We start from the raw sequence: 57,671 nt of genomic DNA, 5'->3' as shown, positions 1-57,671 counted from the left end.
TAGTGGGAATATTACCATTACAGATTCTGCAGCAGCAGGTTCGACTAATAATGCAGCTAAAATTGTAACAACTGGTGACTTGCAAGTTTCTAGTACTAACTTAGATAAAGCTGCTACAACACCTGGTGTAGATGCAGTTGCTGGTGTTAAGCAATCGTATGATTTAACTTTTGATAAAGCGCCAACAGAAGGCTCTACTATTAATGTTGCAGGAAAAGATGTTGCATTCTATGATAGCAGCAAAGGAACTTACTCAGATGCAACAGATGCACAAACTAAATTAGGTTCTGATTTTGTTATTGATGTTAATGGCAAAAATACTTCTGATATTGCAGCTGCAGTAGCTGCACTAGACTTCACAAATTCAGGTACTGGTGCCACAGCAGAAGCTGTAGGTAATAAAGTTACTTTTACAGCTGAAACAGCAGGTAAAGCAGCAGCAGACAATGCTAAGGTTACAACTTCAGACGCTTATGCAGGGACAAAAAGCGTATTAAATGCTACTACTGCTACTGATGATGATGCTAGCGGTGATACATTTGAAATGAGCGTTGTTGTAGGGGATAAAACTTTTACAGTTGATGCTAGCTTATTAAAGCAAAATTTTACTGCTCTTGATACTTATGGTAGCTCTCAACAAACAGATGTTATTAATGCATTAAAAAATGCAACAGCTACAGATGGAACAAAACTTTCTGAACTTGTAAATGTTTCTTTCGAAAATGGTGCTAACCAAACATTAAAATTAGAAGCTAAAGAAGTTGGAACAGACAATATTAAAACTGTATTGACTGGAACAACTACGAATATCGCTGGTGCACTTGGACTAACTGCCGGAACACAAACAGGTACAGCTGGAACTGACGCATTTGAAAATAGCGGTAAAGACTTTGTTGAAACTTTCCAAGTAGGTGCAAACCAAGGTCAAAGCTTCAGTATAGCTATTAAAGATATGCGTTCTAATGCTTTAGGTCTTACTGGCGATTCTGCAGGAGCAACTAGTAAAGATGTTCCAGGAGCTAAGTATACAACTACTAAAGATGTTACAAATGGCACAGACAATACTGCTGTTGAATTTGCATTAGATGTATCTTCAACTGAATCAGCTTCAGCAGCTATCAAAGTTCTTGACAATGCTATTCAAAGTGTATCTGCTGAACGTTCTAAACTAGGTGCATCTCAAAACCGTTTAGAGCACACAATCAACAACCTAAACACATCTTCTGAAAACCTAACTGCTGCGGAATCTCGTATCCGTGATGTAGATATGGCGAAAGAAATGATGAACCAAACAAAGAATTCAATTCTTTCTCAAGCAGCACAAGCGATGTTGGCTCAATCTAATCAGATGCCTCAAGGAGTACTACAACTCTTGAGATAACGATTAAAGGGCGTCTAGTTTGGTAACGAACTAGAGTATAACTGGGTGAATTGCTGGAACTTTCTAAAGCTTCATCAACCACAACGTAACTGGAAACGGTAAGCGTGAGGGTATGAAAATGATGAGGATGAAACAATGGATAATCAGCAGCCAAGCTCCTGTGAGGAAACTCTGGAGAAGGTTCAACGACTAGAGGATACGGTCTAAGGTGAAAACTATGGCTATGAATCTCGTAGGGCAGTGTAAGCTGTTCGAAGTGCCCAGCTCCATGAAAAAAAGCATGGATGAAGATATAGTCTATTCTGTAACTGAAAGGTGCAGTCGCAAAGCAAGCGAACCAACAACCACAAGGAGTTCTACAACTTCTTCGTTAATTTTAGATTATTTGGAAGGGACTCTAGTTATACTAGGGTCTCTTTTTACTTTATTTGAAACAAGTAGGTAATTAAAGGTATTATGTTAATAAAATTGTAAACAGGAGGACTTATGAATATTCCAATTTCAAAATTAAATCAATTAACGTATTTAGAAGCCGTTGATAAAATTATTGAACTTAATAAACATGCCAAAGATTTTTGGTCAGATGCATTAGGATGGGCACCTATTGAGGCATCGAATTTATTAAGTAAGTCAAGATTGGATTGGCAAGTATCGTTGTCGTATTCAATGAAGAAGTGGAATGAGTGCTCCTGTCCTGAATCGGAAAATGGGGATTTAATACTGGCTTGGGCAAACCTTGGTACTTTAGTAGAAGGAACTATAAAACTTTTCCTTTCCGTATATTTGAATGATTATATGGATGATTCGGCAAATTACAAGAATAAAAGGGGCATTATTCAGCCGGACGAAATTACATTTGATAAACTCCGTCAATACTTTAGAGATAAAATTTGGAAAGATAGGGAATCAGCTTCAGAATTTGACGATTGGGTTTTATTTATGCAACAGAGGAGAAATGCTATCCATGCTTTTAGAAGTAGAGAAATTGGTACTTTTAATGAATTTAAAACTCACACAAAAAAGTACTTAGCTTTTTTAATGTATCATTTAGATAGATTACCTTACCCAGATGACCAATATGGTCCAGATTTATATCTAGCAGATTGAAGACCTTTGGAACAAATACCAAAATAAAAATATATTATTATCATGAATAAGCTTATCTGAAGCCCTAACTCTTTTAGTGGAGTTAGGGCTATTTCTATTTCTAGGAGGAGAAAAGATGATATATTTGGAATGGTTTGTAGGAACGATGAAAAAGACATTTGTTATTGAAGTAAAAAGAGAAGATATAGGCTACGAAGCCCATGACTTCTATCATGAAGAGATAGATGATTTGCTGATTCCAGCTGAACACTTAGAAAAGTTACAAAAGCCATTGCTTATTGAAGCAATCTCGTATGTAGATGATAACGGGTACGAGTGGATTGCTGGTTATACCATGGATAGGAACAAGTAAGTAGTTACACAAAGCTTCGAAGGTTGTCATTTCCACCGTATCATTACAAACAAGTCTTCTAAGATGTTTTAATGTTTAGACGATCGTATTTTTGTGGAAAATAGAAATAAAACTCTTATGAAAAGGAGGTAAATCGTGGACAAATATAGAAATAGTAGCTACAGAAAAGAAAAGAAAAAGGAAAATGGAGTGATACGATTGATGCCAACAACTATTAAACAGTCAACAGGAAAAGTTGATACTGTGAGAAAATCTGATTTTAGTAAGGAAAAGAAAAAGAGTGCACGTGAAATCCAAGATGAAATTGGCATTTATGGTGCATTTGGTCGCACACTTGTAGATTTACACAAACAAGGAAGGTAGTTGTCAAATGGACTATATTATTGATGCTGAGCAAATGAATAATGAGAATTTATTTAAAGCATCTGTTTATTTGGATGCTTGTTTTATTTTGGCGTACCTAGATAAAACAGATCTCAGAAAGCTGGATGTAGCCGATACTCTTGATATTTGGGCGGAAAATGAGGTGAAGCTTGGATATAGTAATCATACCTTTACCGAGGTAACCAATCGCTTATTTCAAATGTTAGTATTAGGTTCCCTTCAGGTTTATCATGAAAAAAAACAACTTCTTAACAATACAAGGAATGGATTTGATAAATTAAGTGATGAAGAAAAAGGAAAATTAATTAATCTAGATTCTGCTCGATATCTTTACAGAGTAGCTAAAGATGAAGATATACTAAGGTTTTACAACAGAGAAGTAGCAGCAAATGTCGGTGAGTTAATTAAACGGGCAAAAGAAGACCAAAACAAACGGTATTTGTTGGATATTTATTACCATCTTGCATTGGGAATTTTTAATAATTTTATTCGGAAAATGAGAGAAGAACTCGAATTTGAGGTAGAATTGCTCTCTGATGGTTTTGAGGAAAATGAGTTAGCTAAAGTACATATGCAACTAACCCAGCTGGATTCAACTGATTCGGTTCATTTAGCTATTGCAAGAATAAATGAATTTGATTATTTAGCCACTTTGGATAGCGATTTTGTGCATGATTATTACCCAAATGTTGATGGATTAGCTATGAAAATTATCAAGGTTGCATAAGAGTTTTAAACTTTTAATTTTGACTTTAATATAGAAGAGTCTAGTATTTATATTAGGTTCTCTTTTTTCTGTAAGAAAGCTTATAATTACTGGGGGTCTGGAAATGGATAAAAATATTAAAGAATATAAAGAATTTCTTGAAGATGAATTAAAAAGAAGTAAGGAACATTCTACCATCTTAGATGAAATTAATATAAAACTTCACGAAATGAGAGAAATAGCAGAGTATGCATTAAATAATAATCTGACCAAGGAAGAAACTAATAGATTGAATTCCCGACTCATCTCATTAAAGGAAGAAATTATCGAATTAGAAAAAGGATTATTTTATATAGTTCAATAATCCTAATGTTTTTAATAATGGTCAATTAGTACTATCCTACATAGTACATTCCTCTCTAAAATAACTTCTTTCCTTTTATTCCTTAAATATCTCTCAAAATAACCGATATAAGATATATAAATTCTAGTTGTAGCCACAGGGGGATAATTAAAATGATAGAACGAATTGGTTCCCAACAAAATCTTTACACATCTAGACAAGCGGAAAATATAAATGGTATAGAGAAAACAGTAGATAGTAAAATGGATGCTCCATTGCAGCTTTATGGTCCAAAACCAAATAAAGAGCAATTAGATGAAGTAATTGAAAGTATTAATGCTTTTATGCAGCCTTCCCATACTTCTTTGAAGTTTGAGCTTCATGAAAAATTAAATGATTATTATGTAACGGTAATTGATGATGATACGAAAGAAGTAGTCCGCGAGATCCCTTCTAAGAAAATGCTTGATATGTATGCAGCAATGAAGGAATTTATGGGCTTAGTGATCGATGAAAAGATTTAAAAGAGGTGAGTTAAAATGGTATTAAGAATTGGTGGATTGGCTAGTGGAATGGATATTGATACCCTTGTTGAACAGTTAATGACAGCAGAAAGGGTACCACTAGATAAGATAAATCAAAAAAAGACATATACGGAATGGCAGCGAGATGACTATCGTGAAATGAATTCTTTGTTGCTAGATTTAGATACTACTATTTTTAATGGAGTTGCAAAGGAAGCTAGTTATATTAAGAAGACAGTGGCTATATCTAATTCGGATGCACTATCTGTAAAAAATGTCAATTCGACGATTGATTTTTCGGGTACAGTAAAAATAGAAGAAATTGCATCTGCTGCATCCATGCATAGTTATACAAAATCTAGGGTTACCGATTCTTCAAAACCTCTTAGTGAATATGGTTTAACAGCAGACCAGACAATAACAATTAGTGCGATTAACAAAGATGGAGTAATGCAAGAAAAGCATTATGAGCTAACTATTACTAAAGAAGATACATTGGATAGCATCATTTCTAAAATTAATAAAGATTCTGGAGTAACAGCTTTCTATGATACTTTTACGCAAAAGATTTCCTTTACTGCTAAAAATACAGGGAATATTGCTGGTTCAGGAGATATTGATCGTACACCAGAGATTATTCTCACTGATACTGGTGATGGGCAAGTTGGAAATAAGTTCTTTAATAATATTTTAGGGATTAATTCTAATAATGTTCTTGCAGCAGATAAAGATGCAGGAAATGCTGGAACCAACGCTAAAGTTGAATACAATGGGCTAGAAATCACTCGTCCATCCAACACCTTCACCATCAATGGAGTAGAATTCACTGCCAAAAAAGTTACAACAGATCCAGTAACATTCTCTTCTACACCAGATGTGGACAGCATTTTAGATACAATAACCCAATTCGTTAATAAATATAACGAAGCAGTAGAAAAAATCCGTGCCAAAACAACTGAATCAAAGTATCGTGATTATCCTCCACTAACAGATGCACAGAAGGAAGATATGTCAGAGGACGAAATCGAGAAATGGGAAAAACTTGCAAAAAGCGGTACGTTGAAAAACGATTCCATTTTAACGAATGTTTTATCAAAAATGCGTTCTAATTTTAGCTCACCTGTTAGTGGAACATCAACCTACACTCAATTATCGCAAATTGGAATTACCACGACTGCCAATTATTTAGATGGTGGGAAGCTAACGATTGATGAAGATAAACTAAGAGAGGCAATTTCTGCAGATCCAAACGCTGTCTATGAACTTTTTCAAAAGGATGGTGACACAAGCTCGGAACAAGGAATTGCTCGTCGCTTAAGAGATAGTTTAAAAACAGCGATGACGGATATCACAGCAAAAGCAGGGAAGGCTTCTAGTGTAAATAATACCTTTACGCTCGGAAAGGTATTAAATAATTATTCTGACCAAATAACCCGGTTTGAGGATAAATTAGAGATGCTTGAATCCCGCTATTGGGCTCGTTTTACAGCAATGGAAACGGCAATCAACAAGGCAAACAGCCAGTCTACGTATTTAACAAGTATGTTTAGTTCTTAATAAAAAGGAGATTTAAAAAATGGCCATTTCTAATCCATATCAATCCTATCAGCAAAATGCAGTAAATACTGCCTCTGCTGGAGATTTAACATTAATGCTTTATAACGGCTGTCTAAAATTTTTACACTTAGCCAAAAAAGCAATTGATGAGAAAGATATTCCAACACGCAATTTAAATATCCAAAAATCACAAAATATCATTAAGGAATTAATGGTAACATTAAATATGGATATTCCAATTTCACAAAATTTGATGTCGTTGTATGATTATATGAATCGTCAGTTGATTAAGGCAAATATTGAGAATAATAGGGCGCTTATTGAAGAAGTAGAATCACTAGTGACTGAATTCCGTGATACATGGAAAGAGGCGATTGTTCTTAATCGTCAAAAACAGCATGGTCAGGGCGGCCAAGCATAATGGAAGCATTAAAGCGATGCTATGCTATTACGAATGAATTGGTGGAGCTGTTAAAGGGTGAATCGGAAGTAGATACGGAGAAAGTCAATCAGCTTCTCGATCAAAGGCAAGCTTGTCTGACACTTCTTACGTCACCAACGACAGAAACCGAACAGAAAATCGGACAGGCTCTCTTGCAGCAAGATAAAGTATTGGTTGCATTGCTTCAAAAAGAGAAGCATTCGATTCAAAAAGAAATACGAGGCATAGAATACAAAAAAAAATCCAATCAGAAATATGTTAATCCATATCAATCCTTGCAAACGGATGGCATGTTTTACGATAAACGCAAATAGTGGGTCAAGGGGTCAGGTTCCTTGTCCCACTTTTTTTCTGTTTAGTTAGAGGATTAGCTTTATTTTTGTTGAAATAAGTAGGCAGAGTTATTTCTCTTCTCTTTTTCTCCTTCATTTCCACATGTTAAAACCTTCTATCATCCATTCCCGAAAACGAATAAATCTCTAGGAGTAAATTTAGTTATTGTATGGAGGTGGTGCTTATTGGCAAGAAATCCAAGGAAAAAGAGTGTGAATGGTATTTATCACATTATTATAAGAGGTATTAATAGACAAATTATTTTTGAAGATAACGGGGATAAAATCCAATACTTAAAAACATTAAAAAAGTATAAGGGGATTTGTAAGTTTAAGTTATATGGTTATTGTTTGATGGATAATCATATTCATCTTTTGTGTAAAGAAACAGATGAATCGATTTCAGAGATTGTGAAGAGAATCAGCTCCAGTTATGTCCATTGGTATAATACAAAATATGAAAGGAGTGGCCATTTGTTTGAGGGGCGGTTTAAAAGTGAGACCGTTGAAGATGTGAGATACTTTTTAACGGTGCTTCGATATATTCATCAAAATCCACTAAAAGCTGGTGTATCAAAGAATGTTTTGAAATGTAAATGGACGAGCATAAGCGAGTATATGGATAAACCTAATTTGGTTGATACAGAACTTGCTCTTCAACTATTTTCGAGTGATGAGAAGAAAGCATTAGAATTATTTAAATCATATTCTTGTGAACTTAATGAAGAGAACTGTTTAGATTCGAATAACGCTGTTAAAGTTGCTGATGAAGAAGTTTTGAAAATAATGAGGAGTTTAGAAATACCCAATAATTCTACCCTACAGAAACTGAATAAAAAAGAGAGAGATAAATTATTAAAGAAGCTGAAATGCATAGAAGGAGTAACTATTAGACAAATAGCAAGACTTACTGGCATATCCAAAAGCGTTGTTCAGCGTGCAAAGTAAGAAGAAGGAGATGAAAACAGGAGAAAGGGAGCGAATATCCAATAATGTGGATATTCGCTCCCTTTTTCCATTTAAAGTTAAACTGGGACTGAGAACCTGACCCCACTGTCCCACTGAGAACTGGGACAAGGAACCCGACCCCACTGTCCCAGTTATTTAAATCACCCGAGACAACCCAACACGAGTCTGTTTATTCTCCACATTCTCACCAATCAACACAATCTCCGAATCTGCGTCTTCTGGTGCAATAATGCTATGATCCTCCACTTTTACTTTACAAGCAGTAACACTTTTTTCGATGACTACATTTTCACCGATAACGGTTCCAGGAAGGAGTACGGAGTCTTTAACGATTGATCCTTTTCCGATAATGACATCATGGAAGATGACAGAGTTTTCTACTGTTCCATAAATTTCGCAGCCTTCACTAATAATGGAGCGTTTTACGGTAGCGGAAGATTCAATATAGGATGGGGCAAAGCAGTGTTCGTGGGTAAATACGGTCCAGTCTTTGTCATTTAGAAAGATATTGCTTTCTTTTGATAATAAGTCCATATTTGCTTCCCAGAAGCTGTCGATTGTCCCAACGTCTTTCCAGTAGCCTTTAAACGTATAGGCGTGTAATTTGCGGTTATCTGTAAGCATGGCAGGAATAATATCTTTCCCAAAATCCTTTGATGATAATTCATTTTTTTCTTCTTTTTGTAAATAGTTTTTAAGTGTTTTCCATTTAAAGATATAGACACCCATTGAAGCAAGATTTGACTGTGGGTTAGCTGGCTTTTCCTCGAAATCAACGATGCGGTTGCTTTTGCTGTCTGTATTCATGATTCCGAAGCGGCTAGCTTCTTCCCATGGAACTTCTGTCACAGAAATCGTTGCATCTGCGCCTGTTTTTATATGCTGTTGTAACATTAGGTTGTAATCCATTTTATAAATATGGTCGCCAGAAATAACGAGAACATATTCCGGGTTATACTGGTCAATATAGGATATATTTTGATAGATAGCATGTGCTGTACCATCATACCAGCGTTCTTCTGTACCACATTGGTATGGAGGAAGGATGCTTAGTCCGCCATCTCTGCTGTCCAAATCCCAATCTTTTCCGTCTTTAATGTAATTTTGCAGTACATGTGGCTGGTATTGTGTTAGTACACCAACGGTATCTATTCCTGAATTACGGCAATTGCTTAAAGTGAAATCAACTATACGATATTTTCCTCCAAATGGTACTGCTGGTTTCGCTAATTCTTCTGTTAGTTTTTTTAGTCTTGTCCCTCTTCCTCCAGCTAAAAGCATTGCGATACATTTTTTATTCAAAATAGATCCCTCCAGTATGCGTTGTCAAATCTTCCATTGTTAGAATTTCAAGAGAAAGTAAGATGCTCCTTATTTTTCCAGAATTTTTTCAAATTTTAAGAACATCTCTTAAAAAGAAAATGTTCCTCACGTTTCTATCAAGTAAGTAGATCTATTTCGTTATAAACGATCATCTTCCCAAAGTTTATAAAAGTACTCTTCCTCTTCCATTTCTTTTAATTCTGCTTCATGCTGATTTTGTAAAATTTTTTCACTCATTCATTGTACCTCCAAGTTAATTTCTTAATGTGTTCATTGTAGCAAATATAAAACAATGAATTGTAAAAATATTTTGATTAATTTCGATAAATCTCGACACAAACCTAGGTGATGATACTCACAATTACATCTTTTGTTAGGAATATAGGCTTCTCCTCATAGATTATGTCGAAATGTTTTTAAATAGTGCAATTGGTTGTCTAGATATTTAACAACAATAGAATTAACCTTTAATACGAAAAATACTAGTATTGACGGCCTTTTGCCTATCTAAATTCTTAAAATAACTAATTCTTTTAGCAGGAATAAGTTGCTTTATATTTAAGGAACGTGACGTTTTATTTATGCTGTATATATATCCTGTCCGCCGTTGATTGAAACATTTTCTGACATAAAAATTTGCTGGAATTATTATACTAATAAATTCCCTCATAAAAATGTTCACAAGTTTGTCGAAATTTCATATCGTTTTAGCAGGATTTTAGTAGGGTAGGCTAGAAATATATAGTATAGTCAAAATGATTCCTTCTAGGTATATTTCTATTTACCATTAGGAAAAAAATAAGACTTGCACTGGAAACTATAAAGGAGGAGTAACTTATGAATTTCAACATTAGAGGAGAAAACATTGAGGTAACTCCAGCAATTAGAGAGTATGTCGAGAAGAAAATATCCAAATTAGAAAGATATTTTTCTGAAACACCAGATGCAAAAGTAAACGTCAACCTTAAAACATATAATGACAAAACGTCTAAGGTCGAGGTTACGATTCCAATGTCCCAGCTGCTGTTGCGTGCAGAAGAAGACCATATGGACATGTACGCAGCAATCGATTTAATCTCAGATAAATTAGAAAGACAAATAAGAAAACATAAAACAAAAGTAAATCGTAAGCATAGAGAAAAAGGCAATTTAAATGAACTATTCGGTTCTTATGAAAGTGTGCCAAGTGGTGAGGATGAAGAACAAGAGCTAGAAATCGTTCGCCAAAAACGCTTCAACCTAAAACCAATGGACAGCGAAGAAGCCATCCTGCAAATGGATTTATTGGGCCATAACTTCTTCGTCTATACAGATGCTGAAACAAATAACACGAATATCGTCTACAAACGAAAAGATGGAAAATACGGATTAATAGAAGCACAATAAAAGACAAACCTGCAGCGAAAAGCTGCAGGTTTTATTCATAAAGTAAGACGGTGAAAAGATATTGTGAAATATAAAATATCAATATAAGCATTCAAAAAATAAGCCTCTCTTTTTGTACATCATATATGTCAATAGACAAACTCTCCAAATTCCTAAAGCTAATTTGTAATTCGCATTTGAAAGTTTGAAAATTCTAAAAAATACTTCCCTATTTTTAAAGGAAAGGCTATAATGAGACATGATTTAAAACAGAAGATGCGTGGTGGTTACATGAAATTGGATGAAACAGATAAAAAGATATTAGAATTACTTACAGCAAATGGCAGGCTGTCCTATGTGGAGATCGGGAAAGAACTAAATTTGTCACGAGTGGCAATCAGAGAAAGAGTCAGTCAATTAATCGAAAATGGAGTCATTGAAAAATTTAGTGCTGTCATCAATTCCGAAAAAGTAGGTAAGACGGTTTCGGCCTTTTTTGAAGTGGACTGTGAGCCAGCTTCCCTTATTCAAGTAGCACAAACGCTTGCGGAAAATCCAGTTGTAGCAAGCTGCTATCAAATGACAGGGCCAAGTACTTTGCATATGCACGTCCTAGTGGAAGACTTTGAAGCGTTAGAAAGCTTCACGAACAATGAACTATATTCCTTAGAAGGTATAACACGAGTAGAGAGCCATATCCTTTTAAGAAGATTTAAAAGTAGAAATGGCTTAAAAATTTGATACATAGCAAAGAAAAATCAAATCCATTCGGTTTGATTTTTTTGTTTTTATACGAAACGTATTCAGAAATTCTATAATATATTTTTCAGTAAAAGGAAATAAAAACCGACGACTCGTGTTTTTATTGCAAAATTCTACAAATTTCTTCTGAAAAAGTTTATAGGTAAATGATGGAACCTTTTATTTTATTGGAATAGTAATGCTCTTTTTAATTCTTTATCTAAAGAAGACTTTTTGTGAGAGATAATCCTAAATTTAATAGAATAATGTATATTAATACCTATTTTTGAATGATTATTAGAGAAGTGTTTCTATAGTCTTTTCCTTTTCCGTATTAGTAGAAATCTTTGTGAAAAACATATTATTATTTCGGAAAACTAAATGATAGGGAAACGAAAAGGTTTACAATGATTCTGTTAATATTGAATATATAAAATTATTAAATTTTTTTGAAAAATCACTAGAATTCTTATTATAACTATCTTATAATCATGAATATTAAATATTTGCTTTCGTTTGTTAATTAAATAAAGAAATTTAGTTTACTTTTGAAAGTGGAAATTGGTTATTTTTACAAAGAGGGGAAGGTGAGACGGTTGATCTCGATGATTATTAGAAGGTTATTTCAGCTAGTATTATTGCTTATTGGAATATCTTTCTTAGTTTTTGCTAGTATGCACTTGGCACCGGGGGATCCAGCTTCAATCATAGCAGGACCAACAGCATCATCTTCTGATATTGATGCGATTAAAGAAAGCTTAGGATTGAACAAACCCTTTCTTGTACAGTATTGGGATTATCTAAAAAATGTCTTACAGGGTGATCTAGGTTATTCTTATCAGACGAAACAATCTGTATCAGAAGCTATCGCCATAAGATTTCCAAATACTTTGAATTTAGCGATAGCAAGTATCATTGTTGCAATCGTCATTGGGTTGGTTGCTGGTATTATTTCAGCACTCAAGCAAAACTCATGGCTAGATGTATTTAGCACAGTATTTTCCTTAGGTGGGATATCGATTCCAAACTTTTGGCTAGGCTCCATCTTAATTTTAGTATTTGCCGTGAATCTGCAAATACTGCCGGTCGGTGGATTAGATGCTCCATTTTGGACGATAGAAGGAATGCAACAGTTAATTCTGCCTGCTATTACATTAGGAACAGGTTCAGCTGCAATGATTGCCAGGATGAGTCGTTCTTCGATGCTAGAAGTCATTCAAGCTGATTATGTACGAACAGCAAGAGCAAAAGGGGTAAAAGAAAGTTCCATTATTGGTGTTCATGCAATGAAAAATGCAATGATTCCAGTCATTACCGTAATTGGTGTTAACTTTGGAGGATTATTAGGAGGAACAATTATTACGGAACAAGTTTTTGCGATAAACGGTGTTGGAAGATTAATGATTGATGCGATTGCTTCAAGAGATTTTCCAATGGTGCAAGGTTCTGTATTATTGGTAGCTTCCCTCTTTGTTTTAGTCAATTTAATCGTAGATATTATATATGTATTTGTAGATCCAAGAATCAGCTATGACAATTAGGAAAGGGGGAAACCAATGGAAACTGTACCAAATCCACAACTATCTCCAACTGTGAAGAAAGTGAAAAAAGATTCCTTTCTATTAGACACTTGGAAAAAATTAATTAAAAATCGGTTAGCGGTCGTTGGATTGATTATTATTATTTTGCAAATAGTGATAGCAATAGCTGCACCGTTAATCACAAGCTATGATCCTGCTCGTCAAAATCTGGAAGGAACTGAATTACCAATGTTCACGGAAGGCCATTGGCTCGGTACAGATAATTATGGGCGTGATATGTGGAGCAGAATCGCTTATGGAGCAAGAATTTCTCTTGTAGTAGGTAGTATTGCCGTCGTTCTTGGATTAGTTGGCGGGATTACCTTAGGGTTATTAGCAGGATATTATCGTAAATTAGATGGGATAATCATGAGAATAGTAGACTTATTATTTTCATTCCCAGGTATTTTACTTGCAATGCTTATCATTGCAGTACTTGGAACTAGTTTAGTAAATGTGGCAATTGCGATCAGTATTTGGTCCATTCCTTCTTGTGCGAGGATTGTCAGAGGTTCCGTTTTATCGGTCAAAAAACAAGAATATGTGATGGCATTGAAATCGCTTGGAGCAAGTGATTTGCGCATCATGTTTAAGCATATTTTGCCAAACTGTACAGCACCAATCATCGTGTTTGCAACGATGCGGATGGCCACAGCCATTCTATCCACTGCATCCCTCAGTTATTTAGGATTAGGGGCTCAGCCGCCGACACCTGAATGGGGAGCAATGATCTCTCAAGGCCAGGCGTATATGTGGACATCACCTCATATGACGATTATTCCTGGTATTGCCATTATGCTAACAGTGTTTGCGTTTAATGTTGTCGGTGATGGATTAAGAGATGCGCTCGATCCGAATATGAAAGTTAATCAATAACAAAAACAATACATAGATTAAGGGAGAGTTTTTAGATGAAAAAGATAGTTTTTGCCATGATGGCATTATTGCTGCTTGTTGCAGCAGGATGTTCGAATTCTAGTGGGGGATCCAGTTCAAATGGAGAAAGTGTAGCACAGGAAATAACATATGCGACAACTTCAGATGTTGTAGGATTATCCCCAATTTTAACAAATGATTCTGTTTCTTCTTCTGTCAATGAGCAAGTGTATGAAACATTGTTTACACGTAATTCGGAAACAATGGAAATTGAACCACTTTTAGCAGAGTCCTATGAAAATCCAGATGATTTAACATGGATAATTAAATTAAAAGAAGGAATTAAGTTCCAAGATGGTACAGACTTTAATGCAGAAGCAGTAAAATATACCTTTGATAAATTCCGTGATCCAGAAACAGCGGCACCACGCGCATCTTTGCTTGAACCGATTGAATCTGTCAATGTACAAGATGAATACACTGTAGAGATTAAAACAAAGTATGCATACGGTGCTTTACTTGCAGCACTTTCTCATTCTAATGCTGCCATCGTTAGTCCAGAGGCTGATAAAAATGGCGATTTAATGAAAAATCCTGTCGGTACTGGTCCATTTAAATTTGTAAGCTGGACACCAGGTGAATCTGTTGTATTGGAAAAATATACTGATTACTGGCAGGGGGAAGCAAAACTAGACAAAATTACATTTAAAGTGGTACCTGAAGTAACAACTGCAATTTCGATGCTACAAGCAGGAGATGTTCAATTTATTGATGGTATTCCAACAGAGCAATTGTCTCGTGTAGAAGGTCTTAAAAATGTAGAAGTACAGAAAAAAGAAGGTACACCTGTTTATTGGTACGGATTTAACATGGAAAAGGAACCAATGAACAATCTTGAATTCCGTCAAGCGGTAGCATATGCATTAAATCGAGATGCTTATGTAAACCAACTTAATGGCTTAGGGGTAGCTGGTAACAGCATTATTGGACCAAAAGTATTCGGCTATGATGAAGCAAGTAATGATGCTGGCTATGATTATAACTTAGAAAAAGCTAAAGAATTAGTGGAGAAAAACGGATTTGGCGATAAAGAGTATACATTGCTTGTAGCAAACAGAGCGAACTATATGAAAATGGCAGAAATTAGCCAATCTCAATTACAAGAGGCAGGTTTCAAAATCAAAATTGAAACAATGGAGTGGGGTGCATTCTTAGATGCAAGTCGTAATGGCGACTATGAAATGAACTTCTTAAGCTGGACTAACTCAACTGCAGATGGAAGTGAATTATTATACCCTAATTTCCATTCCGATAATGTTGGCTCGTCTAACATGGTGAGATACAGTAATGAAACGTTTGATAAATTAGTAGAAGAAAGTCGTGAAAGTGTAGACCAAGATGTGCGTAAAGCAAAACTGAAAGAAGCAAATGAGTTTCTTGTAAAAGATGCACCAGCTATTGTCATGAATCATGGTGTAGTAACACTTGCGTATGATAAATCTGTTAAAGGATTAGACATTGATCCAACAGGAACTTGGTCACTATATAAAGTTTACAGAGAGTAGGGATAAAAATGGAGAAGAAGCTATTATCTGTAAAAGACTTACGGACAAATTTTCGTACAGCTGATGGGGAACTGTCAGCTGTACGAGGAATTTCTTTTGACTTAGATAAGGGAGAAACATTATGCATTGTGGGGGAATCAGGTTGTGGGAAAAGTATTACCTCCCTTTCCCTTATGGGGCTTCTTCCGAGCAATGGCTATATAAGCAAAGATTCTTCGATTGATTTAAATGGAACAGATCTATCAAAGCTCACAAAGGACCAATTACGTTCTATTAGAGGGCGCGATATGGCGATGATCTTCCAAGAACCAATGACTGCTCTAAATCCAGTGTTAACGATAGGGTATCAGCTTAGAGAGCCTCTTATGCTTCATCAGCAGTTATCCAAGCAAAAGGCACATGCCAAAGGAATTGACCTGTTAAAGCAGGTAGGAATTCCTTACCCTGAAAAAAGAATGAAGCAATATCCACATGAATTAAGTGGTGGAATGAGGCAACGTGTCATGATTGCCATTGCGTTATCGTGCCGTCCCCAATTATTGATTGCAGATGAACCAACAACTGCTTTAGATGTAACAATTCAGGCGCAAATTTTAGATTTAATGGATGATTTAAAGAAACAGCTAGGCATGGGAGTGATTATGGTTACTCATGATATGGGAGTAGTCGCTGAAATCGCTGATCGCGTCATGGTTATGTATGCTGGAGAAAAGGTGGAAGAAGGCGATGTGGAGAGTATATTTACAAATCCACAGCATCCGTACACAAGAGGTTTGCTCCATTCTGTGCCAGATATTGATGACCCATCCTTTGAACTGGAAGCAATACCAGGTTCATTGCCTAACTTAAATGAAGAAATAAGTGGATGCCGTTTTCATCCGCGCTGTCCATTTGCTACAGATAGATGTAAAGCAGAATCACCGAAGGAATATGAGCTTCATTCCGCTCATCGCGTAAAATGCTGGTTGCAGGAGGAGGTGGAAATACATGCAGACGATCGAGAAACAATCCCTTCTTAAATTAGAAGGTGTTAAAAAGTACTTTCCTATTAAAGGCGGTTTGTTACAAAGGGTTCAAGGTCATGTGAAAGCTGTCGAGAATGTTAGTTTAGAAGTTTTTGAGGGTGAAAGTGTTGGAGTAGTAGGTGAATCTGGGTGTGGAAAATCCACGCTCGGCCGAACCGTTCTTGGCTTAGAGGATATAACGGATGGAAAGGTCTATTTTCAAAGCCAAGATACACAAGCACTTTCTGGTAAAGAAAGAAAAGCAATCAAAAAAGACATGCAGATGATTTTCCAGGACCCTTATGCTTCTTTAAATCCTCGTCAAAAAATTGGAAATGCATTAGAAGAAGCATTTGTTATTCATACAAATCTAGCAAAAGAAGAAAGAAAACGAAGAGTAATAGAGCTTTTACAAGAAGTAGGGCTAAAAGAAGAACACTATGATCGATATCCCCACGAATTTAGTGGTGGACAACGTCAGCGTATCGGAATTGCTCGTGCGATTGCCCTTAATCCTTCCCTTATTATTTGTGATGAAGCAGTATCTGCTTTAGACGTATCGGTTCAAGCACAAGTATTAAAATTAATGAAGGGCTTAAAAGATAAGTATCAATTAACTTATTTATTTATCTCCCATGATTTAGGTGTAGTTCGCTATTTCTGCGATCGGGTATTAGTCATGTACTTAGGGAATACGATGGAGCTAGCTTCCTCGGAACAATTATATGAAAATCCACTTCATCCTTATACAAAAGCGTTGTTATCCTCGATTCCACGCCCTAAAATAGGTGTAAAGGGTGAACGCATTCGCTTACAGGGAGAGATTCCGAATCCAGCGAACCCGCCATCAGGCTGTCCATTTCATACCCGCTGTCCGATTGCAACTGACTTATGTAAACAATCGAAACCAGAGTGGAAAGAAGCAGAGCCGAATCATTTTGTAGCCTGTCATTATGTCGGAAAGGAATTGAATTAATATGAAATTAGATTACTTATATCATCCTTATCCATCCCAACGCAATACTGTTTTTGCCAAGAAAGGAATGGTTGCTACTTCCCAGCCTTTAGCTGCTCAAGCTGGGCTGGAGATTTTGCAGAAGGGGGGAAACGCAATTGATGCGGCGATTGCTACAGCAGCGGCATTAACGGTAGTAGAACCTACTTCTAATGGAATCGGTGGAGATGCGTTTGCACTTGTATGGGTAAAAGACAAACTTCATGGATTAAACGCAAGTGGTCCTGCTCCAAACACTATTTCCATTGATGATTTAAAAGCGAAGGGCTTCGAGAAGATGCCAACCCATGGTGTTATCCCAGTTACTGTACCGGGAGTTCCATCTGCTTGGGCTGCTCTTGCTGAGAAATTTGGAAAGCTGCCTTTAAAAGAAACATTAGCACCTGCTATTCGTCTTGCAGAAGAGGGGTATCCAATTAGTCCAACTTTAGGAAAGTATTGGAACCTAGCATATAATCGTTTTAAAGAAATTTTTCAAGGAGAAGAGTATAAGCCTTGGTTTGATACATTTGCACCAAAGGGAAAAGCACCACAAATAGGTGAGATTTGGTCATCAAAAGGTCATGCAGCTACGTTGCGCTCGATTGCAGAAACGAATGCAGAAAGCTTTTATCGTGGAGAATTAGCAGACAAAATATCTCAATTTATGGAGGAGCATGATGGCTATCTTCGTAAAGAGGATTTAGCTGGCTTTTATCCAGAATGGGTAGACCCGATTTCTGTTTCTTACAAAGGCTATGATGTTTGGGAAATTCCGCCAAATGGCCAAGGCTTAGTGGCGTTAATGGCGCTTAATATTGCAAAAGGCTTTGATTTAACTGAGAAGGATTCTGTTGATACATACCATAAACATATCGAAGCAATGAAGCTTGCATTCACAGATGGGAAAGCCTTTATTACAGAAGAAAAAGAGATGCCTCATTCGGTGAGTGAGCTATTAAGTGAAGAGTACGCAGCGTTAAGAAGAGAAATAATTGGCGAGCATGCGGTTACTCCTGAGCCATTATCTCCTCCAAAGGGGGGAACGGTTTATTTAGCAGCTGCAGATGAAGAAGGAAATATGATTTCCTATATTCAAAGTAACTATATGGGCTTTGGTTCAGGGATTGTCATTCCAGGAACAGGAATCGGTCTGCAAAATCGTGGACATGATTTCTCACTAGATCCAACCCATCCCAATGCATTAAAGCCAGGGAAACGAACATATCATACCATTATTCCTGGGTTCCTTACCAAAGATAATAAACCAGTTGGTCCTTTTGGGGTTATGGGTGGCTATATGCAGCCACAAGGACATTTCCAGGTAATAACAAATACAATCGACTTCCATTTAAACCCACAAGCTGCTTTAGATGCACCAAGATGGCAGTGGATGGAAGGCAAGAAAATTTTAGTAGAACCTCATTTTCCAAACTATCTCGCTCAAGCACTGGCAAGACGAGGGCATGAGATTCAAACGGCTACAGACTACGGTCATTTTGGCAGAGGACAAATCATCTGGCGAGATGAAGAAACAGGTGCATTAATTGGAGGAACAGAATCAAGAACAGATGGAGCGATTGCATCCTGGTAAGACTTCAGAAAGGTTGTTGATTTTATGACATATTGGCATCTATTTCTTGCTTTTTTCCGAGTGGGAATATTAGGATATGGCGGCGGTCCATCTTCTATCCCACTTGTGAAAAACGAAGTAGTGGATAAATATAAATGGATGACAGATGATGAGTTTTCCGATGTTTTAGCATTAGGGAATGCATTGCCTGGACCGATTGCAACCAAAATGGCAGGCTATATTGGTTGGCAAGTAAAGGGAGTCTTTGGAATGATAATTGCCATTATCGCATCTGTTGTTCCTACTATTTTATTAATGATTGTTCTTTTAACCTTTTTAAATTCTTTCAAGGATAAGCCTTGGGTATTAGGAATGACAAAGGCAGTAGTTCCAGTAGTTGGCGTGATGCTTGGGGTATTGACAGTGGACTTTTTAAAGAAAGTAAATACTAGCTTTGGCGTGAAGCTAACGATTGGGTTAGTTGTAGCAAGTATCATTCTTTTAGTTCTTCTGAATATCCATCCTGCGATTGTGATTGGCGTCGTCATTGTCATTTCACTTCTAAGTAAGAAGGAGAAGCAGGAAGTGAAAGAGGTGAAGGCTTCGTGATTTATTGGCACATCTTTTGGGCATTTTTTCTACCTGGAATTCTTGGTTATGGAGGCGGACCTGCTTCGATTCCTTTAGTGGAAAAAGAAGTGGTTGATCGGTATGAATGGGTAACAGAAAATGAATTTAGTGAAATGCTGGCAATGGGAAATGCATTGCCAGGTCCAATTGCGACCAAAATGGCAGGCTATATTGGGTTTCAAGAGGGTGGAGTACTTGGCGCAATCATCGGTGTGTTTGCAACAGTCGCCCCATCCTTAATTTTAATGATTGTCCTCTTACGTTTGCTAATGAAATTTAAAGATTCTCCAAAAGTGAATCTACTGACAAACTTAGTTAGACCAGTAATTGCTGTTTTGCTGGCAATGATGACAATCAGTTTTTTCCAAAATTCTTATAATGGAATTGGAATTCTGCAGACTGCATTCATTGGCCTCATTAGCTTCATTTTATTAGAAAAAGTAAAAGTTCATCCTGCTTATGTGATAGCAGGTTCCCTTGTATATGGGGCAATTTTCTTAGCTTAAAAAGGAGGCAAGAACATGACATTTTCTATTGTCGGGTATGATCCACAGGAAAAAGAATGGGGCATTGCTGTCCAATCGAAATTTCTTGGTGTTGGAGCAGTTGTTCCATGGGCAAAGGCAGGAGTGGGAGCAGTTGCTACTCAATCTTATGCAAATACGTCCTTTGGTCCAGAAGGCTTACGTTTAATGGAAGAGGGAAAATCAGCAGAAGAAGCATTGCATGCCTTATTAGACAAGGACCCAGGCAGAGAGCAAAGACAAGTTGGTTTTATTGATGCTAACGGCAATGCAGCAACGTTCACGGGAAAAGAATGCTATAACTGGGCTGGAGGGGTAACAGGGCCTCATTTCGCAGCACAGGGAAATATTCTGGTGGACGAAAATACAGTAAAAGCAATGGCTGACACTTTTCAAAAAAGAGAAGGGAATCTTGCTGAGCGATTACTTTCAGCATTGCAAGCAGGACAGAATGCAGGTGGTGACAGTAGAGGGCAGCAATCAGCAGCTCTTCTTGTTGTAAAGGATAGAGGAGGCTATGGTGGCTTTAATGATCGCTATATTGATTTGCGTGTAGAAGATCACGAAGAACCAATAAAAGAACTAACCCGCATCTATCAATTACAGCAATTATATTTCGCTCCATCAAAGCCAGAGAATATTATTCCAATTGAAGGAAGTACGTTAGAAGAATTAACGACACACCTCAAAAGATTGGGCTATCTAAACGAAACAATTACTGAAATATCCGAAGCACTTACTACCTATATTCATACCGAGAACTTTGAAGAACGAGAACAAAAAGAGGGCTTTATTGATTCAGAAGTACTCGAGTATATGAAAAAACAAAAATAATCAAACTAGAAACTTCCTATTATATAGGGAGTTTTTTGTTTGATAAAAGAGAAGTTAAGTGTAGCCTCCATCTTGCGAACTAATTGATTTGGCAGAACAAGTTGATCTACAGTAATCATTTCTAATTGGTCTCTTTGAATAGAAGAATGTTTGGAAGGGAGTGTTTCAACTCTAAAAAATTTTCTAGCTGTAATTTAAAAACAGAGCAGTTAAAATTCTAGACTAAATTGATAAAGCCATGTTGATTGGAGCGGAAGGGGTGAGACTCCTATGGGAGATGCGAGAAAGTCCGAGACCCTGCAGGAGCGAAACGAGGGCACTGAAAAAGTCTAGTTCTCCAAATTAAATGAGGTTTTATTTATTTGAAAGCAAATAATAAGTTGGTTTGGAGAGGTGTCCGCTCGACTCCTACGGGAGATGCGAGAAAGTCCGAGACCCTGCAGGAGCATAGCGACGAAGCGGCTCGGCGCTCGCCCCGGTGAGTCGTGCGGTAAGCCTCGGAAAACAATAGCCTAAACTAAGTTAGAATGGTTTGGTAACTACCGATTCACCAGGTAATACACTTTTCAGTGGCCTCAGCGAAACGACGAAGCGGCTCGGCGCTCGCCCCATGGAAAGCGAACCCCTGTAGCGGAAATCAACATCCCTATTAGAAAGGGCTACAAAAAAGACCATAGGCAAAATCCTCAAACTAAAAGGAGTTTGTCTCCAGTTTGAAACTTCCTATTATATAGGGAGTTTTTTATCGTGTTGACTTCTGTATATTCTCAAACAGCAATGATCGGAATAGAATGTTCATATAGGTAAAAGCAACTGGAAAAACGATATTTCCAGACAATTTATTAAATAAAAAGGATTGAAATTCCAGATGAGAACTTCTATAATGAAGGTAATAACTACCATACTAGTACCATTAGAATACCAAGAAAAAGGTGAGTATAATAGTTTCAATAAGAAAAAGGCAAAATATTTCCACACGAGATTTTGTTTATGAAACAATAAAAAATAGAATAACAGATTTAGGATTAAAACCAGGGCAAAAGATTTCTGAACAAGAAATCGCAAGTGAGTTAAACGTAAGTCGCACCCCGGTAAGAGAAGCTTTCTTAAAGCTTTCCCAAGAAGATTTGCTTGGAATATATCCGCAAATTGGTACGATTGTTTCCTTGATTGATTTAGATCTTGTGGAAGAAGCAAGATTTGTTCGAGAAAATATGGAAAAAGCAGTTGTGAGAGAAGCTTGTGAGGTTTTTGACCAAGAGCAGTTATTTAAATTGGAATCCAATATTGCCATGCAGGAATTATGTTTAAAAAATGAATCCCACCAACAATTATTGGAATTAGATGATCAGTTTCATCGGTTATTATTTGAGGGATGTAAAAAACTGAGAACATGGAAGATGATTAGACAAATGAACAGCCACTTTGATCGCTTGCGTGTTCTGCGATTAGAATCAAATCTGGAATGGGATATCCTTGTTGCTCAGCATAAAGATATCTTTCAGTTTATCAAGGAAAAGAAAGCAATTGATGCAGAAAAATTAATAGGGATACATTTAAACTTAGTTAACTTTGAGAAAAAGGAATTAAAGAAGACATATCCTGATTATTTTAGTTAAAATTAGTAGAATGATAACATCGCTTTTTCACAGAACTTTAATCAAACTTTTTAGGTTAATTATAGGAGGATTAAGCAAATGGAAAAAATGATCGATAAAGAAAATCAACGATTCGTAACCGATAGTTATCACTGTTGGTTGCAGTATCGTAAAATTGAAAACGCTGATAAATATACCAACATAGCTTCTACTATTTCAGTTGCTTTACAATCAGTAGTCATTAATTCTGCTGTAAACGAACTTAAAATTGCTCTTAAGTCTATGCTAGATGTTGTACCAACTATTCAACAATCTGTGGAAGATGAGTCTTCTATTATTTTGGGAACATATGAAAGCGTTAACTTAAATGATTATGGGATTTCACCAAAATTATTTGATGACTTAAATGAGGAAGGCTATTTAGTAAAAACATCCGATGATAATAGACAAGTGCTATTAATTGGAAAAACAGATAAAGGAGCTTTATATGCAGCTTTCCACTTTTTAAGAATTTTACAACAAGAAGAATCCCTTATTGGCTTAGAAATAAGGGAAACACCAAAACATCAGTTAAGAATGATGAATCAATGGGATAATATGAACGGTTCTATTGAACGAGGTTATTCTGGTAACTCCATCTTTTTTAATGATAACGATTTCACGAAGGATTTGGCAAGAATTAAAGATTATGCTCGCCTTCTCTCTTCTGTTGGAATCAATGCCATCTCGATTAATAATGTAAATGTATGGGAGGTGGAGACGAAATTACTTACAAAGGAATTTTTGCCTAAAGTGAAAGAAGTGGCAACTATTCTAAGGTCTTATGGGATTACTACTTATTTAAGTATAAACTATGCTAGTCCTATAGAATTGGGGAATCTTCCAACTGCCGATCCACTGGATAAAGAAGTAGAAAAATGGTGGGCGAGAAAGGCAGAAGAAATTTATAGCCATATCCCTGATTTTGGTGGTTTCGTAGTGAAAGCAGATTCAGAAGGTAGACCTGGACCATTTACATATGGCAGAGGCCATGTCGAGGGCGCTAATGTTTTAGCACGAGCATTACAGCCTTTTAATGGAAAAGTAGTATGGCGTTGCTTTGTTTACAATTGTTTACAGGATTGGCGGGATAGAAAAACAGATCGAGCACGTGCAGCATACGACAATTTTAAGCCCCTTGATGGACAATTTCTTGATAATGTTATTTTGCAAGTTAAAAATGGGCCAGTGGATTTCCAAGTACGTGAACCAATCTCTCCGCTAATAGGCGCTATGAAAGAAACGAACCAGGTAGTGGAATTTCAAATTGCACAAGAATATACGGGTCAACAAAAAGACGTTTGCTATTTAGTTCCACAGTGGAAGGAAATATTAAACTTTGATACATATGCTGATGGAGAAGGATCGACCGTAAAATCAATAGTAGATGGTTCACACTATAACTATAGCCATAGCGGTATTGCTGCTGTATCTAATATAGGCAATGATATAAATTGGACTGGAAATACATTAGCACAGGCCAATCTTTATGGATTTGGCAGATTAACCTGGAATCCTGATTTATCAACAGAAGAAATTACAGATGAATGGATTCAATTAACTTTTGGTCATGATCCGAAAGTGGTAGAAGTATTGGAATTTATTTTGCTCCAATCATGGAGAACCTATGAAAATTATACTGCACCACTTGGCGTCGGCTGGATGGTAAATCCTAATCATCATTATGGTCCAAACGTGGATGGATATGAGTATTCAAAATGGGGTACATACCACTTTGCTGACTGTAAAGGAATTGGTGTAGACCGTACAATGAAAACTGGAACTGGCTATGTGGGACAATACTTTGGACCAAATGCAGAACGATACAATTCATTAGAAGATTGTCCAGATGAGTTGCTTCTATTTTTCCATCATGTACCATACACACATAAACTTCACTCTGGAGAAACCGTCATTCAGCATATTTATAATACACATTTTCAAGGTGTAGAAGAAGTGGAGACGTTTATTAAGAAATGGAATGAATTAGAAGGAAAAGTAGAGAATTGGGTTTTTGAAAATGTGAAAGAACGTTTTCAGCTTCAATTAGAAAATGCTATGGAATGGCGTGATCGCATTAATACGTATTTCTATAGAAAATCAGGAATAGCAGACGAAAAAAATAGAACAATATATTAAATTATTACCTCATTTATCCCGCATTATGGCCAGTAAAGTAGCCTTCCCGCTGCAAAAGAAGGACGGAATTGCGCGTAAAAGACCAATTGATGCAACGGTCAATTAGTGGGGGTTGAAAAGCCTCCCCTGATTGACGTTGTTTTAGGGAAAAAAGAAATCATGAGCTAGTGATTTAGCCTGATAAACTTAATCATCAAGAGAACCTATCCTTTTACAATCACTTTTTATTATTATCCACTAAAAAATGAACATAGTATCTTTTATAGATAATTTTTGGAATAAAGCGTATAAGTCGAAACAAAAATTTATTTGAATTTTCTTATCATAAGTGGGGATTTGATAAAATTTGAAAGCGTTTTATTTTTGCGAAAGTAGTACTTATTTTCCATCCTAAATTCTAAATAAATAAAAAGGAGAGGGTTGTGTGTTAAAAGTAGCTATTATCGGTGCAGGAGCAATTTCATCAGCTCATATGGAAGCGTATTTGCAATTTCCAGAGCGCTGTCAGATTGTTGCACTATGTGACATTTATCCGGAGAAGGCAGAAAAGAAGGCGAAAGAATTTAACCTTGATGCAGCCATTTATGATGACCATACAAAAATGCTAGAACGTGAGGACATTGACCTAGTATCCGTTTGTACACCACCTTATACCCATTCAGAAATAACCATTAATTTTCTGGATTCTGGTAAGAATGTGTTGGTTGAAAAACCAATGGCATCTTCATTAGAGGAATGTGATGCGATGAATGCAGCTGCGGAAAGAAATCATAAAATGTTGTCTGTCATTTCACAAAACCGTTTTCGTACCCCAATGATGAAGTTAAAAAGGGTACTAGATACTAAACTTATGGGACCCATTGTCCATACACAGGTTGATTCTTACTGGTGGCGCGGGCACAGCTATTATGATTTATGGTGGCGTGGTACATGGGAAAAAGAAGGTGGCGGTTGTACACTAAATCACGCTGTGCACCATATAGATATTTTCAAATGGATGAATGGGATGCCATCTGAAGTTACTGCCGTCATGAGTAATACTTCTCATGACAATGCAGAAGTAGAGGATATTTCTATCGCTATTTGCCGCTATAATGACGGAAGTCTTGCTCAAATAACGAGCTCTGTCATTCATCATGGGGAGGAACAACAATTAATTTTTCAAGGGAAAAATGCTAGAGTCTCCGTTCCATGGAAAGTGAAGGCATCTAAATCAAAGGGAAATGGATTTCCAGAAGACGATCCAGAGTTGGAAGAAAAGATTCAGCATTATTATGAGGAATTGGAAGAAGTACAGTATGAGGGACACACAGGTCAAATTGATGATGTGTTAACTGCGTTGGAACATGGGATTCCTGTTTTAATTGATGGAAGACAAGGAAGACAGACACTGGAATTGATTTCTGCTATCTATGAATCTGCAAGCACAGGTAAAACAATTAAACTTCCATTAACGAAGGATAGCCTATTTTACACAATGGAAGGCACACAAAAAAATGCCATCCATTTCTATGAAAAGAAAACAGCGATAGAAAACTTTGAAGACAATGACATTACCGTAGGCGGAAAATACGAGTAAATAAAGGAGGAGAAAGTATTGAATAAAAATGATGGCATGAATTATGCTCCAAAAGGAAAAGTAAGCAAAGTAGTGGAAGAAGGCGAATTCCGATTTGCAGCGATTGGCTTAGATCATGGGCATATTTATGGAATGTGTAATGGTCTGGTAGAAGCAGGAGGAACTTTAGTTGCCGTTTATGACCCAGGTGTGACACGTTTCTAACGGAAAAGGTTAGGCATTAGGGAGTATTTACCACTTTCTAAGAGAACTAATTTCTCGATAGGCGGAATGAGGAGGTAACGCTCTGAAACGCCTACTCTGATACTCCGACATGCTGATTCTAGGGTTAAATAGATTGGTATGAAGCTCGGTGAAGTCGGCAGAGAGATACCGTAAGTTGATAAAGCGGAGTGTTTACTTTTCATAATCAACACGAAAGCTGTCTAGTGGTAGATGGTGTATCCTATATGCCGGGAGTCCATAAAGTGTCTATGGTTAGAATGTGTATATACACTGACGAATCTCTGAATGTACGGTTCTAGACATAAATGCTGTAGAAATGCAGCAGGTGGCAAGTAAGCCACTCGTATGTGTGGGTAAGTAAAAATCTGGCGTTATGAAAACCCATAGCTTGTTACAGGCAAGTTCAAGCATACAGGACCATAGGAGAAACCTAAGGATATATAGAAGGATAGAGAAATTGGAACGTGGAAATCGAAGGATGTGGAGGCATTAACCAGCCGTAGAAACAGTTCAGTATATAAAGGGAATTAACCTATTAAAACTGATTAGCCATTCGAGAGAGTGGAGTCATAGTACCTATGAAACCAAGATAATAATTGGTGGAGGGATAGGCTCTAGTCGGAAATTTCCAAAGCCGATTATTGTAGATGGGGTTAATAATTTTTTTACTGAAAAAATCTTATGCATATACATACATGTTACCCCGTCTAATGATTTGTTTTGGAAAATTCGATAGAACGCCGTGTGAGGTGAAAGTCTCATGCACGGTGTGAAGTGGGGGAAAGGCTAGCGATCCTATCAAAGGCTTACCTATCACTATACCCAGAAAAAGTTCAGAAGTTTTTGGAAACATACCCTAATGTTAGTGCAGCAACATCAGAAGAAGAAATTCTTCATGATTCAACGATTAATCTAGTTGCAAGTGCCAATATCCCAGTGAATCGTGGTCCGTTGGGATTACGTGTCTTAGATGCAGGCAAACACTATTTTGCAGATAAACCTGCTTTTACAACGTTAGAACAAATTGAACAAGCAAAGCAAAAAGTGCAAGAGACCGGTCTTAAATGGGGAATTTATTATAGTGAGCGGTTACATGTAGAAAGTGCCGTTTTTGCAGGTCAGTTAATTGCAGAAGGAGCGATTGGCCGGGTAATATCTGTGATGGGAACAGGACCGCATCGCGCCAATGCCAACAGCAGACCTGACTGGTTCTTTGATCCAGAGCAATATGGCGGGATTCTCACAGATATCGGAAGTCACCAAATTGAGCAATTTTTACATTATGCGAATGCGAAAAGTGCAAAAGTTCTCCATAGCAAGGTTGCCAATTATCATTATAAGCAATACCCAGCATTTCAAGATTATGGCGATGCGACATTGGTTGCAGACAATGGTGCTACGTTCTATTTCCGTGTCGATTGGTTTACACCAGATGGACTTGGGACTTGGGGAGATGGACGTGTTACAATCATTGGAACAGAAGGGTATATTGAAGTCCGTAAATATATTGACATTGCTCGCAGCAACAAGGGCAACCATTTGTATTTAGTGAATGGAGAAGGGGAAAAGCATTTTCAATTATCAGGAAAAGTAGGTTACCCATTTTTCGGAGAATTCATTTTAGACTGCTTAAATGGTACAGAAAATGCCATGACCCAGGAACATGCATTTACTGCTGCTACCATTTGTGTCGAAGCACAGGAAAAAGCGATAAAAATTGAATAATTCGTATCCTAGATTGTGGGTCTATATATAAACAACTATGTAGAAGTCTAATAAAAGATATTTAAGAAAAGTGAGTTAGACAGGAGAAGGATGCAAATAGAAACTTCCTATTAAATATAGGGAGTTTTTTTGCGGAACTTAATAGAATAAAGACTTCTGGCCAGGTATAAGTTGTCACGCTATTGTGGAAATGGTAAGATGTATAGATGATACTAGTTTGAATTTAAGGGAAAATGGGTATTTAGCAATCATTTTTCTTCTATAATATATAGTATATAATTTTAGTTTAAAGATAAACTGGTCATAAAATTGATTTTTATAGATGGAATCCTTAAAAATGTTAACAAAGAAGACAATTATTTTTCATCATTTTTTAATGAAAAAGAGATAGTCTTCCCAATAACTACTGTGATTTCTCATTATAATAGAAAAAGGAGCGTTTTTTAATGCTTGGAATTTTAAATAAAGTATTTGATCAAAACAAACGCGATATTAAGAAATTAACGAAGATTGCCGACAAGGTGGAATTGCTTGCAGATGAAACAGCAGCATTATCGGACGAGCAATTAAAAGGAAAAACGGAAGAATTTAAAGCGCGTTTCCAAAAAGGGGAAACATTAGACGATTTATTGGTAGAAGCTTTTGCCGTAGTTCGTGAAGCTGCAAAACGTGTCCTTGGCCTTTATCCATATCCAGTGCAGTTAATGGGGGGAGCATCCCTGCATGAAGGTAATATTTCTGAAATGAAAACAGGGGAAGGTAAAACGTTAACTGCGACAATGCCTGTGTATTTAAATGCATTATCTGGTAAAGGTGTTCACGTTGTTACAGTCAACGAATATCTAGCTACTCGTGATGCTGCAGAAATGGGACAATTGTACAATTTCCTTGGGCTAACAGTAGGTCTTAACTTAAATGGCATATCTAGAGAAGAAAAGCAAGAAGCCTACCGTGCAGATATAACGTATGGGACAAATAACGAGTTTGGTTTTGACTATTTGCGTGATAACATGGTTCTTTATAATGAGCAAAAGGTACAAAAACCGTTGTATTATGCAGTAATCGATGAAGTCGACTCCATTTTAATCGATGAAGCACGTACACCACTTATCATTTCTGGTTCTGCTCAAAAATCAACACAGCTTTATGTTCGTGCTAATATCTTTGTAAGCAGCTTAAAACCAGAAAAAGATTATACGTATGATGAAAAAACAAAAGGTGTTCAATTGACGGAAGAAGGGATGTCAAAAGCAGAGCGTGTTTTCCAAATTGAAAACCTATTTGACGTTTCCAATGTTGCCATTAACCATCATATTACCCAAGCGTTAAAAGCACATGCTAGCATGCATAAAGATATAGATTATGTTGTTCAAGATGGCGAAATTGTCATTGTTGACCAATTTACTGGCCGTCTCATGAAAGGCCGCCGTTATAGCGATGGCTTGCATCAAGCAATTGAAGCAAAAGAAAACTTAGAAATTCAAAATGAAAGCATGACCCTAGCAACCATCACATTCCAAAACTATTTCCGTATGTACGAAAAACTTGCGGGGATGACTGGTACTGCGAAAACGGAAGAAGAAGAATTCCGCAACATTTATAATATGAGCGTTGTTGTTATTCCGACAAACCGTGAGATTGTTCGTGATGATCGCCCTGATTTAATTTATGCTTCTATGGACGGGAAATTCCGAGCAGTAGGAGAAGACATTGCAGAGCGCCACAAAAAAGGACAACCAGTACTTGTTGGTACAGTTGCAATTGAAACATCTGAAATCATTTCGAAGTACTTATCGAAAAAAGGAATACCACATAATATCTTGAACGCGAAAAACCATGAAAGAGAAGCAGAAATTATTGCAACTGCCGGAGAAAAAGGCTCTGTTACGATTGCCACAAATATGGCTGGTCGTGGTACAGATATTAAACTTGGTGAAGGGGTAAAAGAACTAGGTGGTTTAGCAGTTATCGGTACAGAGCGTCATGAAAGTAGACGTATTGATAATCAGCTCCGCGGACGTTCTGGTCGTCAAGGAGACCCAGGGGTAACACAATTTTACCTATCCATGGAAGATGAATTAATGCGCCGTTTCGGTTCTGATAATATGAAAAATATGATGTCAAGACTAGGAATGGACGACTCCCAGCCTATTCAAAGCAAGATGGTATCTCGTGCTGTAGAATCTGCCCAAAAACGTGTAGAAGGAAATAACTTTGATTCACGTAAACAATTACTACAATATGATGATGTGCTTCGTCAACAACGTGAAATTATCTATTCACAGCGTAATGAAGTATTAACTTCTGAAAATCTGCGCTCCATTGTGGAAAATATGATTAAATCATCATTAGAGAGAAATGTCCAAGCGCATACTCCTGAAAACGGCGACAGAGAAAGCTGGGATCTTCAAGCAATTGTGGATTATGTGAATGGAAATCTTCTTAATGAAGGCGAAGTACAAGTAAGTGATCTTCGTGGAAAAGAAAGCGATGAAATCGTTGAATTCATTTTTGCGAAAGTACTACAAAGCTATAATGAAAAAGAGGAGAAGCTTTCTGCTGAGCAAATGCGCGAATTTGAAAAAGTTATCGTGCTTCGTGCAGTAGATAGCAAGTGGATTGACCATATTGACCAAATGGATCAATTACGCCAAGGTATCCACCTTCGTGCATATGGACAAATCGATCCTCTTCGTGAATACCAATCAGAAGGCTTTGCTATGTTTGAAGCAATGGTTATTGCTATTGAAGAAGACGTCGCAAAATACATTATGAAAGCAGAAATCCGCAATAATCTTGAAAGGGAAGAAGTGGCAAAAGGCCAAGCTGTAAACCCTAAAGAAGAAGGCGGAGAGAAGAAACCAAAGAAAAAGCCAGCAGTAAAACAATTAGACATCGGCCGCAATGCACCATGTTTCTGTGGAAGCGGAAAGAAATATAAAAATTGCCACGGTGCAAATTTGTAATATAGTTTTGTGAGAGGTCTATCTCTTCCTTTTTGGAAGAGATGGGCTTTTTTTATGGTTTGGGGAGGATGGATGGGAGGGGGTAAGTAGGAGTGGGGGAGTTGCAGGTAAGGTGGGGAGTTGCAAGAAAGGTTGGGAGTTGCAAGTAAGAGTACGAAAGTTGCAAATAAGAGTGGGGGAGTTGCAAGGAAAAGTAAGAAAGTCGCAAGTAAGAGTGCAAGGGTTGCAAGTAAAAGTAGGAAAGTCGCAAGTAAGAGTGCAAGAGTTGCAAGTAAAAGTAAGAAAGTCGCAAGAAAGGTGGGGAGTTGCAAGTAAAAGTAGGAAAGTCGCAAGTAAGAGTGCAAGAGTTGCAAATAAAAGTGTCAAAGTCGCAAGTAAAAGTACAAAAGTCGCAAGTAAAAGTAAGAAAGTCGCAAGTAAGAGTGCAAGAGTCGCAAGTAAAAGTACGAAAGTAGCAAGTAAGCGGGGAAGTTGCAAGTAATAGTAAGAAAGTCGCAAGTAAGAGTGCAAGAGTCGCAAGTAAGAGTAAGAAAGTCGCAAGTAAGAGTACGAAAATCGCAAGTAAGAGTGCAAGAGTTGCAAGTAAGGTGGGAAGTTGCAAGTAAAAGTAAGAAAGTCGCAAGTAAGAGTGCAAGAGTTGCAAATAAAAGTGTCAAAGTCGCAAGTAAAAGTACAAAAGTCGCAAGTAAGGTGGGGAGTTGCAAGTAAGAGTAAGAAAGTCGCAAGTAAGAGTGCAAGAGTCGCAAGTAAAAGTACAAAAGCCGCAAATAAAAGTACCAAACTCGCAACTAACCCCATCAAATCCACAATCAAATTCCTTCTTCACTATTAAATTAACCGGAAAGCATGCATTTTTTTTCAAAAAGCCATATAATACATAAAGGAAGTAGAAAACTACTTAGAACTATAATTTATATAAAGGGTGACATTAATTAATGGAATTAGCAGATATTCGTAATGAGTTAGAGAAGATAAATGTAACACTAGAAAACTTTAGGGGGTCTCTTTGACTTAGAAAACAAAGAGGCACGTATTGCTATGTTAGAAGATGATATGCTTCATCCCGATTTCTGGAATGATCAGCAGGCGGCACAAACTGTAATTTCAGAAAGCAATGCATTAAAGGATCAAGTTCATGAGTTCCATAAATTAGTGGAAGCATTTGAAAATCTTGAATTAACATATGAACTAGTCAAAGAAGAAGATGATGCTGAACTTCGTGCGGAATTAGAAGAAGAACTTTCAGAATTAGTTGATCGTTTAAGCCAGTTTGAATTAAATTTATTATTAAGTGGCCAATATGATAAAAACAATGCTATCTTGGAACTTCATCCAGGTGCAGGTGGAACAGAGTCTCAAGACTGGGGAAGTATGCTTTTACGTATGTATACTAGATATGCGGAGAAAAAAGGATTTAAAGTGGAAACCTTGGACTATTTACCAGGAGATGAAGCTGGAATAAAGAGTGTAACGCTAGCGATTAAAGGACATAACGCATACGGATACTTAAAAGCAGAAAAAGGTGTTCATCGTCTCGTACGTATTTCTCCGTTCGATTCTTCAGGTCGTAGACATACAAGTTTTGTTTCTTGTGATGTAATGCCTGAATTTAATGATGAAATTGAAATTGAAGTGCGTACAGAAGACTTGAAAATTGATACGTATCGTGCAAGTGGAGCCGGTGGTCAGCATATTAATACCACTGACTCAGCTGTTCGTATTACACATATCCCAACAGGCGTTGTTGTTTCATGTCAAACAGAACGTTCACAAATTAAAAACAGAGAAACAGCAATGAAGATGTTAAAAGCGAAATTATACCAACGCAAAATTGAAGAACAAGAAGAAAAGCTTGCAGAAATTCGTGGAGAGCAAAAGGAAATTGGCTGGGGAAGCCAAATCCGCTCATACGTTTTCCATCCATATTCCATGGTAAAGGATCATCGTACCAATACAGAGGTAGGAAATACACAATCCGTTATGGATGGTGACCTAGATATCTTTGTTAATGCTTATCTTCGTTCAAAAATTAATGCTTAATCATTGGAGCCAATTTCCGGATGGGTTAGAGTGTGCTAATCTCTTCCGAATTGGCTTTTTTATTGCTATTTTAGGAAAGTGAATCCCTTGTCACTAGCTTCTTACTCGTTTTTACCATATTTTTTATATGTTTTTCCAATTTTATGAAACTATTCTCCGATTTTGTCGTCTTACTTAAGTAGGATAATTTATTAGGCATATTTGATTTGAGCAATAAACGGAAAGAAAAGAGGTAGAACAAATGCAAAAAATAATATTAACCATCGCTGTACCGTGTTTCAATGAGGAAGAAGTATTTGATAAGACAATGGGGAATTTACGAGTGGTATTGGGCGGTTTAATGGAAGAAAATTTAATCAGTGAACAAAGCCAATTATTGTTTATTGATGATGGCAGTAAAGACACGACATGGGAGAAAATAGAAAATGCAACTTTGTTAGACCCGTTAGTTAGTGGAATTAAACTATCTAGAAATTTTGGCCATCAGCGTGCATTATTAGCTGGTTTAGAAGAGGCAGTGAAGTTTTCAGATTGTGTAATAAGTATCGACGCTGATCTACAAGATGACACGGGTGTAATCAGAGAATTTATAATTGAGTATTTAAAAGGCAATGAAATTGTATATGGCGTAAGAAGTAAGAGAGAAATAGATACTTTTTTCAAAAGAAATACGGCTCAAGGCTTTTACCGGTTAATGGAAAAAATGGGATTGTCCCTTGTTTATAATCATGCCGACTATCGTTTATTAAGTAAAAGAGCGATTGAGGAAATGCTGAAATTTAAAGAGACTAACTTATTTTTAAGAGGGATTGTCCCTTTATTAGGATTTAAATCAACAAAGATTTATTATGAACGAAAGGCAAGAGCTGCAGGGGAATCCAAGTATCCTTTCCGTAAAATGATTGCTTTTGCTTTAGATGGAATTACTTCTTTTAGTGTTAAGCCAATTCGTCTCATTACAATGCTAGGTTTCTTATTTTCTGTTATAAGCGTATTTACTGGTGTGTATGCCATCGTCCAAAAAATTATGAATCATACAGAATCTGGATGGACATCTTTAATGATTTCTGTTTGGCTCCTTGGTGGATTAATGCTCATGAGTATTGGGCTAATCGGAGAGTACATAGGGAAAATTTATGAAGAAGTGAAACAGCGACCACGTTATATTATTGAAAGCAATTTATGCAAAAAAGCAGGAAATAAATCAAAGGTACACTCTGGATGAAGGATAAGTCATTTTTTAAATTTTTAGTAGTTGGTCTTATGAATACTTTTATTGGTTTATCTATCATTTATTTATGCTTGAACGCATTTCATTTTGATTATTGGCTTGCAACCTTTAGTGGAAATGCAGTAGGTGCTTGTGTAAGCTATGTTTTAAATAAACGATTTACATTCAAAAGCAATGCCGCTTTCGGAAGCAGTGGTCTTCGCTTTATCGTAGTAATTTTAGCCTCCTATCTGCTTGCTTATAAAGCAGGGTTAGTATTTGTTGAAATGCTGCTTGGCGAATGGACTATTTTCTTTTCTTATACAGATGAAATCGCCGTTCTGTTTGGAAGTGGCTTCTATACCTTATTAAATTATGCAGGACAAAAATATTTTGTTTTTCCAAAAAGGTATCAACAAAATGCTAGGAGCGTCAAATGAATTATCTAAAAAGAGAAAGAATGTTTTTCTATATAGCAATTGCCATTATTTTCGTATGGGTACTTCCTTATTTTGTGCTAAATGAAGATGCGCATATGAGAGTGCATGATAATCTAGACTCTAACTTGGGCTGGTATGAAGTGTTGAAGGATAACGGAATTGCCTTCTCTCCGTTAAATACACCAGTGGAACAAATCATGAACGGGGAATTCTCAAGAGACACCTATTATTCTGAGTATTATGCAATGGTCTTTCTATTTCAACTATTCCCACCCGTTTTTGCCTATGGGCTTAGCCAAGCTATCACTCACTTTGTTGCCTTTCTAGGTATGTATTTATTATTGAAAAAACATGTGATGAAAGAAGAGAATAATGAAGCTTATATTATTACTATTGGTATTGCGCTAGCCTTTAGCTTAACGCCATATTGGCCATCAGGAATGCTTAGTATTCTTGGAATGCCTCTTGCTTTATGGAGTATGCTGAATATATATAAGGGAGAAAGAAGCTGGAAGGATTTAGTGATTTTAACGTTGCTTCCTTTCTTTGCTACCTTTGTTATTGGTTTTTTCTATTTCCTAGCTGTGATGGGGCTGTTCTGGCTATATGAAATCGTGCGGAATAAAAAAAGCAATTGGGCTTTATTTTTCGCTATTGCATATATGACGCTCGTTTATTTAGCGATTGATTATCGTCTTGTTATTTCTATGATAGCCCCCTTATCGGATGAATTAACAAACAGAGACGTATTTTATCAATCAAAGCTAAATTTTGCGCAAACCTTAAAGCTTGTTTTGAAAAACTATGTGGTCAGCCATAATCAAGATCGAACGATTCACCAATTTATTATTTTGCCAATGACTTTATACGGATTAATCATTGTTCTTCTGAAAAAAAAGTGGAGGGAAAATAAATTATACCTAAGTCTTCATTTATTGAACATTGTCTTATCCACTTGGTACGCTTTTTGGTTTTATGAAGGCTGGCAGCCATTAAAAGAAAAGTTTGGTATTTTAACAAGCTTCAATTTTGCTCGATTCCATTATCTGCGGCCAATGATTATTTACGTTTTATTTGCTCTTACTTTAAAAATGCTATGGAAGAACCATAACATCGGAAAAAAGTTTGTCTATGTGCTAATCATTGGGCAATTACTTGTTTTAGTGCCGACAAATGAGCAAATAATGTACAAAAATAAACCAAGCTATAAAGAATACTTTGCTACTGAGCAGTTTGCTGACATAAAGGAATACATTGGAAAACCACTCGAACAATATAGAGTAGTGAGCATCGGCATCCATCCAAATGTGGCTCAATATAATGGCATGTATACACTTGATTCATATAGCAATATATATCCACTAGATTACAAGCTTCAATTCAGGAAAATAATAGAGCCAGAGCTTAATAAAAATAAAGCATTAAGGAACTATTTTGATGACTGGGGCGGAAGGTGTTATATTTTCGTCGATGAACTAGGCAAGAACTATCAATACTCGAAGCGGTCAAATAAAGAAATAAATCATTTACAACTAAATGTAGAAGCATTGAAAGGGATGGGAGGCCAATATATTATCTCGGCTGTTCCAATTAATAATGCAGCAGAAACCAATCTCTTCTTTATGAAGGACTTCGAATCAAAAAATAGCAATTGGCATATTTATTTATATAAAGCGATGTGAAAAAAATGCCTTACTTTCCCCTTACAAAGAAGTAAGGCATTTTTTTATTTTTGATTCTAGATAAGAGGGTTTAAAAATATATTAAAATGGACAGGCGTTAAAAGTCATTGTAACTGGAGATATACATACCTTTCTTAGTAGGAGGACTTCATGGAGATTATCGTTGCTATTATTTTAGGAATAGTGGAAGGATTAGCAGAGTTTGCGCCCGTTTCATCAACGGGACATCTTATTTTGGTGGCACATTTATTAGAATTTACAGGAGAAAAAGCAAAAACGTTTGAGATTATTATTCAACTAGGAAGCATTCTGGCGGTCGTCTTTGTGTTTTGGAAAAGGATTTTAAATATCCTAGGAATGAAAAAATGGCAGAAAGAAGAAGATGTTGGGACTTTAAGCATTTTTCATATTGCAATTGGGATTATCCCTTTTGGAGTATGTGGTGTACTGTTCTATGATTTTATTAAGGATGTACTATTTCGGTCAGGGACGGTAGTGATAAGTCTTGTAATCGGTGGTCTATTGATGCTCGCAGCTGAGAAATGGAAGCCACAAAATCCAGTAGCAGAAACGCTAAATGAGGTTACTTATCGACAAGCCTTTACAGTGGGAATGTTTCAATGTTTTGCGTTAGTACCAGGCTTTTCTCGTTCTGGAGCGACATTATCTGGTGGGATTCTTGCTGGAATGAGCCACAAAGCAGCATCTGAATTTACTTTTATTATGGCCATTCCTATCATGGTAGCAGCAACGGGAAAAGACCTGTTCGAAAACTGGAACTATCTGTCCCCACAGGATCTTTCTTTTTTCTTGGTAGGATTTTCCACTGCTTTTGTTGTTGCACTATTAGCAATCAAGTTCTTTTTGAAATTAATCAATAAAATTAAACTAGCTCCCTTTGCATACTATCGATTTGTACTTGCCTTCCTCTTTTGGATTTTTATTTTATAAGCTTGTTACGAAAAAGGCTGGGACATAAGTTTTCCAACAAAATAAAAACCAGAACGAGATGTTAATCAAATTTCAGATTATTGATTGTTTTTTCTTCCTTTTAAATAGGGGGTGTGGTAGTCACCAGCAAACTAAATACAGTTCGATTTCTATTGGGCTACGCCTGAGCAGCGGTCTGCATCCTCCTGTGCAAGGTCCGGATTTTCTCTCAGCAACATAGCGGGCTGTTTCTTCATGTTTAAGTAATCTATTGTACAATGAATGGAACAAAGCAATCTTTAAAAACGTAGTGAAATGAAGCGGAGGACATTTAACTTTTGTGGAAAGTAAAGCATTAGAGTGACTGTAACGCAATGGAACGAATTGGTTTTCACTACTAAATTAAGAATGGTCGTCTTTACGAATATACATTGTTTTGTCCCAGCTTCAAACTTTTTCATCCTACTTTATTTCATCGCTTTACCACGCTAATTTGCCACCATTTACACTTCAAAAATAAGATGATATACTCTCTGCTTGGGAAGAATCAGTTCGTTTTTTATGGAATTATTTATTCATGTCAAAAATGGGAGGGAAAGCTAATCTATCCCTCTATTTCATTTTGGTTTTTTCTATAAAAAATTTGCTGAAACATGAAAATGATGTCATATTTTTGATTACGCTTTTTGCGATTATTGCATAATAAAAAGTGATTGTCGAATAAGAACGCCAATGGAATGTGACAGAAACTGACAAGAAAACAGGGGTGTAAAGAATGAAGCTGCGCGAATATATATACGTGCTACTAGGGTCGGCAATTGTCGCTTTATCCTTTAATTTGTTTTTACTGCCTAATAATATTGCTTCTGGTGGAGTAAGTGGGATAAGCACCATTACTAAGTCTGTGTTTCAGTGGGAACCTGCTTATGTGCAATGGGCATTTAATATTCCATTATTTATTCTAGGCGTCCTATTATTAGGGAAAAACTTTGGGGCGAAAACGTTGGTAGGGACAGTGTTTTTACCATTTGTTGTTTATCTTTCAAGAGGATTGGATCCATGGACAAATGAACCATTATTAGCGGCTCTCTATGGCGGGATAGGAATTGGTCTTGGAATAGGAATTGTCTTTAGAGGAAAAGCATCCACAGGAGGTACCGATTTAGCCGCACAGATAATAAACAAATACACAGGTATTTCATTAGGAAAATGTGTAGCATTAATTGATGGGGTTATCGTAATAACAGCTTCAATCGTGTTTAGTATAGAACAGGGTTTATATGCATTGATTGCATTGTTTGTAACAAGCAAAACGATTGATCTTGTCCAAGTAGGTTTTGGCAGCTCAAAAATGGCGCTAATTATTACAGATAAGCAAGATGAAGTAAGGGAAGGAATTTTAAATAAAATTGATCGTGGTGTAACTAGACTAACGGCACATGGTGGTTATACAGATTCAGAAAGACCAATTTTAATGTGTGTGGTAGACCAATCGCAATTTATGAAGCTCAAGCAATTAGTGAAATCCATTGACGAAACGGCTTTCGTTGTTGTGACAGACGCTTCAGAGGTATTAGGAAGAGGATTTAAATAAGCTGTTTGTGGTGAGAGAGAATATTTGTTTAGTGTTGATTCATTTATTTTTATAATGAATCAAGACGAAAAACAGATATTCTCTTTTTTATTTGGATGGAAAGAGGAAGACTTTTATAAAATCCTTATTAATGAATTTGTCGAAATTTCTGTTTGAATAACCCTCTAAGTTTTGTGGATATTTTGTGTCTAATCAAAAAAACATTTGAATATGTAAATAATTCCAATAATATTTTCTAATATTAGGTATATAATACTATTTATCATAAAAAACGAAGAAAAAAAAGGGGAATTGGGTCGATTTGTAGTACTATAATAATAGAATATGCGGATGTGAAATGAAATCAATAGTACTTTATGTCATTATTGAAAAGAAAATGTAATAATTTTTTACGTTAATTTGACGGATTATGATGATATAATAGCTTAAGTAAGTTAAGGGACAGGCTGTGTAAAATGACAGTTGTCACTTTTAGTCGGTTGAAAGTTGTCGAATTTTGGTTTTTGAATCATATGGAAAATAGAAGGAATAGTTTTAGGGAAAACTAAGCTTATTGCCAGAGGATAAATTCATGAACCAAATCACTTCCAAATACACTTCTGTGATTCGTTTATGTTTTCAAACTGCCTCTTCGCTATTTCCATAATCCATACAAAAAATTACTCAGGTGTGATAATAGATGATAGAAATGAAGAATGTAATGAAGAAGTATGCTAACGGTGTAATAGCCGCTAATGGGATAAATGTTAGGATAAATCAAGGTGAATTTGTCTATGTTGTAGGTCCAAGTGGTGCAGGTAAATCAACCTTTATTAAAATGATGTATCGTGAGGAAAAGCCCACAAAAGGAAGTATTCGAATTAACGGAATCAATTTAGAAAAATTAAGAGACAAAAAGGTTCCATTATTAAGAAGAAACATGGGAGTTGTCTTTCAGGATTTTAAGCTTCTTCCTACACTAACTGTTTTTGAAAATGTTGCCTTTGCATTAGAGGTTATTGAAGAAAACCCTAAATATATAAAGAAAAAAGTCATGGAGACTTTAGAATTAGTCGGACTAAAGCATAAAGCAAAGATGCTTCCAACAGAATTATCTGGTGGAGAGCAACAACGTGTGTCGCTTGCACGTTCCATTGTAAATTCCCCGAAACTAGTGATTGCTGATGAACCAACAGGGAATTTAGATCCTGAGACTTCATGGGAAATTATGAATATTTTTGAAACAATAAATAATAGAGGTACAACAATTGTAATGGCTACACATAATCGTGAAATCGTAAATACGATCAAGCATAGAGTTATTGCTATTGAAGGCGGCAGAATTGTACGTGATGAAACGAGAGGTGAATACGGATATGAAGGCTAGAACAGTAGCTAGACATACAAGAGAAAGTTTCAAAAGCCTTCTTCGTAACGGTTGGATGACATTTGCCTCTGTCAGTGCGGTAACAATCACATTGATTCTTGTTGGTGTATTTTTCGTTATTATGATGAATCTAAATCATGTAGCGACTTCTATTGAAGAAAATGTTGAAATTAGGGTTCATATTGATGTAGCAGCAACAGAAGAAGAACGAAATACCTTAGAAGAGGAAATAAAGGCTATACCAGAAGTAGGTAGTGTTACATTTTCTCCTAAAGGGGAAGAATTAGATAATTTAATTAGTAGTCTTGGGGAAGATGGAGATGCATTTAAACTATTCGAACAGGATAACCCATTAAATGATGTCTTTGTTGTCAAGACGAAGGATCCACAAGATACACTAGCTGTAGTAGATAAGATTGAGAAGTTTGAACATGCTGCGAAGGTAAGGTATGGACAAGGAACCGTTGAAAAACTTTTTAGTGCGATTGACATGAGTAGGAATGTAGGAATCGTACTAATTATTGGATTGCTATTTACAGCAATGTTCCTTATCTCCAATACGATTAAAATTACGATTGTAGCAAGAAGAAAAGAAATTGAAATCATGCGTTTAGTAGGTGCAACTAACTGGTTTATCCGTTGGCCATTTTTCCTAGAAGGTATGTGGCTGGGGATAATCGGCGCCATCATTCCAATAGCAGCAGTTAGCGCAATTTATTATTATGCGTATCAGTATTTAGTTGAGAAACTAGCAGGAAGCTATTTGGAAATTTTAGATTTCTCTCCATTTGTATACCAAGTTGGTGGAATACTACTTCTAATGGGAGCAATTATTGGAATTTGGGGTTCTGTAATGAGTATTCGCAAGTTTTTAAAAGTGTAAGTTTGTCGTTGATAATAAAATTAGTCTTATGGTCAATAGCTTGGAGAACGGGAATTAGAGTGCTTCAAGCTATTCTATTTGGAAAAAACAGAGAGAAAGCAACAAATTTACCAAGTTTACATATTGGTATACGGGGAAGGGAGCTTAACTAGATGAAAAAGAAAGTAGCAAAATTAACACTTGTATCTGCATTAAGCATAAGCAGTATCGTCGCATATACTGCCACTACATCACCTGCATATGCTCAAACTTCACTTAATGAGCTGAATGAGGAAAAAAGTAATATTGAGAATAAGCAAAATGACGTAAAATCAAAATTAAATGATTCTAGTAATAAATTAAGTGATATCCATTCAGAACAAGAATCAGTAGAAACAGAGATTCAAAGATTAAATACCTCTATTTCAAGTACACAAGTGAAAATTACCGAGAAAAAGGAACAAATTTCTACTACAAAAGAAGAAGTGGAAAAATTAGAGAAGCAAATTAAAGAAGTGACAGCAAGAATTGAAAAACGAAATGAATTATTGAAGGAACGTGCAAGATCTTATCAGCAAACAGGTGGGATGGTTAATTATCTGGATGTGTTAATGGGGTCACAAAGTTTTAGTGATTTTATTGATAGAGTTGGGGCTGTAGCAACAATTGTAGAAGCCGATCAATCAATAATTAAAGAGCAAGAGGCGGATAAAAAGTTATTGGAACAATCACAAGCAGATCTAAAGTCGAAATTAAATTCCCTTGAAACAATGCTTGATGACCTAGAAACGTTAAATTCTAAGCTGAATTCTGAGAAAAAAGAAAAAGATACATTAATGGCTCAATTGAACGAAGAGGAAAATCATGTTCAGGCAGAAATGCTTTCCTTAGAAGAAGAAGAACAGCTGCTAAAAGATCAAGAAGTAGCAATGGAAAAAGCGATACAATTAGAAAAGGAAAGACAAGCTGAATTAGCAAGAAAAGCAGCAGAAGCCAAGGCTGCTGCTGAAAGAACAGCTGCACAAAAAGCTTCAAGCTCTAAATCATCTAGTTCGAAAACAGCAACTTCAACTAGCTCATCAAGCGGAAATACTTCCCAAAGTGTTTCTAAGCCATCTACTTCTGTATCATCTGGCAATTTCACTCGCCCAGCAGGAGCAGGCTATTTATCTTCAGGTCTTGGACAACGTTGGGGTACTTTCCATGCTGGTGTTGATATAGCGGCTACAGGTACGGTACCTATTTATGCTGCTGCAGATGGTGTTGTCATTAGTTCTTATCCTTCAGATAGTTATGGACAAGTTATTTTTATTAGTCATTACATTGACGGACAGGAATATACAACAGTCTATGCTCATATGAGAAAGGGTAGCCGTCTTGTAAACGCTGGAGATACTGTTTCAAAAGGACAGCGTATCGGTACAATGGGTAATACTGGTGATTCTACTGGTCAGCATTTGCATTTCGAATTGCATAAAGGTCCATGGAATCCAGCAAAATCAAATGCTATTAATCCAATTGGGATTGTTCCATTGTAAAAAATATGGTAGTAATAGTTTATCCGAAATATGGAGAATTAAACATGAAATAAGATATATCATCTTCGAGTGGAAGACTTTCCTATTTCTCCTAAACTCAAGTTTATGATGGCGCTCATTTTAAATGGAGCGCCATTATTTTTTTTTATTCAGAGTGGCGATAAGCGGAAAATCGAGTTGCTACAGAAAGTAATAATTTGTATGCTATAATGGGAGCAAAGTTCTGTAATAATAAAGGGGTAAGAATATAGATGAGCGAATTGAATGATAAAAAGGAATCAATAGATCCAATCGATCAAAATAAGCTAGAGTTGGATGAAGAAACACTGTTTATTGTTTCTCAAACGTTTAAAGCACTTTCTGACCCTACAAGGATAAAAATTCTTCATTTATTATCAAAAAAACAGCATTCCGTAAATGAAATTGCCGAAAGTTTGAATATGCTCCAATCCACTGTTTCCCATCAACTTCGGTTTTTAAAAAATTTACGATTAGTAAAATATAAGCGAGAAGGTACAACAATGATTTATTCTTGTGATGATGAACATGTAATGGGCGTATTAAAACAAATGATTGATCACGCAAGACATCATTAATTTGCATGTAATGTGGTTTAAAGTGATTTTTATGAATTCAATCGATAGTCTTTAAAAGGAATAAGGATAGTTGAATAATAATAAAGCACACTAGAAGAAACGGGTATCTATGATATCTGTTTCTTCTTTTTAACATAAAAATCAGAATATGGATTGACACTTTTATTGCATTATTCATATAATAAGAATATGAGTATATGAATAATTGTTCATATATTGAAGGTGAGTGAATAATCCATTGGTTAATAGATGAATGAAAGGAAAGAAGGGATAAGATGGAGGAAGAGAAGCAGCTACTAAAAAAAGAATTTACATTGGAAGGCTTGGATTGTGCTCATTGTGCGATGAAAATTGAAAATGGAATTGCCTCCATTAATGGAGTGAGTGAATGCAATGTTAATTTTGCAACACAAACATTAATTCTACAGTTAAAGGAAGAAGAACGAGACAGCATTTTAGCAAAAGCACAAAAAACAATTTCAAGACTAGAGCCACATGTAAAGTTGGTGGAGAAAGGTAATAAAATGACAGCTTCCACCTCGCATAATCATGGGAATGGACATCACCATGAAAAGGCTCACGGAACACATAGCCATTCACATGATCATGGAGCGGAAAATACAAAGAGATTAGTTGGTAGATTAATAGCTGGAACAATTGTTGCAGTAGCTGGCTTCTTTTCTCCTTTGACTGGAATAGCAGAGTTTTCCTTTTTCTTTGTGGCATATTTAATTGTCGGAGGAGACATTTTATATCGAGCCATAAAAAATATTTTACGCGGGCAAGTATTTGATGAGCACTTTCTTATGGCGATTGCTACATTGGGAGCATTTGCGATTCAAGAATACCCTGAGGGAGTAGCGGTTATGCTCTTTTATCAAATAGGGGAACTATTTCAAGGGATAGCAGTGAATCGTTCTAGAAAATCCATTACAAGTTTAATGGATATTCGCCCTGACTATGCAAATGTGAAGGTTGGAGACCGATATAAAAAAATAAGTCCTGAGCAAGTGAAAATAGGAGATATTATTTTCGTAAAACCTGGAGAAAAAATCCCTCTTGATGGGCGAGTAATAGAAGGTAGCTCCTCTGTTGATACATCAGCATTAACGGGAGAATCTATTCCTCGTGATATCGAAATTGGCAATGAAGTACTCTCAGGATTCATTAATAATCATGGTGTATTAACAATAGAAGTAACAAAAGATTTTGGAGAATCTACTGTAACGAAAATATTAGAGCTTGTCCAAAATGCCAGCAATAAAAAGGCTCCTACCGAAAATTTTATTACCAAATTTGCAAGATACTATACACCTGTAGTAGTAATAATTGCGGCCTTATTAGCTATCTTGCCACCACTAATAATAAGTGGTGCAACATTCTCCGATTGGCTATATAGAGCCCTTGTATTCCTTGTTATTTCCTGTCCGTGTGCACTTGTTGTTTCCATTCCTTTAGGTTTCTTTGGCGGGATAGGTGCCGCCTCGAAAAAAGGGATATTAGTTAAAGGAAGCAATTATTTAGAAGCTTTAAATGCTGTTAAATATGTTGTTTTTGATAAAACAGGGACTTTGACCAGAGGAGTATTTGAAGTGGATTCCATCCATACTGCTTCTGGATTTTCTGAAGAGGAAGTTCTTGAATATGCTGCATATGCAGAAATGCATTCTAATCATCCTATTGCAGACTCCATCAGAAATGCTTTTCCTGGGAAGATATTAGAAGAACGTATCAGTGAATATCAGGAAATATCTGGGCATGGAATTAGTGTGAAGCTTGACGATAGAGTAGTGTTGGCTGGGAATCAAAAATTGATGGTAAAGGAAAACATAGATTACGTACAAAACAAAGAAATTGGCACAGTCATTTATATAGCGGTGAATCAAGAATTTATCGGTTCTATCGTTATTTCAGATCAAATAAAAGATGATGCCAAGAAAGCGATTCAGCTATTAAAAGAACAAGGTATTAAGAAAACGGTAATGCTAACTGGTGATGCAAAAAAGGTTGGCGATAAGATTGGTGCTCTTCTGCAAATAGATGAAGTACATGCAGAGCTATTACCACAGAATAAAGTAGAGGAAATCGAAAAACTAGATGAACGAAAACAGGTAAAAGAGAAGATTCTATTTGTTGGAGATGGGATTAATGACACGCCTGTTTTAGCAAGAGCCGATGTTGGAATGGCGATGGGTGGATTAGGAGCAGATGCAGCGATTGAAGCAGCTGATATTGTAATTATGACAGATGAGCCTTCAAAAATAGCGACAGCTCTATCTATTGCGAAACGTACAAGACGAATTGTTTGGCAGAATATTATTTTTGCTTTAGGAATAAAAGCAATCTTTTTACTGCTAGGAGCTTTTGGAATTGCGACAATGTGGGAAGCTGTTTTTTCAGATGTAGGTGTTACTGTATTAGCAGTTCTAAATGCAATGCGGGTATTGCGGGTAAAAGGGTTATAGAAGAAAAACGGTGCAAGGGGTCTTTTCCCTTTGCACCGTTTTGTTTAATAAAACTTATTTAACATCTGGGGGGGTATCATGCTCAGCTGGAGGGGCTGGCTTTAATTTTGGAGCAGGACCAAATGGAGGTACATCTCTTACATATTGGAAAGTTCCCATGCCATCCATGCTCGGTCCAGATGCCCATCTACCTTTACTGCTTTCGTCTCCCATTGAATGATTTAGGAATAGATAGGATACTTCTGTTTTTTCTAAATGTCTAGGGAAAGTGCTTGGTACAACTACCCCTTCTTGTTGTTCTAGTTCATAAATAGCAGCAAGCCATTGGTTTTGATGCATCGTATCACGGGCGATTAAAAAGGATAGCATATCTTTAATACCTCTATCGTCCGTTTGTTCAAATAAACGGACTGCTTGAAGGCGACCTTGGGATTCCGCATTTAAATTTGCACGCATATCAGCTAACAAGTTGCCGCTTGCAGCAACATATCCTGCATTCCAAGGAACTCCCACACTATCCTTTGGCATTGCTCCAAGTCCTGAGACAATGGCATGTTGTGGGTTCATTCCGCCAATAATGGCAGCCATTGCAGGGTTACTTGCTGCCGCTGTTTCTAGTTCCGTTACTGGAGCATCATCTAGTAATCTTGCAACCATTGTTGCCAATAATTCAATATGGCCAATTTCCTCTGTTCCTGTATCTAATAATAAGTCACGATACTTATCATGTTTTCTTGTACCCCAAGCCTGGAATAAGTATTGATTCATTACCGACATTTCCCCGAATTGTCCACCGATTAGTTCTTGCAATTTTTTAGCAAACACAGGATCTGGCTTTTCGGGTTTTGCTTGGTAAGCTAGTTCTTTAATATGATAAAACATTCTTTCCCCTCCTCATAAAATACTTTATATACTATGCCTATGCCTGTATTAGGTTCGTGTCCAATGGATAAAAGGTAGATTTATTCATAAGTTGTCCCAGCTTATCATATACATGGAAACAGGATAAAACACATCGTGTGCGAAAGAAGGGACGGTTGGAATGAAACAAAAATGGCTGGCTGTTTACATGGCAGGATCCTTATTAGCGGGGTCAGGAATGACATATATGGGAATAACCATTTTCGAAAAAAAACAGGAAAAGCATGCAACTGATCATACAATGGAGACGAACTCTCTATATAAATTAGATAAAGCCTATCAGCTAATCCTTCAAAACTATGTGGAAAATGTAGACAAGCAGAAATTGGAAGACGGAGCAATCAGAGGGATGCTAGCTACATTAGAGGATCCATATTCTGTTTATATGGATCAAGAGGCTGCCAAACAATTTGAACAGGCGCTAGATTCGTCATTTGAAGGAATTGGTGCAGAAATTAGTATAGAAGATGATAAAATGATCATTGTTTCGCCAATTAAAGGTTCACCAGCAGAGAAGGCGGGTATCAAACCACAGGATCAAATTATTTCTGTGGATGGAGAAACCGTTGAGGGGAAGGATTTAAATGATGTCATTGGCAAGATTAAAGGAGAAAAAGGGACAAAGGTAGAGCTAGAGATTAAACGAACAACAGTAGATAAGCCGTTAAAGGTAAAGATTGTGCGGGATGAAGTTCCTCAAATTACTGTTTATTCGGATATCAAAAAAGATGGAGGAGAAAAGATAGGCTATATTGAAATTACTTCTTTTTCTAAAGATACTGCAATTGAGTTTGAAAAGGCGCTGAGTAGTTTAGAGAAAAAAGGAATAGCTGGTCTTATCTTGGATGTCCGCGGTAATCCAGGTGGTTTACTTACTAGTGTAAATGCAATAGTGGAGCAATTTTTAACAGACAGTAAACCATATGTACAAATAGAGAATCGAAATGGCGACCGTGAACAGTTTTATTCCGATTTATCAAAGGAAAAAGAATATCCAGTTGTCGTGTTGATTGATAATGGAAGCGCCTCTGCATCAGAAATTTTAGCTGCTGCATTAAAAGAAGGAGCAGATTATCCCCTAATTGGCGAAAATTCTTTTGGAAAAGGAACGGTCCAACAGCCAATCTTAATGGATGATGGTAGTGAAATCAAATTAACTGTCTCTAAATGGCTCACTCCTGATGGGAATTGGATTCATAAACAAGGAATAAAGCCTACTATTGAAGTAAAGCAATCTGATTTGTATCATACCCATCCTCTTCAGATTGTAGCCAATTTAAAGATGGAAGATAATGATGAACAAGTAAAATATGCACAAGAAATATTAACAAGCTTGGGATTTACAACAGATAGGCAGGATGGCTATTATAGTCCTCAAACAGAGATTGCTGTCCGAGCATTTCAAGAAAAAAATACATTAGAGGTAACAGGTATTATCGATAAAAAAACGGCAGCCAAGATGGAGGAATCAGTAAGACAAGAAAAACTGAAAGATGAAAATGATATCCAGCTGCAAACAGCGATAAGATATATCGTGCATTAAATAATTATTTAAATAAACTATTTTTCATATAGTTTATTGCTAAGATCAACTGCCTGAATAGACTCGCTTTATATGGGAGAACAAAGTCTCCTTTCATTAATCTTATTGAAAAAAACAACAATGTCATAGAAACAGCCGCATAAATAATCTCCTGCATAATTATTTGCAGGAGATTATTTATGCGGCTATTGATTTAACACACTATCTTCTAACACTAAACTTTTATCCCCGTAAATTTTGGTAATATGTGTATCTCCCCAAGCGCAAAGGGCATTTAAAATGGGCTCAAGACTTCTTCCGTAATCACTTAATTCATATTCTACTTTTGGTGGGATTTGTTGATAGATGATTCGGTTGATTACTCCATCTTCTTCTAATTCTCTTAATTGTTGTGTTAGCATTTTTTGTGTAATATTTGGCATTAATCGTTTTAACTCGCTCGTTCTTTTTTTACCATGTGTAAGATGACATAAAATTACACACTTCCATTTACCGCCGATTACTTCTAAAGTTGCTTCTACTGATATATTGTATTTTTTATTATCCATCCTAATACTCCTTCTTTTACAGGTACTTTTTTGTTCCTATCATACTTATTGGTTCCTATATTACAAAAAGGTGCGTACTTTTCTATTTGTCTTATATGATTCATAATAACACTTGCCGGTTAAAATGCAAGACTACTAAAAAGCTAACCACTAGTGGATAACGATATATTTATTAGGAGGAAATAGAATTGAAGCAAAGAAATAATACGCTTGCCTTAGTTGCATTGGCTATTAGTGCCTTTGCAATTGGGACAACTGAGTTTATAAGTGTCGGTTTACTCCCATTAATCGCGGAAGATTTTCACGTAGGCATTACGACAGCTGGATTAACGGTTTCCATATATGCCTTAGGTGTCACAATAGGTGCACCAGTTTTAACAGCTATTACATCTAATATTTCACGAAAATCACTTTTATTGTGGATTATGATTGTATTTATTATTGGAAATAGTTTGGCTGCTATTGCACCAAATATTACGATTTTACTTATTGCCCGCATCATATCGGCTTTTGCCCACGGAATTTTTATGTCGATTGGGTCAACAATAGCAGCAGATTTAGTTGCAAAAGAAAAAAGAGCTAGTGCTATCTCTATTATGTTTTCCGGATTAACCGTTGCAACAGTAACCGGGGTTCCATTTGGAACGTTCATTGGACAACATTTTGGATGGAGATTGGCATTTATTACAATTGTTATTATTGGTATTATCGCCTTTATCGGAAATAGTGTTCTCGTTCCAGGTAATTTATCAAAAGGAGGACGGGCGACACTAAAGGATCAATTGCGTTTAGTCACAAATGGGCGTCTCTTAATGCTATTTTTCATTACAGCTTTAGGTTATGGGGGAACTTTCGTAGTTTTCACTTATCTTTCGCCATTATTACATGAAGTAACTGGTTTTAAACAAAATACAGTGGCAGGCATTTTGCTATTATATGGTGTTGCCATTGCAATAGGCAATATGATCGGTGGTAAACTATCTAATAAAAATCCGCTTCAAGCTTTATTTTATATGTTTATCATTCAAGCAATTGTTCTATTTATTCTTTCCTTTACACTTCCATTTAAGGTCATTGGCTTAATAAGTATTCTATTTATGGGATTATTGGCATTTATGAATGTACCAGGATTACAGGTTTATGTCGTTATATTAGCAGAACGATATGTGCCAAGTGCAGTAGATGTTGCTTCTGCTGTCAATATTGCTGCCTTCAATGCTGGAATAGCAATTGGCTCTTATTTAGGAGGAATCGTAACGAATTCGCTCGGATTAATTCATACTTCATGGGTTGGGGGAATAATGGTTGTAGCGGCAATATTTTTGACAGGCTTTAGTTTGGTTTTAGAAAAAAATTCATTAGATAAAGGAGTTTTACCACGATGAAAAACTTACAAGATACTGTTAACTTATTAAACGGAATAAAGATGCCTTGGTTAGGGTTAGGCGTATTCAAGGTGGAAGAAGGTCAAGAACTGGTAGATGCTGTAAGTTCTGCGATTAGAAATGGTTATCGTAGCATTGATACAGCAGCTATTTATGAGAATGAAGCAGGTGTTGGTGAAGGTATTAAAAAAGGAATGCAAGAAACAGGAATTACAAGAGAAGATTTGTTTATTACTTCAAAAGTATGGACAGAAGATTTAGGATATGAAGAAACAATAAAAGCGTATGAAACAAGTCTAAATAAATTAGGACTGGAGTATTTAGATTTATATCTTATTCATTGGCCAAAAGAAGGAAAGTATAAAGCAGCATGGAGAGCTTTAGAAACATTATATAAAGAAGGAAAAGTAAGAACAATTGGTGTAAGTAATTTTCAAATCCATCATTTGGAAGAGTTAATGAAAGATGCAGAGATACAACCAATGATTAATCAGATAGAATTGCATCCAAGACTAACACAAAAAGAACTAATAGCATATTGTCAGGAGAAAAGCATTCAAGTGGAAGCATGGTCTCCATTGATGCAAGGACAACTATTAGATCAACCTGAATTAGTGGAAATAGCATCAAAATATCAAAAATCAGTTGCTCAAATTATCATTCGATGGGATCTGCAAAATGGAATTGTCACTATTCCAAAATCTGTGAAAGAACATCGTATTGTCGAAAATGGAAATGTTTTTGATTTTATATTAACAAAAGAAGAAATGGCTAAAATCGATGCATTAAACTTGGATCAACGTGTTGGTCCAGATCCTGATAATTTTGATTTTTAATCAAGGCTTTTATCTTATTGCAAAAGAAAGGGAATGGAGAAAGGACTTCATTCCTTTTTCCTTTTTTAACAATTAAGGAAGGTAATAAGTAATTCGAAATATAAAAAAATTATAAATTTCACGTGAAACCGAATACAAATCCTTGCTTTTATGTTAGAATACATCTGAAAAAGAAGCATCTTAACTAGGAAGGATGAGCTTATGAAAATAGCAATAGCTAGTGATCATGGCGGATATCAGCTAAAGGAAGCAATAAAAGCACATCTACTTAAATCTAATGAAGAAGTAATAGACTTTGGTTGTCATAGTAGGGAAAGTGTTGATTTTCCAGATTATGCAAAGCTTGTTGGGGAATCCATTATAAATGGAGATAATCAATTAGGCATTTTGTGTTGCGGAACAGGAATTGGCATGAGTATAGCTGCCAATAAAATCACTGGAATACGGGCAGCGGTAGTTGGTGACGTGTTCTCTGCTAAAGCCACAAGAGAACATAATGATAGTAATATCCTTTGTTTGGGTGAAAGAGTTACAGGTGAAGGATTGGCATGCTTAATTGTTGATACATGGTTAAATGCAGAATTTCTAGGTGGCAGACATGCTAATAGAATCAATGGAATCAAAGAAATAGAATCATATTATTGTTAATAGTAGGACTAATTAACATCAAAAATCTTAAATGAAACATATTATAACTTGTACGTACCATTAATGGGTTATACTAAATATGTATGGTTTATTCTTGGGAAGTTGTATGGTATAATGGGTTTGGAAAAATATATCATAAAGAAGATAAGGTAAAAAAATACTTTTTCTTCCAATAGCATGTGCATTTTTCTGTATATTTTTTATTATGACCATTTTTAGTTACAGCTCGATAATAGTTAGGGGGTAAGGTGTTGAAGGTTGGAGTGATTGTCTTAGGTTGTTTGCCTTCGGGGGTAAAACAAATTCTACATCGTTTATATGAAAATTTATCTCCTGCGCATCAACTTTTTGGACTTGAAATAGACAGAGAGTCCGGTGAAATCACTTATACAGAAGTAAAAGAAATTAGTGATGCACCATATTTAAGCCATTCTATCTTAAAGGTAAGCGCTACACCGTCAGAGTATCAGTGGGAAGAGGCATTTGCTCCGATGGATATGACAGTTGTAATGGGGGATGCAGTTGCAAAAGAATTATGGCAAGCTTCTATTGCAAAGAAAGAAACGATTCGGACATTATTTGTGCCAGTTTCCATTTACAATAATATTCGAGGAAATGATTGGACTTTAGGGTATGATACTGCGCTTAATAGTATTACTCAAAATGTGTTAAAGGTTCAGGATACTATTCAATCTCTAAAATATGACAAACCAAGATTATTTGGTTTTTCAATAGAGGGAAATCCTTCGACTAACATGCTGCAGGATATTTCTCTTGCTGTAGATGGAAACTATTTAGCAGTTGATTATGAGAAAGAGGAAATTGCCGCTTTATGTGAAGCCATAACAAAGAGCTATACATATACAAAAACGTCAAGTGTCTTAATATATAGCGAGTCTTTGCAAGCAGTTGTCCAAGATTCTGTAATTAGCAAGCTTGATGTAGATTGGAAATATACAGAAATTAATGAAGCACTTTGTATAGGAACAAATCCGACAGCTATTGATCGAATCCTTGCAAACGAACTGGCGGATGAAGTATTGCGATGGACAAATAATAATTGTTTGACAGGTGAGCTTGTCGTTCATAAAGATGGAATTCAATTTAAATAAAGGCTAAGCCAAATAAAGCTATGACTTCCTAAGAAAATTTAGCACATCATTATGTTTGTGTTTAGCATTAAATAAATCAAAAAAGGATGAGGAAAATGAGTAATCAAGTAAAAACAAACATTGAGCAATTAGCAGTAAATACGATTCGTACATTATCAATTGATGCAATTGAAAAATCAAATTCAGGTCACCCAGGAATGCCAATGGGTGCAGCACCTATGGCATATACACTATGGGCAAAGGAAATGAATCATAATCCAGCTAATCCTAACTGGTTCAACCGTGATCGTTTTGTTTTATCAGCAGGACATGGTTCTATGCTTCTTTATAGCTTGTTACATTTATTTAATTATGGAGTAACAGTTGATGACTTAAAGAACTTCCGTCAATGGGGAAGCAAAACTCCTGGGCATCCAGAATTTGGACATACACCAGGTGTGGAAGCTACTACTGGTCCACTAGGACAAGGTATCGCAATGGCAGTTGGGATGGCAATGGCAGAGAGACATTTAGCAGAAACATATAACAAAGATAATTATCCAGTTGTTGACCATTATACGTATAGCATTTGTGGTGATGGTGATTTAATGGAAGGTGTATCTGCAGAAGCAGCATCTCTTGCAGGGCACTTAAAACTAGGAAGATTAGTAGTATTATATGATTCAAATGATATTTCTTTAGATGGTGATTTACATCTTTCATTCTCAGAAAGTGTTCAAAAACGTTTTGAAGCATATGGATGGGAAGTAATTCGTGTAGAAGATGGCAATGACTTAACAGAAATACAAGCAGCTATTGCACAAGCGAAAAAATCAGATGTACCAACATTAATCGAAGTAAAAACAGTAATTGGTTATGGTTCCCCAAATAAAGGTGGAAAATCTGCGTCACATGGTGCACCACTAGGAGCATCTGAAACACAATTAGCTAAACAAACATATGGTTGGTCTTACGAAGAAGCATTCCATGTTCCAGCAGAAGTTTCTGAGCATTATGCATCATTAGCGCAAGAGGGAGCAGAAAAAGAAAAAGCTTGGAATGAATTATATGAAGGCTATAAAGCAGCATATCCAGAGTTAGCAACACAACTAGATACAGCAATTAAAGGTGAGCTGCCTGCTGATTTACAAGAGAGATTACCTGAATTTAATGCAGGCGATTCTATGGCAACAAGAGATTCTTCTGGCAAAACAATTCAAGCAATCGCAAGTGCTGTACCTTCTTTCTTTGGAGGATCTGCAGACCTTGCTGGTTCAAACAAAACATTAATGACTGCTGAGAAAAACTTTGCAATCGACGGTTATGCTGGCAGAAATATTTGGTTTGGTGTACGTGAATTCGCAATGGGTGCAGCATTAAACGGTTTAGCGCTACATGGTGGAGTAAAAGTATTCGGAGCAACATTCTTCGTATTCTCTGATTATTTACGTCCAGCAATCCGCTTAGCTGCATTAATGAAATTGCCTGTTACTTATGTATTCACACATGACAGTATCGCAGTTGGAGAAGACGGTCCAACACATGAGCCAGTGGAACAACTTGCATCATTACGTGCAATGCCAGGACTTTCTATTATTCGTCCAGCAGATGCAAAAGAAACAGCTGCTGCATGGCAACTTGCTGTAGAAAGCACAGATACACCAACAGCGCTAGTATTAACACGTCAAAACTTGCCAACATTAGATTTAACAAAGGCTGAAGCATACGAAGGCGTGAAAAAAGGTGCTTATACTGTTTCAACTGGTAAAGAAGCAGCACAAGCTTTAATCTTAGCATCTGGCTCAGAAGTTTCCCTTGCAATGAAAGCACAAGCAGCATTAGCAGAAGAAGGAATTTCTGTAAATGTGGTAAGTATGCCAAGCTGGGATCGTTTTGAACAACAATCAGCTGAGTATAAAGAGAGCGTATTACCAGAAAGTGTTCAAGCCCGCGTTGGTATTGAAGCTGGTGCATCTCTAGGATGGAGAGAATACATTGGAGCTAAAGGTGAGCATATCACAATCGATCATTTCGGAGCATCAGCACCAGCGGATAAACTATTCCAAGAGTATGGATTTACAGTAGAAAATGTAGTAGCAAAAGTAAAATCTTCTATTGCTAAAACAAAATAAAGTTAAAATAAGCCAATGACCTTTATATATAGGTTGTTGGCTTTATTTATAGAACATGAAATATAAAGCGCAAATATCTTCAATAGTAGCAAAAAGAGATAATATTTCTTCCACATAGTCTTTCTATTACCATATTAGTAGAATATAATAGATTTATATAATAAAAGATTAAATTCCTTAAAATAAAGGAATGAATAGATGGAAAGCTTATTGTAAGGATGGGGGAAGTTTTATGTGGCAAGATTGGTTGCTCGAGCTTTTAAAAGGATTTGGTAAACTATTTTTGAATCCTGTTTTCTATTTATCGTTTTTATTTGCTGCTTATTTAGGGGTTGCTAGAGTAAAAAAAGAAAGAAGACATTTCACAGTAAGAGCACAGAACGCTTATTTTGAACTGAAACAATTACTGCCAATGGGGATTATCATTGGACTTTGTATATCAGTTTTTTCCATCGGACTTGTCTTAGTAGTTCCAATGGAATTTGTTGTTTTTACAGGGATTATTACAATCGTTTTAGCGTTAATTGGAAAAACGAGAATGTTATCTCCTGTCTACACAGCTGGATTAGGAATAATTGTTAGCAGTGTTTCGCTTTTCCTTGGATGGGATTATTTCTTGTTTTCGAAAAATAATCTGAGTTCATCTGAATATATTTTTCCAACTGCTGTAATTTTATTAGGATTATTGATTATTTCCGAGGGAATATTTGTTCGTAATAATGGAGTGAAAGCAACTTCGCCACGGCTGAAGAAAAGTAGACGAGGGCAAGCAATAGGTGTCCATCTATTAGAGAGGGCTTGGATTTTGCCAGTATTTTTATTTATTCCTTCAGGATTGCTGACGATTCCATTTGAATGGTGGCCAATGTTTACTGTAGGCAATCAAACATATTCCCTACTCTTGGTTCCTTTTTTGATTGGATCAAAAATGGAAGTTCAAGGAGAACATCCGATTATTGCCATAAGAAATGTAGGAAGAAACATTATTATTCTTGGTTCTATTATGGTAGTAGGCGGAGCTGCAGCTTATTTGTATCCACTAGCTTCCATTGCTTTAGTATTAGTAGCAATTATTGGTCGCGAATGGATTACGAGGAAGCAGAAAAGCAAAGAAAAGAATAAATCCTTCTACTTTTCTAGAAAAAATAATGGTGTTGTAATATTAGGAATTGTCCCAGATTCTCCAGCGGATAAAATGGGTCTGAAAATTGGCGAAATGATTTCGAAGGTTAATAGTATTCCTGTTCAAGATAAAAACCAGTTATATAAAGCATTACAAAAAAACTCAGCCCATTGTAAATTAGAAGTGTTCGATGCAAATGGCGAAATTCGTTTTGTGCAAAGGGCCTTATATGAAGGGGATCATCATGAATTAGGACTGCTATTAATTCCTGACGAGAAAGTACATGGAAATGAAGCGGTCTAAAGAATTGTGATTTTTCATAATTCTCCGGAATAATTTCATAATTGACCGGAATAGTTTTTCATAATTATTCGGAATGAAAAATTGAGTAATCTTAAATTGATTTAAGATTACTCAATTATATATTATTATATCTTTTAAACTTATAAGTAAAATAACTTTTTTGGGGGTGATTATTTATTGAACAAAAAATTACTTTGTGTAGTTAAACCTAGAAAAGATGAAAATATCTTTAGTTATATTAATAGATTATCAATTGAAAATATGTATGAAACAAATACATGGATATTAAACGATTCTGATTTTAATCACTATATTGGTCCTCGCAATCTGCTACCATGGAAATTTGATTTTTCATCTTTAATGAATTTAACTGGCTTGTCACTTAATGAATTATTAATAACTACATTTTATAACGAGTTTGATTATGAAAAAGGAAAATTTAAGCATTTTAATTTTACTTTGTATCAAGACAGTTTGATGAATGCTCATGCTAAGGTATGTCCTAGATGCCTTGAAACTGTTGGTATTCATCATAAATTATGGGATATAAGAATTTTTTTAGTATGTCCAATACATAATTGTTTCCTTGTTTCTTCATGTAGTAGCTGTGGAAAACCAATTAAACAATATAGAAAGAAGTTTTATTATTGTAAATGTAATAAGGACTTAAGGACCTTAAAAGTTAAAAATGCTGACGAAAGCAATTCCTTCGTGTCAAGAATCATCTATTATAAATTTAACTCTGATACCAGAAATTTTAAAGAAAGTAATCTAAATTTGTTAACTAAACTTGATCTAAAATATATCTTATTGATTTATCACTTTTTTATAAGATTGTACTATAGAGATAAGAGTAGAGTAGGGAGTATTTCAATTGAGAGTATAAAATATTTTGTGTAAATGAAAATTTCCATGTAAAAAGGAAGACCTTCTCTTGGTAGAATTAAGTCACCACAACCAATCCTAGAAAAGAGGTCTTCCCTATGAATCAGTTTACAACAGAAATTATCGATGCACTAGTAAAAAAACAAGATATTACCG

Annotated in this window: 52 protein-coding genes and 1 pseudogene (1 of these 53 running past the window's edge); 50 read left to right on the top strand and 3 right to left on the bottom strand. The window is 36.2% G+C overall.

The window, feature by feature from the left end; translation table 11 throughout:
- The 11 genes from ACTNDN_RS10315 to ACTNDN_RS10265 form a co-directional block, all read left to right on the top strand.
- Positions 1-1,381: the 3' portion of a flagellin N-terminal helical domain-containing protein gene (locus ACTNDN_RS10315; protein ID WP_441131222.1), read on the top strand. Its footprint begins 707 nt before the window's first position; 1,381 of the gene's 2,088 nt are visible here — the last part of the coding sequence; its start codon lies off the left edge, out of view; it ends in the stop codon at positions 1,379-1,381.
- 486 nt (positions 1,382-1,867) lie between these two features.
- A complete protein-coding gene (locus tag ACTNDN_RS10310) occupies positions 1,868-2,488 on the top strand; it encodes a hypothetical protein (RefSeq protein WP_441131221.1) in 621 nt (206 codons plus the stop codon).
- A gap of 115 nt (positions 2,489-2,603) precedes the next feature.
- Positions 2,604-2,840, top strand: coding sequence for a hypothetical protein (locus ACTNDN_RS10305; RefSeq protein WP_441131220.1), 237 nt, complete (start codon positions 2,604-2,606; stop codon positions 2,838-2,840).
- Positions 2,841-2,975: 135 nt separating this feature from the next.
- Positions 2,976-3,203, top strand: a complete 228-nt coding sequence (locus ACTNDN_RS10300) for a hypothetical protein (protein ID WP_441131219.1) — start codon at positions 2,976-2,978, stop codon at positions 3,201-3,203.
- Between the two features lie 7 nt (positions 3,204-3,210).
- Positions 3,211-3,951: a hypothetical protein gene (locus ACTNDN_RS10295; RefSeq protein WP_441131218.1), complete on the top strand. Its 741-nt coding sequence runs from the start codon at positions 3,211-3,213 to the stop codon at positions 3,949-3,951.
- Positions 3,952-4,054: 103 nt separating this feature from the next.
- Positions 4,055-4,294 (top strand): hypothetical protein, encoded by a 240-nt coding sequence (locus tag ACTNDN_RS10290; protein WP_349204446.1) that lies wholly within the window; start codon positions 4,055-4,057, stop codon positions 4,292-4,294.
- 152 nt (positions 4,295-4,446) lie between these two features.
- The gene (gene flaG, locus ACTNDN_RS10285) at positions 4,447-4,797 is read left to right on the top strand and encodes a flagellar protein FlaG (protein WP_031540566.1); all 351 of its coding nucleotides are present in this window, start codon (positions 4,447-4,449) and stop codon (positions 4,795-4,797) included.
- 15 nt (positions 4,798-4,812) lie between these two features.
- On the top strand, positions 4,813-6,354 hold the full coding sequence (locus tag ACTNDN_RS10280; protein ID WP_441131217.1) for a flagellar hook-associated protein 2: 1,542 nt from the start codon (positions 4,813-4,815) through the stop codon (positions 6,352-6,354).
- A 19-nt stretch (positions 6,355-6,373) separates the two neighbouring features.
- Positions 6,374-6,775, top strand: coding sequence for a flagellar export chaperone FliS (gene fliS, locus ACTNDN_RS10275; RefSeq protein WP_154708615.1), 402 nt, complete (start codon positions 6,374-6,376; stop codon positions 6,773-6,775).
- Positions 6,775-7,110 (top strand): flagellar protein FliT, encoded by a 336-nt coding sequence (locus ACTNDN_RS10270; protein WP_441131216.1) that lies wholly within the window; start codon positions 6,775-6,777, stop codon positions 7,108-7,110. Before fliS ends, ACTNDN_RS10270 begins: the two co-directional genes overlap by 1 nt.
- A 204-nt stretch (positions 7,111-7,314) precedes the next feature.
- Positions 7,315-8,076, top strand: a complete 762-nt coding sequence (locus ACTNDN_RS10265) for a transposase (protein ID WP_441131215.1) — start codon at positions 7,315-7,317, stop codon at positions 8,074-8,076.
- Positions 8,077-8,232: 156 nt separating this feature from the next.
- Here the strand turns inward: ACTNDN_RS10265 and ACTNDN_RS10260 are convergent, their stop codons facing one another.
- Positions 8,233-9,402 carry a glucose-1-phosphate adenylyltransferase gene (locus tag ACTNDN_RS10260; RefSeq protein ID WP_311296729.1) on the bottom strand — a complete coding sequence of 390 codons (1,170 nt, stop codon included), beginning with the start codon at positions 9,400-9,402 and terminating at the stop codon, positions 8,233-8,235.
- Between the two features lie 855 nt (positions 9,403-10,257).
- On the opposite strand from ACTNDN_RS10260, the gene hpf reads away from it, so the two are divergent.
- The 31 genes and pseudogenes from hpf (at position 10,258) to ACTNDN_RS10105 (ending at position 46,100) form a co-directional block, all read left to right on the top strand.
- Positions 10,258-10,806 (top strand): ribosome hibernation-promoting factor, HPF/YfiA family, encoded by a 549-nt coding sequence (gene hpf, locus ACTNDN_RS10255; protein WP_031540560.1) that lies wholly within the window; start codon positions 10,258-10,260, stop codon positions 10,804-10,806.
- Positions 10,807-11,076: 270 nt separating this feature from the next.
- The gene (locus tag ACTNDN_RS10250) at positions 11,077-11,526 is read left to right on the top strand and encodes an Lrp/AsnC family transcriptional regulator (RefSeq protein ID WP_031540559.1); all 450 of its coding nucleotides are present in this window, start codon (positions 11,077-11,079) and stop codon (positions 11,524-11,526) included.
- 596 nt (positions 11,527-12,122) lie between these two features.
- Entirely contained in the window at positions 12,123-13,067 is a 945-nt protein-coding gene (nikB, locus tag ACTNDN_RS10245) for a nickel ABC transporter permease (RefSeq protein ID WP_031540558.1), read from the top strand.
- Positions 13,068-13,082: 15 nt separating this feature from the next.
- Positions 13,083-13,982: an ABC transporter permease gene (locus tag ACTNDN_RS10240; RefSeq protein ID WP_441131214.1), complete on the top strand. Its 900-nt coding sequence runs from the start codon at positions 13,083-13,085 to the stop codon at positions 13,980-13,982.
- 35 nt (positions 13,983-14,017) lie between these two features.
- Positions 14,018-15,547: a glutathione ABC transporter substrate-binding protein gene (locus tag ACTNDN_RS10235; protein WP_284560968.1), complete on the top strand. Its 1,530-nt coding sequence runs from the start codon at positions 14,018-14,020 to the stop codon at positions 15,545-15,547.
- Positions 15,548-15,555: 8 nt separating this feature from the next.
- A complete protein-coding gene (locus ACTNDN_RS10230) occupies positions 15,556-16,566 on the top strand; it encodes an ABC transporter ATP-binding protein (RefSeq protein ID WP_349204441.1) in 1,011 nt (336 codons plus the stop codon).
- Positions 16,535-17,527, top strand: coding sequence for an ABC transporter ATP-binding protein (locus ACTNDN_RS10225; RefSeq protein ID WP_031540554.1), 993 nt, complete (start codon positions 16,535-16,537; stop codon positions 17,525-17,527). The genes ACTNDN_RS10230 and ACTNDN_RS10225 overlap by 32 nt, the downstream gene beginning before the upstream one ends.
- Before the next feature lies 1 nt (position 17,528).
- Positions 17,529-19,139, top strand: coding sequence for a gamma-glutamyltransferase family protein (locus ACTNDN_RS10220; protein ID WP_441131213.1), 1,611 nt, complete (start codon positions 17,529-17,531; stop codon positions 19,137-19,139).
- 24 nt (positions 19,140-19,163) lie between these two features.
- The gene (locus ACTNDN_RS10215; RefSeq protein WP_031540552.1) at positions 19,164-19,727 is read left to right on the top strand and encodes a chromate transporter; all 564 of its coding nucleotides are present in this window, start codon (positions 19,164-19,166) and stop codon (positions 19,725-19,727) included.
- Entirely contained in the window at positions 19,724-20,254 is a 531-nt protein-coding gene (locus ACTNDN_RS10210) for a chromate transporter (protein WP_441131212.1), read from the top strand. Before ACTNDN_RS10215 ends, ACTNDN_RS10210 begins: the two co-directional genes overlap by 4 nt.
- A gap of 15 nt (positions 20,255-20,269) precedes the next feature.
- Entirely contained in the window at positions 20,270-21,106 is an 837-nt protein-coding gene (locus ACTNDN_RS10205; RefSeq protein WP_441131211.1) for a DUF1028 domain-containing protein, read from the top strand.
- A gap of 932 nt (positions 21,107-22,038) precedes the next feature.
- Positions 22,039-22,725, top strand: a complete 687-nt coding sequence (locus ACTNDN_RS10200; protein ID WP_441131210.1) for a GntR family transcriptional regulator — start codon at positions 22,039-22,041, stop codon at positions 22,723-22,725.
- Positions 22,726-22,812: 87 nt separating this feature from the next.
- On the top strand, positions 22,813-24,882 hold the full coding sequence (locus tag ACTNDN_RS10195) for an alpha-glucuronidase family glycosyl hydrolase (RefSeq protein ID WP_441131234.1): 2,070 nt from the start codon (positions 22,813-22,815) through the stop codon (positions 24,880-24,882).
- A gap of 424 nt (positions 24,883-25,306) precedes the next feature.
- Complete coding sequence (locus ACTNDN_RS10190) at positions 25,307-26,461, top strand: Gfo/Idh/MocA family protein (RefSeq protein WP_441131209.1); 1,155 nt, start codon at positions 25,307-25,309, stop codon at positions 26,459-26,461.
- A gap of 18 nt (positions 26,462-26,479) precedes the next feature.
- A pseudogene (locus ACTNDN_RS10185) lies at positions 26,480-26,647 on the top strand (Gfo/Idh/MocA family protein); the annotation flags it as partial.
- A gap of 813 nt (positions 26,648-27,460) precedes the next feature.
- Entirely contained in the window at positions 27,461-28,411 is a 951-nt protein-coding gene (locus ACTNDN_RS10180) for a Gfo/Idh/MocA family protein (protein ID WP_441131208.1), read from the top strand.
- 446 nt (positions 28,412-28,857) lie between these two features.
- Complete coding sequence (gene secA / locus ACTNDN_RS10175; protein ID WP_441131207.1) at positions 28,858-31,377, top strand: preprotein translocase subunit SecA; 2,520 nt, start codon at positions 28,858-28,860, stop codon at positions 31,375-31,377.
- Between the two features lie 112 nt (positions 31,378-31,489).
- Positions 31,490-31,858 (top strand): hypothetical protein, encoded by a 369-nt coding sequence (locus tag ACTNDN_RS10170; protein WP_441131206.1) that lies wholly within the window; start codon positions 31,490-31,492, stop codon positions 31,856-31,858.
- On the top strand, positions 31,849-32,085 hold the full coding sequence (locus ACTNDN_RS10165) for a hypothetical protein (RefSeq protein WP_441131205.1): 237 nt from the start codon (positions 31,849-31,851) through the stop codon (positions 32,083-32,085). The genes ACTNDN_RS10170 and ACTNDN_RS10165 overlap by 10 nt, the downstream gene beginning before the upstream one ends.
- On the top strand, positions 32,076-32,258 hold the full coding sequence (locus tag ACTNDN_RS10160; protein WP_441131204.1) for a hypothetical protein: 183 nt from the start codon (positions 32,076-32,078) through the stop codon (positions 32,256-32,258). The genes ACTNDN_RS10165 and ACTNDN_RS10160 overlap by 10 nt, the downstream gene beginning before the upstream one ends.
- A 54-nt stretch (positions 32,259-32,312) precedes the next feature.
- Positions 32,313-33,417 (top strand): peptide chain release factor 2 gene (gene prfB, locus ACTNDN_RS10155; RefSeq protein ID WP_441131203.1). Its coding sequence is split into 2 segments (ribosomal slippage): positions 32,313-32,384 and positions 32,386-33,417, totalling 1,104 coding nucleotides; the frame shifts between segments, so codons are not numbered across the junction.
- Between the two features lie 241 nt (positions 33,418-33,658).
- Positions 33,659-34,642 carry a glycosyltransferase family 2 protein gene (locus ACTNDN_RS10150; RefSeq protein ID WP_441131202.1) on the top strand — a complete coding sequence of 328 codons (984 nt, stop codon included), beginning with the start codon at positions 33,659-33,661 and terminating at the stop codon, positions 34,640-34,642.
- Positions 34,639-35,067 carry a GtrA family protein gene (locus ACTNDN_RS10145; protein WP_441131201.1) on the top strand — a complete coding sequence of 143 codons (429 nt, stop codon included), beginning with the start codon at positions 34,639-34,641 and terminating at the stop codon, positions 35,065-35,067. The genes ACTNDN_RS10150 and ACTNDN_RS10145 overlap by 4 nt, the downstream gene beginning before the upstream one ends.
- On the top strand, positions 35,064-36,749 hold the full coding sequence (locus ACTNDN_RS10140) for a DUF6044 family protein (protein ID WP_441131200.1): 1,686 nt from the start codon (positions 35,064-35,066) through the stop codon (positions 36,747-36,749). Before ACTNDN_RS10145 ends, ACTNDN_RS10140 begins: the two co-directional genes overlap by 4 nt.
- A gap of 150 nt (positions 36,750-36,899) precedes the next feature.
- Positions 36,900-37,700, top strand: a complete 801-nt coding sequence (gene bacA / locus ACTNDN_RS10135) for an undecaprenyl-diphosphate phosphatase (RefSeq protein ID WP_441131199.1) — start codon at positions 36,900-36,902, stop codon at positions 37,698-37,700.
- A 754-nt stretch (positions 37,701-38,454) separates the two neighbouring features.
- Positions 38,455-39,273: a YitT family protein gene (locus ACTNDN_RS10130; RefSeq protein WP_284560960.1), complete on the top strand. Its 819-nt coding sequence runs from the start codon at positions 38,455-38,457 to the stop codon at positions 39,271-39,273.
- A gap of 679 nt (positions 39,274-39,952) precedes the next feature.
- Positions 39,953-40,639, top strand: coding sequence for a cell division ATP-binding protein FtsE (ftsE, locus tag ACTNDN_RS10125; RefSeq protein WP_031538572.1), 687 nt, complete (start codon positions 39,953-39,955; stop codon positions 40,637-40,639).
- Positions 40,629-41,522: a permease-like cell division protein FtsX gene (gene ftsX / locus ACTNDN_RS10120; RefSeq protein WP_441131198.1), complete on the top strand. Its 894-nt coding sequence runs from the start codon at positions 40,629-40,631 to the stop codon at positions 41,520-41,522. Before ftsE ends, ftsX begins: the two co-directional genes overlap by 11 nt.
- Before the next feature lie 152 nt (positions 41,523-41,674).
- On the top strand, positions 41,675-43,039 hold the full coding sequence (locus ACTNDN_RS10115) for a murein hydrolase activator EnvC family protein (protein ID WP_109769267.1): 1,365 nt from the start codon (positions 41,675-41,677) through the stop codon (positions 43,037-43,039).
- Between the two features lie 251 nt (positions 43,040-43,290).
- Entirely contained in the window at positions 43,291-43,635 is a 345-nt protein-coding gene (locus ACTNDN_RS10110) for an ArsR/SmtB family transcription factor (RefSeq protein ID WP_031538566.1), read from the top strand.
- A gap of 275 nt (positions 43,636-43,910) precedes the next feature.
- Positions 43,911-46,100, top strand: coding sequence for a heavy metal translocating P-type ATPase (locus ACTNDN_RS10105; protein ID WP_349205277.1), 2,190 nt, complete (start codon positions 43,911-43,913; stop codon positions 46,098-46,100).
- A 54-nt stretch (positions 46,101-46,154) separates the two neighbouring features.
- Here ACTNDN_RS10105 and ACTNDN_RS10100 read toward each other — a convergent pair whose 3' ends face one another.
- The gene (locus ACTNDN_RS10100) at positions 46,155-46,982 is read right to left on the bottom strand and encodes a manganese catalase family protein (RefSeq protein WP_031538562.1); all 828 of its coding nucleotides are present in this window, start codon (positions 46,980-46,982) and stop codon (positions 46,155-46,157) included.
- A 160-nt stretch (positions 46,983-47,142) separates the two neighbouring features.
- Here ACTNDN_RS10100 and ACTNDN_RS10095 point away from each other — a divergent pair, with 160 nt between their 5' ends.
- Positions 47,143-48,564, top strand: coding sequence for a S41 family peptidase (locus ACTNDN_RS10095; RefSeq protein ID WP_284560957.1), 1,422 nt, complete (start codon positions 47,143-47,145; stop codon positions 48,562-48,564).
- Between the two features lie 185 nt (positions 48,565-48,749).
- On the opposite strand, the gene ACTNDN_RS10090 is transcribed toward ACTNDN_RS10095, so the two are convergent.
- Entirely contained in the window at positions 48,750-49,112 is a 363-nt protein-coding gene (locus tag ACTNDN_RS10090) for a winged helix-turn-helix transcriptional regulator (RefSeq protein ID WP_031538558.1), read from the bottom strand.
- A gap of 182 nt (positions 49,113-49,294) precedes the next feature.
- On the opposite strand from ACTNDN_RS10090, the gene ACTNDN_RS10085 reads away from it, so the two are divergent.
- The 7 genes from ACTNDN_RS10085 (at position 49,295) to ACTNDN_RS10055 (ending at position 57,530) form a co-directional block, all read left to right on the top strand.
- Positions 49,295-50,497: an MFS transporter gene (locus tag ACTNDN_RS10085; protein ID WP_031538556.1), complete on the top strand. Its 1,203-nt coding sequence runs from the start codon at positions 49,295-49,297 to the stop codon at positions 50,495-50,497.
- The gene (locus tag ACTNDN_RS10080; RefSeq protein WP_349205276.1) at positions 50,494-51,333 is read left to right on the top strand and encodes an aldo/keto reductase; all 840 of its coding nucleotides are present in this window, start codon (positions 50,494-50,496) and stop codon (positions 51,331-51,333) included. Before ACTNDN_RS10085 ends, ACTNDN_RS10080 begins: the two co-directional genes overlap by 4 nt.
- Positions 51,334-51,534: 201 nt before the next feature.
- On the top strand, positions 51,535-51,981 hold the full coding sequence (gene rpiB, locus ACTNDN_RS10075) for a ribose 5-phosphate isomerase B (protein ID WP_031538553.1): 447 nt from the start codon (positions 51,535-51,537) through the stop codon (positions 51,979-51,981).
- Between the two features lie 248 nt (positions 51,982-52,229).
- The gene (locus tag ACTNDN_RS10070) at positions 52,230-53,093 is read left to right on the top strand and encodes a 6-phosphofructokinase (RefSeq protein ID WP_349205275.1); all 864 of its coding nucleotides are present in this window, start codon (positions 52,230-52,232) and stop codon (positions 53,091-53,093) included.
- Positions 53,094-53,188: 95 nt separating this feature from the next.
- Positions 53,189-55,204 carry a transketolase gene (gene tkt / locus ACTNDN_RS10065; protein ID WP_109769264.1) on the top strand — a complete coding sequence of 672 codons (2,016 nt, stop codon included), beginning with the start codon at positions 53,189-53,191 and terminating at the stop codon, positions 55,202-55,204.
- Positions 55,205-55,436: 232 nt separating this feature from the next.
- The gene (locus ACTNDN_RS10060) at positions 55,437-56,630 is read left to right on the top strand and encodes a PDZ domain-containing protein (RefSeq protein ID WP_109769263.1); all 1,194 of its coding nucleotides are present in this window, start codon (positions 55,437-55,439) and stop codon (positions 56,628-56,630) included.
- A gap of 177 nt (positions 56,631-56,807) precedes the next feature.
- Complete coding sequence (locus tag ACTNDN_RS10055) at positions 56,808-57,530, top strand: TniQ family protein (RefSeq protein WP_349205274.1); 723 nt, start codon at positions 56,808-56,810, stop codon at positions 57,528-57,530.
- Positions 57,531-57,671: the final 141 nt, after the last annotated feature.

Origin of the sequence: Niallia sp. HCP3S3_B10, from assembly GCF_052064465.1 — a bacterium.
Taxonomy (GTDB): Bacteria; Bacillota; Bacilli; order Bacillales; family Cytobacillaceae; genus Niallia; species Niallia hominis.
This window is presented reverse-complemented; position numbering and strand designations above follow the sequence as displayed.

Excerpts from the sequence above, each read along its gene's own strand:
- ACTNDN_RS10310 (WP_441131221.1), top strand. The coding sequence starts at position 1,868 with ATGAATATTCCAATTTCAAAATTAAATCAATTAACGTATTTAGAAGCC.
- ACTNDN_RS10305 (WP_441131220.1), top strand. The coding sequence starts at position 2,604 with ATGATATATTTGGAATGGTTTGTAGGAACGATGAAAAAGACATTTGTT.
- ACTNDN_RS10295 (WP_441131218.1), top strand. The coding sequence starts at position 3,211 with ATGGACTATATTATTGATGCTGAGCAAATGAATAATGAGAATTTATTT.
- ACTNDN_RS10290 (WP_349204446.1), top strand. The coding sequence starts at position 4,055 with ATGGATAAAAATATTAAAGAATATAAAGAATTTCTTGAAGATGAATTA.
- flaG (WP_031540566.1), top strand. The coding sequence starts at position 4,447 with ATGATAGAACGAATTGGTTCCCAACAAAATCTTTACACATCTAGACAA.
- ACTNDN_RS10280 (WP_441131217.1), top strand. The coding sequence starts at position 4,813 with ATGGTATTAAGAATTGGTGGATTGGCTAGTGGAATGGATATTGATACC.
- fliS (WP_154708615.1), top strand. The coding sequence starts at position 6,374 with ATGGCCATTTCTAATCCATATCAATCCTATCAGCAAAATGCAGTAAAT.
- ACTNDN_RS10270 (WP_441131216.1), top strand. The coding sequence starts at position 6,775 with ATGGAAGCATTAAAGCGATGCTATGCTATTACGAATGAATTGGTGGAG.
- hpf (WP_031540560.1), top strand. The coding sequence starts at position 10,258 with ATGAATTTCAACATTAGAGGAGAAAACATTGAGGTAACTCCAGCAATT.
- ACTNDN_RS10250 (WP_031540559.1), top strand. The coding sequence starts at position 11,077 with ATGAAATTGGATGAAACAGATAAAAAGATATTAGAATTACTTACAGCA.
- ACTNDN_RS10240 (WP_441131214.1), top strand. The coding sequence starts at position 13,083 with ATGGAAACTGTACCAAATCCACAACTATCTCCAACTGTGAAGAAAGTG.
- ACTNDN_RS10235 (WP_284560968.1), top strand. The coding sequence starts at position 14,018 with ATGAAAAAGATAGTTTTTGCCATGATGGCATTATTGCTGCTTGTTGCA.
- ACTNDN_RS10230 (WP_349204441.1), top strand. The coding sequence starts at position 15,556 with ATGGAGAAGAAGCTATTATCTGTAAAAGACTTACGGACAAATTTTCGT.
- ACTNDN_RS10225 (WP_031540554.1), top strand. The coding sequence starts at position 16,535 with ATGCAGACGATCGAGAAACAATCCCTTCTTAAATTAGAAGGTGTTAAA.
- ACTNDN_RS10220 (WP_441131213.1), top strand. The coding sequence starts at position 17,529 with ATGAAATTAGATTACTTATATCATCCTTATCCATCCCAACGCAATACT.
- ACTNDN_RS10215 (WP_031540552.1), top strand. The coding sequence starts at position 19,164 with ATGACATATTGGCATCTATTTCTTGCTTTTTTCCGAGTGGGAATATTA.
- ACTNDN_RS10205 (WP_441131211.1), top strand. The coding sequence starts at position 20,270 with ATGACATTTTCTATTGTCGGGTATGATCCACAGGAAAAAGAATGGGGC.
- ACTNDN_RS10195 (WP_441131234.1), top strand. The coding sequence starts at position 22,813 with ATGATCGATAAAGAAAATCAACGATTCGTAACCGATAGTTATCACTGT.
- secA (WP_441131207.1), top strand. The coding sequence starts at position 28,858 with ATGCTTGGAATTTTAAATAAAGTATTTGATCAAAACAAACGCGATATT.
- ACTNDN_RS10150 (WP_441131202.1), top strand. The coding sequence starts at position 33,659 with ATGCAAAAAATAATATTAACCATCGCTGTACCGTGTTTCAATGAGGAA.
- ACTNDN_RS10145 (WP_441131201.1), top strand. The coding sequence starts at position 34,639 with ATGAAGGATAAGTCATTTTTTAAATTTTTAGTAGTTGGTCTTATGAAT.
- ACTNDN_RS10140 (WP_441131200.1), top strand. The coding sequence starts at position 35,064 with ATGAATTATCTAAAAAGAGAAAGAATGTTTTTCTATATAGCAATTGCC.
- bacA (WP_441131199.1), top strand. The coding sequence starts at position 36,900 with ATGGAGATTATCGTTGCTATTATTTTAGGAATAGTGGAAGGATTAGCA.
- ACTNDN_RS10130 (WP_284560960.1), top strand. The coding sequence starts at position 38,455 with ATGAAGCTGCGCGAATATATATACGTGCTACTAGGGTCGGCAATTGTC.
- ftsE (WP_031538572.1), top strand. The coding sequence starts at position 39,953 with ATGATAGAAATGAAGAATGTAATGAAGAAGTATGCTAACGGTGTAATA.
- ftsX (WP_441131198.1), top strand. The coding sequence starts at position 40,629 with ATGAAGGCTAGAACAGTAGCTAGACATACAAGAGAAAGTTTCAAAAGC.
- ACTNDN_RS10115 (WP_109769267.1), top strand. The coding sequence starts at position 41,675 with ATGAAAAAGAAAGTAGCAAAATTAACACTTGTATCTGCATTAAGCATA.
- ACTNDN_RS10110 (WP_031538566.1), top strand. The coding sequence starts at position 43,291 with ATGAGCGAATTGAATGATAAAAAGGAATCAATAGATCCAATCGATCAA.
- ACTNDN_RS10105 (WP_349205277.1), top strand. The coding sequence starts at position 43,911 with ATGGAGGAAGAGAAGCAGCTACTAAAAAAAGAATTTACATTGGAAGGC.
- ACTNDN_RS10100 (WP_031538562.1), bottom strand. The coding sequence starts at position 46,982 with ATGTTTTATCATATTAAAGAACTAGCTTACCAAGCAAAACCCGAAAAG.
- ACTNDN_RS10095 (WP_284560957.1), top strand. The coding sequence starts at position 47,143 with ATGAAACAAAAATGGCTGGCTGTTTACATGGCAGGATCCTTATTAGCG.
- ACTNDN_RS10090 (WP_031538558.1), bottom strand. The coding sequence starts at position 49,112 with ATGGATAATAAAAAATACAATATATCAGTAGAAGCAACTTTAGAAGTA.
- ACTNDN_RS10080 (WP_349205276.1), top strand. The coding sequence starts at position 50,494 with ATGAAAAACTTACAAGATACTGTTAACTTATTAAACGGAATAAAGATG.
- rpiB (WP_031538553.1), top strand. The coding sequence starts at position 51,535 with ATGAAAATAGCAATAGCTAGTGATCATGGCGGATATCAGCTAAAGGAA.
- tkt (WP_109769264.1), top strand. The coding sequence starts at position 53,189 with ATGAGTAATCAAGTAAAAACAAACATTGAGCAATTAGCAGTAAATACG.
- ACTNDN_RS10060 (WP_109769263.1), top strand. The coding sequence starts at position 55,437 with ATGTGGCAAGATTGGTTGCTCGAGCTTTTAAAAGGATTTGGTAAACTA.